This window comes from Enterobacter sp. CFEC122 (genome assembly GCF_052983755.1).
On the sequence record NZ_JBRIQR010000013.1, the window covers coordinates 55,604 to 113,274 of the forward strand.

At 56.9% G+C, this 57,671-nt stretch carries 46 protein-coding genes and 3 tRNA genes (2 of these 49 running past the window's edge); 17 read left to right on the forward strand and 32 right to left on the reverse strand.

All coding sequences use genetic code 11. The features are described from left to right. Positions 1 to 683, reverse strand: partial view of a GTP diphosphokinase gene (relA, locus tag ACVCAM_RS11250; RefSeq protein ID WP_008499628.1) — the start only. Its footprint begins 1,549 nt before the window's first position; the window shows 683 of its 2,232 coding nt (coding positions 1-683); its start codon is at positions 681 to 683; the stop codon falls past the left edge of the window. Positions 684 to 734: 51 nt separating this feature from the next. After that, positions 735 to 2,033 carry a 23S rRNA (uracil(1939)-C(5))-methyltransferase RlmD gene (gene rlmD / locus ACVCAM_RS11255; protein ID WP_039265525.1) on the reverse strand — a complete coding sequence of 433 codons (1,299 nt, stop codon included), beginning with the start codon at positions 2,031 to 2,033 and terminating at the stop codon, positions 735 to 737. 57 nt (positions 2,034 to 2,090) lie between these two features. On the opposite strand from rlmD, the gene barA reads away from it, so the two are divergent. Beyond that, a complete protein-coding gene (barA, locus tag ACVCAM_RS11260) occupies positions 2,091 to 4,850 on the forward strand; it encodes a two-component sensor histidine kinase BarA (RefSeq protein WP_045408504.1) in 2,760 nt (919 codons plus the stop codon). 89 nt (positions 4,851 to 4,939) lie between these two features. Here barA and ACVCAM_RS11265 read toward each other — a convergent pair whose 3' ends face one another. From ACVCAM_RS11265 to syd, 8 genes are all read right to left on the reverse strand, one after another. Further along, entirely contained in the window at positions 4,940 to 6,079 is a 1,140-nt protein-coding gene (locus ACVCAM_RS11265; RefSeq protein WP_262818614.1) for a glycerate kinase, read from the reverse strand. 77 nt (positions 6,080 to 6,156) lie between these two features. After that, the gene (gene gudD, locus ACVCAM_RS11270; protein WP_023325986.1) at positions 6,157 to 7,494 is read right to left on the reverse strand and encodes a glucarate dehydratase; all 1,338 of its coding nucleotides are present in this window, start codon (positions 7,492 to 7,494) and stop codon (positions 6,157 to 6,159) included. A gap of 15 nt (positions 7,495 to 7,509) precedes the next feature. Beyond that, complete coding sequence (locus ACVCAM_RS11275; RefSeq protein ID WP_262818615.1) at positions 7,510 to 8,850, reverse strand: glucarate dehydratase family protein; 1,341 nt, start codon at positions 8,848 to 8,850, stop codon at positions 7,510 to 7,512. Continuing rightward, complete coding sequence (gene gudP, locus ACVCAM_RS11280) at positions 8,850 to 10,205, reverse strand: galactarate/glucarate/glycerate transporter GudP (protein WP_032675441.1); 1,356 nt, start codon at positions 10,203 to 10,205, stop codon at positions 8,850 to 8,852. The genes ACVCAM_RS11275 and gudP overlap by 1 nt, the downstream gene beginning before the upstream one ends. 334 nt (positions 10,206 to 10,539) lie before the next feature. Further along, positions 10,540 to 10,989: a flavodoxin gene (locus ACVCAM_RS11285; RefSeq protein ID WP_407223625.1), complete on the reverse strand. Its 450-nt coding sequence runs from the start codon at positions 10,987 to 10,989 to the stop codon at positions 10,540 to 10,542. Between the two features lie 24 nt (positions 10,990 to 11,013). Further along, positions 11,014 to 11,790, reverse strand: coding sequence for a tRNA pseudouridine(65) synthase TruC (gene truC / locus ACVCAM_RS11290; RefSeq protein WP_023344820.1), 777 nt, complete (start codon positions 11,788 to 11,790; stop codon positions 11,014 to 11,016). Then, a complete protein-coding gene (locus tag ACVCAM_RS11295) occupies positions 11,787 to 12,116 on the reverse strand; it encodes a YqcC family protein (RefSeq protein ID WP_023294461.1) in 330 nt (109 codons plus the stop codon). Before ACVCAM_RS11295 ends, truC begins: the two co-directional genes overlap by 4 nt. Before the next feature lie 632 nt (positions 12,117 to 12,748). After that, positions 12,749 to 13,294, reverse strand: coding sequence for a SecY-interacting protein (syd, locus tag ACVCAM_RS11300; RefSeq protein ID WP_069598737.1), 546 nt, complete (start codon positions 13,292 to 13,294; stop codon positions 12,749 to 12,751). Positions 13,295 to 13,363: 69 nt separating this feature from the next. Here syd and queF point away from each other — a divergent pair, with 69 nt between their 5' ends. From queF to xni, 5 genes are all read left to right on the forward strand, one after another. Next, complete coding sequence (gene queF / locus ACVCAM_RS11305) at positions 13,364 to 14,206, forward strand: NADPH-dependent 7-cyano-7-deazaguanine reductase QueF (protein ID WP_023294462.1); 843 nt, start codon at positions 13,364 to 13,366, stop codon at positions 14,204 to 14,206. A gap of 116 nt (positions 14,207 to 14,322) precedes the next feature. Then, positions 14,323 to 15,687, forward strand: coding sequence for a nucleotide 5'-monophosphate nucleosidase PpnN (ppnN, locus tag ACVCAM_RS11310; protein ID WP_013098530.1), 1,365 nt, complete (start codon positions 14,323 to 14,325; stop codon positions 15,685 to 15,687). Positions 15,688 to 16,202: 515 nt separating this feature from the next. After that, the gene (locus ACVCAM_RS11315; protein ID WP_008499642.1) at positions 16,203 to 17,498 is read left to right on the forward strand and encodes an HAAAP family serine/threonine permease; all 1,296 of its coding nucleotides are present in this window, start codon (positions 16,203 to 16,205) and stop codon (positions 17,496 to 17,498) included. Between the two features lie 65 nt (positions 17,499 to 17,563). After that, a complete protein-coding gene (gene sdaB, locus ACVCAM_RS11320) occupies positions 17,564 to 18,931 on the forward strand; it encodes an L-serine ammonia-lyase II (protein WP_008499643.1) in 1,368 nt (455 codons plus the stop codon). A 112-nt stretch (positions 18,932 to 19,043) separates the two neighbouring features. Then, on the forward strand, positions 19,044 to 19,799 hold the full coding sequence (gene xni / locus ACVCAM_RS11325; RefSeq protein ID WP_021241892.1) for a flap endonuclease Xni: 756 nt from the start codon (positions 19,044 to 19,046) through the stop codon (positions 19,797 to 19,799). 63 nt (positions 19,800 to 19,862) lie between these two features. On the opposite strand, the gene rlmM is transcribed toward xni, so the two are convergent. The 4 genes from rlmM to ACVCAM_RS11345 form a co-directional block, all read right to left on the reverse strand. Continuing rightward, complete coding sequence (rlmM, locus tag ACVCAM_RS11330) at positions 19,863 to 20,963, reverse strand: 23S rRNA (cytidine(2498)-2'-O)-methyltransferase RlmM (RefSeq protein ID WP_021241891.1); 1,101 nt, start codon at positions 20,961 to 20,963, stop codon at positions 19,863 to 19,865. Beyond that, positions 20,956 to 21,351, reverse strand: a complete 396-nt coding sequence (locus ACVCAM_RS11335; protein WP_008499646.1) for a DUF423 domain-containing protein — start codon at positions 21,349 to 21,351, stop codon at positions 20,956 to 20,958. The genes rlmM and ACVCAM_RS11335 overlap by 8 nt, the downstream gene beginning before the upstream one ends. Before the next feature lie 39 nt (positions 21,352 to 21,390). After that, on the reverse strand, positions 21,391 to 22,308 hold the full coding sequence (gene gcvA, locus ACVCAM_RS11340) for a glycine cleavage system transcriptional regulator GcvA (protein ID WP_008499647.1): 918 nt from the start codon (positions 22,306 to 22,308) through the stop codon (positions 21,391 to 21,393). A 349-nt stretch (positions 22,309 to 22,657) separates the two neighbouring features. Next, positions 22,658 to 22,885, reverse strand: coding sequence for a YgdI/YgdR family lipoprotein (locus ACVCAM_RS11345; RefSeq protein WP_008499648.1), 228 nt, complete (start codon positions 22,883 to 22,885; stop codon positions 22,658 to 22,660). A 192-nt stretch (positions 22,886 to 23,077) separates the two neighbouring features. On the opposite strand from ACVCAM_RS11345, the gene csdA reads away from it, so the two are divergent. Then, entirely contained in the window at positions 23,078 to 24,283 is a 1,206-nt protein-coding gene (gene csdA / locus ACVCAM_RS11350; protein WP_447093595.1) for a cysteine desulfurase CsdA, read from the forward strand. Further along, the gene (gene csdE, locus ACVCAM_RS11355; protein ID WP_023344826.1) at positions 24,283 to 24,729 is read left to right on the forward strand and encodes a cysteine desulfurase sulfur acceptor subunit CsdE; all 447 of its coding nucleotides are present in this window, start codon (positions 24,283 to 24,285) and stop codon (positions 24,727 to 24,729) included. The genes csdA and csdE overlap by 1 nt, the downstream gene beginning before the upstream one ends. Here csdE and tcdA read toward each other — a convergent pair. Next, a complete protein-coding gene (tcdA, locus tag ACVCAM_RS11360; protein WP_407223626.1) occupies positions 24,720 to 25,526 on the reverse strand; it encodes a tRNA cyclic N6-threonylcarbamoyladenosine(37) synthase TcdA in 807 nt (268 codons plus the stop codon). The two genes, csdE and tcdA, sit on opposite strands and share 10 nt — an antisense overlap. 75 nt (positions 25,527 to 25,601) lie before the next feature. Further along, entirely contained in the window at positions 25,602 to 26,699 is a 1,098-nt protein-coding gene (gene mltA, locus ACVCAM_RS11365; RefSeq protein WP_111986475.1) for a murein transglycosylase A, read from the reverse strand. 208 nt (positions 26,700 to 26,907) lie between these two features. On the opposite strand from mltA, the gene ACVCAM_RS11370 reads away from it, so the two are divergent. The 3 genes from ACVCAM_RS11370 (at position 26,908) to ACVCAM_RS11380 (ending at position 27,226) form a co-directional block, all read left to right on the forward strand. Beyond that, positions 26,908 to 26,984: transfer RNA gene (locus ACVCAM_RS11370), tRNA-Met, on the forward strand. Positions 26,985 to 27,028: 44 nt separating this feature from the next. Next, positions 27,029 to 27,105 (forward strand) — tRNA-Met (locus ACVCAM_RS11375). 44 nt (positions 27,106 to 27,149) lie between these two features. After that, positions 27,150 to 27,226 (forward strand) — tRNA-Met (locus ACVCAM_RS11380). Between the two features lie 87 nt (positions 27,227 to 27,313). Here ACVCAM_RS11380 and amiC read toward each other — a convergent pair. Then, the gene (gene amiC, locus ACVCAM_RS11385) at positions 27,314 to 28,567 is read right to left on the reverse strand and encodes an N-acetylmuramoyl-L-alanine amidase AmiC (RefSeq protein WP_447093596.1); all 1,254 of its coding nucleotides are present in this window, start codon (positions 28,565 to 28,567) and stop codon (positions 27,314 to 27,316) included. A 227-nt stretch (positions 28,568 to 28,794) separates the two neighbouring features. Between amiC and argA the strand changes: the two genes are divergently transcribed. Further along, positions 28,795 to 30,126, forward strand: coding sequence for an amino-acid N-acetyltransferase (gene argA, locus ACVCAM_RS11390; RefSeq protein WP_008499655.1), 1,332 nt, complete (start codon positions 28,795 to 28,797; stop codon positions 30,124 to 30,126). 34 nt (positions 30,127 to 30,160) lie between these two features. On the opposite strand, the gene recD is transcribed toward argA, so the two are convergent. From recD to rppH, 12 genes are all read right to left on the reverse strand, one after another. Continuing rightward, positions 30,161 to 31,981: an exodeoxyribonuclease V subunit alpha gene (gene recD, locus ACVCAM_RS11395; RefSeq protein WP_447093597.1), complete on the reverse strand. Its 1,821-nt coding sequence runs from the start codon at positions 31,979 to 31,981 to the stop codon at positions 30,161 to 30,163. Continuing rightward, entirely contained in the window at positions 31,978 to 35,520 is a 3,543-nt protein-coding gene (gene recB / locus ACVCAM_RS11400; protein WP_320751101.1) for an exodeoxyribonuclease V subunit beta, read from the reverse strand. Before recB ends, recD begins: the two co-directional genes overlap by 4 nt. Next, a complete protein-coding gene (ptrA, locus tag ACVCAM_RS11405) occupies positions 35,517 to 38,399 on the reverse strand; it encodes a pitrilysin (protein ID WP_407223627.1) in 2,883 nt (960 codons plus the stop codon). Before ptrA ends, recB begins: the two co-directional genes overlap by 4 nt. 139 nt (positions 38,400 to 38,538) lie before the next feature. Beyond that, positions 38,539 to 41,913, reverse strand: a complete 3,375-nt coding sequence (gene recC / locus ACVCAM_RS11410) for an exodeoxyribonuclease V subunit gamma (RefSeq protein ID WP_407223628.1) — start codon at positions 41,911 to 41,913, stop codon at positions 38,539 to 38,541. A gap of 12 nt (positions 41,914 to 41,925) precedes the next feature. After that, entirely contained in the window at positions 41,926 to 42,249 is a 324-nt protein-coding gene (locus ACVCAM_RS11415) for a prepilin-type N-terminal cleavage/methylation domain-containing protein (protein ID WP_008499660.1), read from the reverse strand. Then, the gene (locus ACVCAM_RS11420) at positions 42,234 to 42,635 is read right to left on the reverse strand and encodes a DUF2509 family protein (protein ID WP_021242011.1); all 402 of its coding nucleotides are present in this window, start codon (positions 42,633 to 42,635) and stop codon (positions 42,234 to 42,236) included. The genes ACVCAM_RS11415 and ACVCAM_RS11420 overlap by 16 nt, the downstream gene beginning before the upstream one ends. Then, positions 42,632 to 43,192 carry a prepilin peptidase-dependent protein gene (locus tag ACVCAM_RS11425; RefSeq protein WP_407223629.1) on the reverse strand — a complete coding sequence of 187 codons (561 nt, stop codon included), beginning with the start codon at positions 43,190 to 43,192 and terminating at the stop codon, positions 42,632 to 42,634. Before ACVCAM_RS11425 ends, ACVCAM_RS11420 begins: the two co-directional genes overlap by 4 nt. Then, on the reverse strand, positions 43,183 to 43,647 hold the full coding sequence (locus tag ACVCAM_RS11430; RefSeq protein WP_025912413.1) for a prepilin peptidase-dependent protein: 465 nt from the start codon (positions 43,645 to 43,647) through the stop codon (positions 43,183 to 43,185). The genes ACVCAM_RS11425 and ACVCAM_RS11430 overlap by 10 nt, the downstream gene beginning before the upstream one ends. Positions 43,648 to 43,831: 184 nt before the next feature. Then, on the reverse strand, positions 43,832 to 44,626 hold the full coding sequence (gene thyA, locus ACVCAM_RS11435; protein ID WP_021242014.1) for a thymidylate synthase: 795 nt from the start codon (positions 44,624 to 44,626) through the stop codon (positions 43,832 to 43,834). Positions 44,627 to 44,632: 6 nt separating this feature from the next. After that, positions 44,633 to 45,508, reverse strand: coding sequence for a prolipoprotein diacylglyceryl transferase (gene lgt / locus ACVCAM_RS11440; protein ID WP_447093598.1), 876 nt, complete (start codon positions 45,506 to 45,508; stop codon positions 44,633 to 44,635). A gap of 192 nt (positions 45,509 to 45,700) precedes the next feature. Next, entirely contained in the window at positions 45,701 to 47,947 is a 2,247-nt protein-coding gene (ptsP, locus tag ACVCAM_RS11445) for a phosphoenolpyruvate--protein phosphotransferase (RefSeq protein ID WP_025912414.1), read from the reverse strand. 12 nt (positions 47,948 to 47,959) lie between these two features. Beyond that, on the reverse strand, positions 47,960 to 48,490 hold the full coding sequence (gene rppH, locus ACVCAM_RS11450) for an RNA pyrophosphohydrolase (protein ID WP_013098553.1): 531 nt from the start codon (positions 48,488 to 48,490) through the stop codon (positions 47,960 to 47,962). A gap of 683 nt (positions 48,491 to 49,173) precedes the next feature. Between rppH and mutH the strand changes: the two genes are divergently transcribed. The 3 genes from mutH (at position 49,174) to ACVCAM_RS11465 (ending at position 51,385) form a co-directional block, all read left to right on the forward strand. Next, positions 49,174 to 49,866, forward strand: coding sequence for a DNA mismatch repair endonuclease MutH (mutH, locus tag ACVCAM_RS11455; RefSeq protein WP_021242015.1), 693 nt, complete (start codon positions 49,174 to 49,176; stop codon positions 49,864 to 49,866). 128 nt (positions 49,867 to 49,994) lie between these two features. After that, on the forward strand, positions 49,995 to 50,213 hold the full coding sequence (locus tag ACVCAM_RS11460) for a YgdI/YgdR family lipoprotein (RefSeq protein WP_008499668.1): 219 nt from the start codon (positions 49,995 to 49,997) through the stop codon (positions 50,211 to 50,213). A gap of 131 nt (positions 50,214 to 50,344) precedes the next feature. Then, a complete protein-coding gene (locus tag ACVCAM_RS11465; RefSeq protein WP_407223630.1) occupies positions 50,345 to 51,385 on the forward strand; it encodes an NADP(H)-dependent aldo-keto reductase in 1,041 nt (346 codons plus the stop codon). 92 nt (positions 51,386 to 51,477) lie between these two features. On the opposite strand, the gene lplT is transcribed toward ACVCAM_RS11465, so the two are convergent. Together lplT and aas are read right to left on the reverse strand one after the other, a co-directional pair. Then, the gene (gene lplT / locus ACVCAM_RS11470; RefSeq protein ID WP_023294477.1) at positions 51,478 to 52,671 is read right to left on the reverse strand and encodes a lysophospholipid transporter LplT; all 1,194 of its coding nucleotides are present in this window, start codon (positions 52,669 to 52,671) and stop codon (positions 51,478 to 51,480) included. Next, positions 52,664 to 54,823, reverse strand: coding sequence for a bifunctional acyl-ACP--phospholipid O-acyltransferase/long-chain-fatty-acid--ACP ligase (gene aas, locus ACVCAM_RS11475; RefSeq protein WP_008499671.1), 2,160 nt, complete (start codon positions 54,821 to 54,823; stop codon positions 52,664 to 52,666). Before aas ends, lplT begins: the two co-directional genes overlap by 8 nt. A gap of 425 nt (positions 54,824 to 55,248) precedes the next feature. On the opposite strand from aas, the gene galR reads away from it, so the two are divergent. After that, positions 55,249 to 56,265 (forward strand): HTH-type transcriptional regulator GalR, encoded by a 1,017-nt coding sequence (galR, locus tag ACVCAM_RS11480; RefSeq protein ID WP_021242019.1) that lies wholly within the window; start codon positions 55,249 to 55,251, stop codon positions 56,263 to 56,265. Here galR and ACVCAM_RS11485 read toward each other — a convergent pair. Beyond that, positions 56,226 to 56,711, reverse strand: a complete 486-nt coding sequence (locus tag ACVCAM_RS11485; RefSeq protein ID WP_025912415.1) for a GNAT family N-acetyltransferase — start codon at positions 56,709 to 56,711, stop codon at positions 56,226 to 56,228. The genes galR and ACVCAM_RS11485 overlap by 40 nt on opposite strands. A gap of 220 nt (positions 56,712 to 56,931) precedes the next feature. Between ACVCAM_RS11485 and ACVCAM_RS11490 the strand changes: the two genes are divergently transcribed. Continuing rightward, positions 56,932 to 57,671, forward strand: partial view of a LacI family DNA-binding transcriptional regulator gene (locus tag ACVCAM_RS11490; protein ID WP_025912416.1) — the 5' portion only. 298 nt of this gene lie beyond the right edge of the window; 740 of the gene's 1,038 nt are visible here — the first part of the coding sequence; its start codon is at positions 56,932 to 56,934; its stop codon lies off the right edge, out of view.

Genomic DNA, 57,671 nt, shown 5'->3' on the forward strand with positions numbered 1-57,671 from the left:
TAGTGCTCGCGATCGATACGGCGCTCGTGCAGGAGTTTGGCAATCCGTTTGTATTCCGCCGGGTGCAGATAGCGGAAGCAGTAATCTTCCAGCTCCCACTTCAGCTGACCAATCCCCAGCCGGTTCGCCAGCGGCGCATAGATGTTTGTACACTCTTTGGCAGCCAGCACGCGCTCATCTTCCGGCGCATCCTTCACCTCTCGCAGGTGGGCAATGCGCTCGGCCAGCTTGATGACCACGCAGCGGAAATCATCCACCATGGCCAGCAGCATCCGGCGAACGTTATCGACCTGCTCTGAGGAGACGGAATCTGTATGCGCGGCTTTGAGCTGACGAATGGCTGCCATATCGCGCACGCCGTGGATCAGCGCGACGACGGATTTTCCGACGCTGTCGCGCAGCACGTCTTCGCTGACCACGTCCGCATCCGCGAGGGGGAAGAGCAGCGCGGCCTGCAGCGTTTCGATGTCCATGTTCAGCATGGACAGGATTTCAACCATCTCCACGCCGCGCCACAGAAGAAGATCGGCGTCGGGATGCCCCTGCGTGGTGCGCAGACAATAGGCCCAGGTTTCGGTTAAGCGTTCACACGACTGCTGGCTGGAAATTCCCAGACTTGCGATCCATTTTTGTGGGTCAAACTCCCCAGCTTTATTGAGATGTGCACTTCTTACCGCAACCATTGTCCTCTCCTTTAGGGACCAGGGCCTGTCGAAGTCGACAAGCCAAACAAATTAGATGTGCTCGAACAACACCATCGATTCCAGATGCCCAGTGTGCGGGAACATGTCCAGCATTGCCAGACGCTGAATCTGGTAACCCGCGCTGAGCAGTGCCTCGCTGTCCCGGGCAAGCGTTGCCGGGTTACAGGAAACATAGACCACACGCTTTGGCGCGAGTTTAATAATATGTGCCATCACGCCCGGGGCACCGGCACGCGCCGGGTCGAGCAAAATTTTATCAAAGCCCTGCTTTGCCCACGGCTGTTGGGTGACATCGTCCTCAAGATTTTGATGAAAGAATGTCACATTTTGCAAGCCGTTCTGCCGCGCGTTCTCCTGCCCTTTCGCCACCAGCGCCTCAACGCCTTCCACGCCGACGACGCTGGCCGCTTCTTGCGCCAGCGGCAGCGTGAAGTTGCCCATTCCGCAGAACAGATCGAGCACCCGGTCGCTTTTCTGAACGTCCAGCCACGCCAGCGCTTTCGCCACCATCTGCTGGTTAACGCCATCATTGACCTGAATGAAATCCCGCGGGCTGAACGTTAAGCGTAGCCCGTTTGACGCATACCAGGGCGCCTCACCGGTAACCTGTTCAAGTATCTCGCTTTGTGGTGCCAGGAAAAGCGCCAGGTCGTGGGAATGCGAAAAGCGTTCCAGTTTTTCGCGATCTTTCTTCGACAACGGCGCGGTATGACGCAGCACCATCAGCGGGCCATTGTTTGCCATGACCAGTTCGACGTGCCCAAGATGGCGTACGCCGTCCAGCCCGGAGAGGCAGATGCGCACTTCCGGAAGCAATGCCTCAAGATGGGGCACCAAAATGGGGCACCGCTTCACGTCAACGATGTCGCTGGAGCCGGCCTTGCGAAACCCCATCTCCAGCCGCTCCGTTTTTGGCTGATAGCTGAGGCTCAGGCGCGCGCGACGACGATAGCCCCAGGGCTCATCGGCAACAATTTCGTTAACGTCATGTTTAAGCAGACGCGCCAGCGCGTTGCTTTTGCTTTTTTGCTGTAATTCTGTGCTCGCATGCTGTTGCTGGCAGCCGCCGCACACGCCAAAATGGGGACAGCGGGGTGCCACACGCTCCGGGCTATCGTTGAAGCGACGCTTAACCTGCCCGCGCGCAAACTGGCGTTTATCTTCCGTTAGCGTAATTTCTGCTCGTTCTGCTGGCAGTAAACCTGTTATAAACAGAGCCTTACCATTGTGACGTGCCACTCCCTGGCCAAACGGATCGAGTTCCGTGGCCTCAACAGTGATGATTTGACGCGTCGTCACGCGTCGCTTTGCAGAGTAGAATTGCGCCATCGCAGAGATTTTTCTCACATAACCATAATTATCTTAATTGTCCCATAACGGAACGCCATGACCAACTACAGCCTGCGCGCGCGCATGATGATTTTGATCCTCGCCCCCACCGTTCTCATCGGTTTGCTGCTGAGTATCTTCTTTGTGGTGCACCGCTATAACGATTTGCAGCGACAGCTGGAAGATGCAGGCGCCAGCATTATCGAACCGCTTGCCGTCTCCAGCGAGTACGGCATGAACCTGCAAAACCGCGAATCCATTGGGCAGTTAATCAGCGTACTCCACCGCCGCCACTCGGACATCGTACGCGCCATTTCCGTTTACGACGAACATAACCGCCTGTTTGTGACCTCAAACTTTCATCTCGATCCGGCAGCACTGAAAATCCCGGACGGTACGCCGTTCCCGCGCCACCTCACCGTATTGCGGCGCGGCGATATCATGATCCTGCGCACGCCGATCGTGTCGGAAAGCTATTCCCCCGATGAGTCTGCACAGTCCGACGCCAAATCCAGCAATAATATGCTGGGATATGTGGCGCTGGAGCTGGATCTCAAGTCGGTCCGGCTACAGCAGTACAAAGAGATCTTCATCTCTGGCGTGATGATGCTGTTCTGCATCGGCATTGCGCTGATCTTCGGCTGGCGCCTGATGCGCGACGTGACGGGCCCCATCCGCAACATGGTTAACACGGTTGACCGCATTCGCCGGGGACAGCTCGACAGCCGTGTGGAAGGGTTTATGCTGGGCGAGCTGGACATGCTGAAAAACGGCATCAACTCGATGGCGATGTCGCTGGCGGCCTATCACGAAGAGATGCAGCACAACGTTGACCAGGCGACGTCCGACCTGCGCGAAACGCTGGAGCAGATGGAGATCCAGAACGTTGAGCTGGATCTGGCGAAAAAGCGCGCTCAGGAAGCGGCGCGTATTAAATCGGAATTCCTTGCCAATATGTCGCACGAGCTGCGCACGCCGCTCAATGGCGTGATCGGCTTTACCCGTCTGACCCTGAAAAGCGAGCTCAACCCCACTCAGCGGGATCACCTGCACACCATTGAACGTTCGGCCAACAACCTGCTGGCGATCATTAACGACGTGCTGGACTTCTCCAAGCTGGAAGCGGGCAAGCTGATCCTCGAGAGTATCCCCTTCCCGCTGCGCAGCACGCTGGATGAAGTGGTGACGCTGCTCGCGCACTCGTCGCACGACAAAGGCCTGGAGCTGACGCTTAACATTAAAAACGACGTGCCGGATAACGTTATTGGCGATCCGCTGCGCCTGCAGCAGGTCATAACTAACCTTGTCGGGAATGCCATTAAGTTCACCGAAAGCGGTAATATCGACATCCTGGTAGAGAAACGCTCCATCAGCAGCAATAAGGTCCAGATTGAAGTCCAGATCCGCGATACCGGCATCGGCATTCCGGAGCGCGACCAGTCGCGTCTGTTCCAGGCGTTCCGTCAGGCGGACGCCAGCATCTCCCGCCGTCATGGCGGTACCGGTCTGGGGCTGGTGATCACCCAGCGCCTGGTGAACGAGATGGGCGGCGATATCTCTTTCCACAGCCAGCCAAACCGCGGTTCAACCTTCTGGTTCCACATTAATCTGGACCTTAATCCGAACGTGCTGACCGATGGCCCGGTGACGGACTGCCTGAAAGGCAAGCGTCTGGCCTACGTTGAACCTAACGCTGCGGCGGCGCAGTGTACGCTCGACATCTTAAGCACCACGCCGCTGGAGGTGGTCTACAGCCCCACCTTCTCGGCGCTTGCCGTAGAGCATTACGATATTCTGCTGATGGGCATTCCGGTCACCTTCACCGGCGAGTTGACCATGCAGCAGGAGCGCCTGGCGAAAGCCGCGTCGATGACCGACTACCTGCTGCTGGCGCTGCCGTGCCATGGGCAGCTCAACGCGGAAGAACTGAAAAACGACGGCGCGGCCGCGTGCCTTTTGAAACCACTGACCGCAACCCGTTTGCTGCCAGCCCTCACGGAATATTGCCGTCTTAGCCAGCATGCCCTTCCGCTGATTAACGATGAGCAAAAATTGCCGATGAGCGTGATGGCAGTGGATGATAATCCGGCCAACCTGAAGCTCATTGGCGCATTGCTTGAGGACCAGGTTCAGCATGTGGAGCTGTGCACCAGCGGCGCGCAGGCGGTTGAACAGGCTAAGCAGATGCAGTTCGATTTAATCCTGATGGATATTCAGATGCCGGGCATGGACGGCATCCGGGCGTGCGAGCTGATCCACCAGCTGCCGCATCAGCAGCAAACGCCGGTTATTGCTGTCACCGCGCACGCGATGGCGGGCCAGAAGGAGAAGCTGCTGAGCGCCGGGATGAATGACTATCTGGCAAAGCCCATCGATGAAGAGAAACTTCATAGCCTGCTGTTGCGCTACAAGCCGGGTCATATTGGCGGAACGTACACGGTTTCCAGCGAACCGGTTGAAATCAGCATCAATCAAAACGCGACCTTTGACTGGCAGCTCGCGCTGCGCCAGGCGGCAGGTAAACCCGATTTGGCCCGCGACATGCTGCAAATGCTGGTCGCGTTTCTGCCAGAAATTCGCAACAAGGTGGAAGAGCAACTGGTGGGTGAAAACCCGGAAGATCTGCTGGACGCAATCCACAAGCTGCACGGCAGCTGCGGGTACAGCGGCGTACCGCGGCTGAAAAACCTCTGCCAGTTGCTGGAGCAGCAGTTGCGTGCGGGCACGCCGGAATCGGAGCTTGAACCGGAGTTCCTGGAGCTGCTGGATGAAATGGATAACGTGACGCGCGAAGCGATGAAGGTGTTGGGGAGCTGAGGTAAAAGCCCGGTGGCGCTCCGCTTGCCGGGCCTACAGGTGCACTAACGTAGGCCGGGTAAGGCGAGGCCGCCACCCGGCAATCACAGTTAAAATGCCTGCCCCACTTTCAGCACCGCCGCGATATTCCTTGCGGCCATCCTGACGTTCTCGCCGGCATTTTCCAGCGCGTCTTCCAGCGTGCAGATGGTGTACATCACGCTAAACACGGCATCAATGCCGTGATCGTGTACCACGCCAACGTCCGCCGTCAGGCTGCCTGCAATGCCAATAACGGGTTTGTTAAAGCGTTTTGCCACCTTCGCCACCCCCACCGGGACTTTGCCGTGGATCGTCTGGCTGTCAATGCGGCCTTCCCCCGTGATCACCAGATCCGCATCGGCCACCTGGTCGGCCAGGTGTAGCGCATCGGTCACGATCTCAATGCCCTGGCGCAGCTGCGCGCCGCAAAAGGCGTAGAGCGCCGCGCCCATGCCCCCCGCCGCGCCGCCGCCAGCAAGGTTCAGCACGTCGATATCCAGGTCCCGGGCAATCACGCTTGCATAGTGCGCAAGCGCGTTGTCCAGGGTGACGATCATCTCGGGTGTGGCGCCCTTCTGCGGGCCGAATACCGCTGACGCGCCATCGTTCCCGGTAAGCGGATTGGTTACATCGCAGGCCACCTCAATCCGGCATTCCACCAGACGCTTGTCCAGCCCGCTCAGGTCGATACGCGCGAGTTTTCCCAGCTCGCCCCCGCCCTGCCCAAGAGGCTGTTCATTGTCGTCCAGCAGCTTCGCCCCCAGCGCCTGCACCATCCCTGCGCCGCCGTCGTTGGTAGCGCTGCCGCCAATGCCAATAATAATATGCTTAACGCCCACATCCAGCGCGTGACGAATCAGTTCGCCCGTGCCCCAGGAGGTGGTTTTCAGCGGATTACGCTGCGAAGGCGCAACCCGCTCCAGGCCGCTTGCCGCCGCCATTTCAATAAAGGCGCTCTGCTTATCTCCGGACAAGCCATAGAACCCCTCCACGCGCTCGCCCAGCGGGCCGGTCACCGGAACATGCACAATGCTTCCCTGCGTTGCCGCGATCATCGCCTCAACCGTCCCTTCGCCACCGTCCGCGACCGGCAGCTTCACGTAAACCGCCTCGGGAAAGATCTCGCGAAAACCACGCTCTATCGCTGTCGCAACCTCAAGCGCACTCAAACTTTCCTTATACGAGTCCGGTGCGATAACAATTTTCATAAGCCATCCTTACGCATAGTTGTTACGTTAAGCATACACCACGTAAAAGACCGCCCATGGGAGCGGTCCCAATGCGTTTATCGTACCATGCACGGGCGTTTATTGTCGAATGTCCAGTCAGGGATGAGATACTGCATCGCCATCGCATCGTCGCGCGCGCCCAGACCGTGTTTCTGATACAGCTCATGGGCCTTCATGACCTGATCCATATCCAGCTCAACCCCCAGCCCCGGCGTGGAAGGCACCTGCACCATGCCACCTTTGATCTCAAACGGCTGCTTAGTGAGACGCTGATTACCTTCCTGCCAGATCCAGTGGGTGTCGATAGCAGTGATCGTGCCCGGCGCAGCGGCGGCGACGTGCGTGAACATCGCCAGCGAGATATCGAAGTGGTTGTTGGAGTGCGAACCCCAGGTCAGGCCAAACTCATGGCACATCTGCGCCACGCGAACCGAACCCTGCATCGTCCAGAAGTGCGGGTCAGCCAGCGGAATATCGACTGACTGGAGGGATAAGGTGTGCCCCATCTGACGCCAGTCGGTCGCAATCATATTGGTCGCGGTCGGCAGCCCCGTAGCGCGACGGAATTCCGCCATCACTTCACGGCCAGAGAAGCCTTGCTCAGCCCCGCACGGGTCCTCCGCGTAGGCCAGCACGCCTTTCAGCTGCTTGCCGATCGCAATCGCTTCATTGAGAGACCAGGCCCCGTTCGGATCGAGCGTCACGCGCGCCTGCGGGAAACGTTTTGCCAGCGCGGTGACGGCTTCCGCCTCTTCTTCCCCGGCCAGCACGCCGCCCTTCAGTTTGAAATCGTTGAAGCCATATTTTTCGTATGCCGCTTCCGCCAGGCGCACCACCGCATCCGGGGTCATTGCCTCGTCGTGGCGAAGCCGGTACCAGTCGCATTGTTCATCCGGCTGGCTCTGATACGGCAGTGGCGTCAGCTTCCGGTCGCCGACAAAGAACAGATAGCCCAGCATTTCCACTTCGCTGCGCTGCTGCCCCTCGCCCAGCAGCGACGCAACGTTAACGCCCAGATGCTGGCCCAGCAGATCCAGCATCGCGGCTTCAATGCCGGTCACCACGTGGATAGTGGTGCGCAGATCGAAGGTCTGCAGACCCCGGCCCCCGGCATCGCGATCGGCAAAGGTGTTACGCACGGTGTTCAGGACATTTTTGTACTCACCCAGCGTTTTGCCCACCACCAGCGGAATGGCGTCCTCCAGCGTTTTGCGGATCTTCTCCCCGCCCGGAATTTCGCCCACGCCCGTATGGCCGGCATTGTCTTTGATGATGACAATGTTGCGCGTGAAGAACGGCGCGTGCGCGCCGCTCAGGTTCATCAGCATGCTGTCATGGCCCGCAACCGGAATGATTTGCATGGCGGTGACGACAGGGGTCGTAAAAGTACTCATCGTGTAATCCTTTTATCAGTGACGTCCGAAAACAGGGCGCTTACGGTCAAATGTCCAGCCGGGAATAAGGTACTGCATCGGGCCCGCATCGTTTCGCGCGCCGCCCGGCAATTTTTTATACGCCTCATGGGCTTTATGGATCAGATCCCAGTCCAGCTCCACGCCCAGGCCCGTCGCATCCGGTACGGCAATCTTGCCATTGATGATTTCCAGCGGATTTTTCGTCAGGCGGGCTTCGCCTTCCTGCCAAATCCAGTGCGTGTCGATGGCGGTCGGGTTACCCGGCGCAGCGGCGCCAACGTGGGTAAACATCGCCAGCGAAATATCAAAGTGATTGTTCGAATGACAGCCCCAGGTGAGTCCCCAGTCATCGCACAGCTGCGCCACGCGGACCGCGCCTGAGAGCGTCCAGAAGTGCGGGTCCGCCAGCGGTATGTCCACGGCGTTCAGCATCACCGCATGACCTAGTTCGCGCCAGTTGGTAGCGATCATATTGGTCGCCACCGGCAGTCCGGTGGCCCGACGGAACTCGGCCATCACTTCGCGGCCCGAAAAGCCCTGTTCCGCGCCGCAGGGGTCTTCCGCATAGGACAGGATATCCCCCAGCCCTTTGCACAGGCTAATCGCTTCATCCAGCAGCCATGCGCCGTTGGGATCGACGGTGATCCGCGCATCCGGGAAGCGCTTTTTCAGCGCCCGGGCCGTTTCAATCTCCTGCTCGCCGGGCAGCACGCCGCCCTTCAGCTTGAAATCCTTAAAGCCGTAGCGATCCTGCGCCGCCTCGGCCAGCCGCACCACCGCGTCGCTGGAGAGCGCTTCCTGGTGGCGCAGGCGATACCAGTCGTGATCGCCCGTGGATCGAGCCAGATAGGGGAGATCGGTTTTATTGCGATCGCCAATGTAGAACAGATAGCCCAGCACGGTGACCGCATCGCGCTGTTTGCCGGGCCCCAGCAGTTCGCAGACCGGGACATTGAGCGCCTTACCCAGTAAATCAAGCAGAGCCGCTTCCAGCGCGGCGACCGCATTGACGCGCAGTTCAAACGTCCAGGCACCTTTACCGAACGTCTCAAAGTCTGCCGACTGGTTGCCCTTATGCACCCGCTGAACCACCTTGTTCAGACGGGCAATCTCCTGCCCCACGACCTGCGGAATGGCATCGACCAGCGTCTGGTAAATCACCTCTCCGCCAGGGGCCTCGCCCACGCCGGTATTCCCTGCGCTGTCTTTTAGCACGACGATATTACGGGTAAACCAGGCGTTATGCGCGCCGCCAATATTGAGCAGCATGCTGTCCTGCCCGGCCACCGGGATGACCTTCATCTCGGTGACGATAGGGCTCGATTGCGTTGTCATCAGCCACGCTCCGCAACAGGTTTAAGTTCGACGCGTTTGATATCCCCCACCAGCACCAGGTAACTCAGGACCGCCACCAGCGCATGCACACCCACGTAGATTAGCGCACCGTTGAAAGAGCCGGTGGTACCGACGATGTAGCCGATAGCGATGGGCGTCACAATCCCGGAGATGTTGCCGAACATGTTGAACAGACCGCCGCTCAGGCCGCTGATCTCTTTCGGGGCCGTATCCGCCATTACCGCCCAGCCCAGCGCGCCAATGCCTTTGCCGAAGAAGGCCATCGCCATAAAGCCGATAATCATCCACTCGGCATTGACGTAGTTACAGAACACCATGGTCATGGAGAGCAGCATGCCGAGCACGATGGGCGTTTTACGCGCGATGTTCAGTGAACCCGTGCGGCGCATCAGCCAGTCGGAAATCACCCCGCCGAGCACGCCCCCCACGAAGCCACAGATGGCCGGGACCGAGGCAACAAACCCCGCTTTCAGAATCGACATGCCGCGTGCCTGCACGAGGTACACCGGGAACCAGGTGATGAAAAAGTAGGTCAAGGCGTTGATACAGTACTGGCCCAGATAGATCCCGATCATCATGCGCGAGCCGACAAGCTGCCTGATCTGCGCCCATTTCTGGCTGAACGGCACTTTCGCCGTCGAGGATTTCTGATCCATGTTGATCAGCGCGCCGCCTTCAGCGATGTACTCCAGCTCTTTTTTGTTTACGCCAGGGTGCTGGTTGGGTTCGTGGATCACTTTCAGCCAGATAAAGCTGATGACGATCCCGAGTCCGCCCATAAAGAAGAACACGTGCGACCAGCCCACCTCATGGGTTAGCCAGCCCATAATGGGCGCAAAGATCACCGTCGCGAAGTACTGTGCGGAGTTGAAAATCGCCACCGCCGTTCCCCTCTCCTGAGCCGGGAACCAGGCCGCCACAATGCGGCTGTTGCCCGGGAAGGAAGGCGCTTCCGCTAAGCCCACCAGGAAGCGCAGCGTGAAGAGCGCGACGATAATGCCGAAGCCGCTGAAGATATCGACGAAGCCCTGCAGCAGGGTAAAGGCAGACCAGATGAAGATGGACCAGAAGTAGACCCGTTTCGAGCCAAAGCGGTCGAGCAGCCAGCCGCCAGGAATTTGCCCGATGACGTAGGCCCACGAGAAGGCGGAGAAAACGTAACCCATGCCCACGGGATCAAGGCCGATATCTTTTGCCATTTCCGAGCCGGCAATCGACAGCGTGGCGCGGTCACCATAGTTAAAGGACGTGACGATAAACAGCATCACCACTATCCAGTAGCGGGCATTGGTGCGCTTTTCAGCGCTGCTCGCTGCGTGGCTTAATGAACTCATTGTTGCACTCCTGAAACATAGCTTTCGCCTGGTTCATTCTGTACAGCACCGGTAGGGTAAGCAGAATGAGATTGGTTTTTGTCGTTTTGGTACGGCCTGAAGCCGTTTTATCGTGACCGGAAAAGTATATGAAGGAGTGCCTCTTCACCTCACCGTGCAAAAACACAGTATTAAAGGGCGTGAGGGAGGTTGTTTAGGGCATAAGCCCAGAGGAGTGGAAGGTGGTTCACGGAAATGGCGTTTGGTGCGAAGTGTAATGCCGGGTGGCGGCTACGCCTGACCCGGCCTGGAAAACCCGTAGGCCCGCGCAAGCGAAACGCCGCCGGGCAGAGTGTTATTTGAGAAGTGAGGCCCAGTTCTCCACCCACGGGTTTGATTCGCTTTCTGGCTCCGGGTGCTCACCCGCATCAATCAGCAGCATCTCGCCGACGCGCTGGGCGCTCTGCTCCTGCAACAGCGAATCGAACTGCTTGCCACCGCCGCAGAAGTTGGCGTAAGCGCTGTCGCCGAGGGCGATGATGCCGTAGCGAACGTCTGGCTGATAGCCAAGCTGGTCTTTAATGCCCTGGAACAGCGGCACGATGCTGTCCGGCAGATCGCCCTGCCCGGTGGTGGAGGTCACCACCAGAATGTATTTATCTTTATACTTTTCCCAGTCCGCCAGCTCCGGGTCTTCATAGACCGTGGCTTTATGACCCTGGCTTGCCAGAATCGCCTCCGCCTCTTCCGCGACCAGCAGCGAGTTGCCGTACATTGTGCCGACAAAAATGCCTACTTCAGCCATGCTATTTTCCCATAGTGAATGCGCTTACTCTTCATCCTGAACGTTGCCCGATACAAACTCAACCCTTTCATTTTCGGGGAGTTGTCCCAGCCAGCCAAACTGTGACAGCGCCTGCATCCAGACGTCGTCCAGCCCCGCGCGGAGAGTCAGCGGCTCGCCGGTAAACGGGTGCGTCAGGCTCAGCTCGCTTGCGTGTAACATCAGACGATGGCAGCCAAAGTGTTCGGCCGCGCTGCGGTTCTGGCGCAAATCACCGTGTTTGCTGTCGCCAATAATCGGGTGGCGCAGATGCGCCAGATGGCGTCGCAGCTGGTGCTTGCGCCCGGTTTTCGGCAGAAGCTCAACCAGGCTGTAGCGTGTGGTCGGAAATTTGCTGGTGGCTACCGGCATTTCCGTGGTTGCCATACCGCGATAATCGGTCACGGCCGGCTGCGGGCCTTTGTCATCCCGGGCAAATTTATCGCCGATTTTGTCCAGCTCCTCCACCAGTGGATAATCCAGGGTGGCGGACTCGGTCAGCCAGCCACGCACGATCGCGTGGTAGCGCTTCTGGATCTGGTGCTGTTCGAACTGCTGGGCCAGCAGACGGCCAGCTTCGCTGGAAAGCCCCATCAGCAGCACGCCGGAGGTCGGCCTGTCGAGGCGATGGGCGGTAAACACATGCTGACCAATCTGGTCACGAACGGTCTGCATCACCACCACTTTCTCGTCGCGATCCAGCCAGCTGCGGTGCACCAGCCAGCCTGACGGTTTATTCACCGCCACCAGCCACTCGTCCTGATAGAGGATTTCTAGCGTCATGCATCTTCACCGGCAAACAGGGCATCCAGCTTTTCCAGTTCGACCAGCATGACGTCGCGCGCAGGGTGGGTCGCGTCGAGCGCCATTTCATAATAGGGAGAGACAGCAAACGCCTGCGGCAAGGGGTGTCCCCCCTCAAGCAGGGCGTGCATGCGCGGAATTAACACCCACTGCAGCCACTCGAAAGGGGCCAGCGTATCCAGGCAAAAGGGCTGGGTGCTGGCGAACGCTTCTGGCTGCGGCGCGGTCTCCTGCCACAGCTGATGTTGGCGCAAAAGGGCTTCGATGGCGTGCAACTGAGCACGAACGCTATCGTGTTGCGTCATAGTAACCTCAACTGAAAATGTGAACGGCGCGCAGCATAGCATTGCGAAAGGCAGAAATAAAAAAAGGGAGCACTGTAAAAACAGTGCTCCCGGTTCGTTCCGCAGCATTCCAGCTACAATTCGTGCTCCCTGCTCATCCGTGACAACTTTTCCTGAAGCCCGAAGGCCTGGTCATCCGTCTACCTTTCGCATCCTGCACACATCTTCCTGACGTGTTTGTTTCATCCTGAAACGTCCTGGCCTTCCTGACCCACCGACCATCCTGACCGGCTCTCGTTCTCCTTCCTGGAGGTGTCCCTTACGCATCCTGCGTTATCCACTTCGCTTCATCCAGAAGCCTTCCTGCTGCGCCATCCTGACGAGTCCTGTGTGAGAAACGCCATCATCCTGATGTTCGTTTCTCGTGTCGGCTTCCTGTCGACGGAGATAGAATCCGCTATTCCGCTTCGTCTTACAACCCACTCAGCCAGCGTTGTAAGACGTGGGGACTCCCTAAAAATAATAGGAGGAACAACTAATTCGTTGAAAAATAGAGTGATATTAATCTGAATTTAATGAGGTAATACTGAATGTTCCAGCGATCTCTCACAAACCTTGTAAGAGATCTCTCACACGCGCTGTAGCAGCATGGATTACAGAAGGGGCTCAAGTCGGGTGAGGAAATCCGCAAGAGAAGGGGCGAGAGTCTCGCGATTGCGGGTACCGATAGTCTCTTTAATCACTTCGCCTGACAGGTTACAGACGGAGATAACGTCCAGCTCGCTGTCCAGCGTGGCAATAAAGAGCGTCGGAGAAAGCTTAAGACGTTTTTGCGTGACCAGATGACCAATCAGGTTTTCCTGAACACGCTGCAGATCGTCTTCGCTCCAGGTCTGCAACAGCGTCAGCGTCATGTCCGCAAAGCGCGCGGGCATATCCCCTGCAAACTGCGTGGCATAAAACGCATGAACCGCTGGTTGTACCACAATGTCCATTGCCCGTTCAACCGCATTTACATTCTGCTCACCGTTATTCGGCTTCGGCTGCCAGATCACGTAATCCTCAAGCGAAGAGATAATGCACGGCGAAGGGACGCCATATAAATCAGCACTTTGCGGCCACGTGCCCTGCTTTTCATGCCATACGTCGCAGTAGCGGGTCGTGAAGGTAGTGAGGGCATTTGCAGTTTCGATGTCCACCGATTTCTCTCTTCTTGTCAGACAGGATAAACTCAGGCCATAAGTGTACCTGTAAAGTGGCTATGAAACATGTCTTACGAAAATCATCAGGCGTTAACCGGCTTAACGCTGGGTAAATCGACCGATTACCGCGATACCTACGATGCAAGCCTGCTGCAGGGCGTGCCGCGTAGCCTGAACCGCGACCCTCTGGGACTGCACGCGGACGCGCTGCCGTTCGTGGGTGGCGATATCTGGACGCTGTACGAACTCTCGTGGCTCAACGCGCGCGGCCTGCCGCAGGTGGCGGTGGGACACGTTGAGCTGGACTATGCCAGCGTGAATCTCGTCGAGTCCAAAAGCTTTAAGCTCTATCTCAACAGTTTTAACCAGACCAAATTCAACAGCTGGGACGACGTTCAGCGCACCCTGGAACGTGATTTAAGCGCCTGCGCGCAGGGAAAGGTGAGCGTTTCACTGTATCGCCTGCACGAGCTGGAAGGCCAGCCAGTCGCCCACTTCAACGGGACCTGCATCGACGATCAGGATATCGAGGTGGAGAATTATGAATTCAGCGCCGATTACCTCGAAAACGCGGCGAGCGGCAAGGTGGTTGAAGAGACGCTGGTGAGCCATCTGCTGAAATCCAACTGCCTGATTACCCACCAGCCGGACTGGGGCTCGGTGCAGATCCAGTATCGCGGGCCAAAAATCGACCGGGAAAAGCTGCTGCGCTACCTGGTGTCGTTCCGCCATCACAATGAATTCCACGAGCAGTGCGTGGAGCGCATCTTTAGCGATATCCAACGCTTCTGCCAGCCAGAAAAATTGAGCGTTTACGCGCGCTACACCCGCCGCGGCGGCCTGGACATCAACCCGTGGCGTACCAACACCGATTTTGTGCCTGCGACGGGCCGGCTGGTGCGTCAGTAATATAAATATTTTCACAATATGCGCGGTATCTTCCGCGCTTTAGGTTGTGAAACGTCACGCGGCAGGGCTATTGTAATCAACAGGGAAAGACGATAATCGTCCCGTAAGGAGCTCACTTGATTACACATATTAGCCCGCTTGGCTCAATGGATATGTTGTCGCAGCTGGAAGTGGACATGCTTAAACGCACGGCCAGCAGCGATCTTTATCAACTGTTTCGTAACTGTTCACTTGCCGTTCTGAACTCCGGAAGCCTGACAGATAACAGTAAAGAACTGCTGTCCCGCTTCGAAAGCTTTGATATCAACGTGCTGCGCCGCGAGCGCGGCGTGAAGCTTGAAGTCATTAACCCGCCGGAAGAGGCATTCGTCGACGGACGCATCATCCGTTCACTTCAGGCTAACCTGTTTGCCGTGCTGCGTGACATCCTGTTTGTTAACGGGCAGATCCACAACGCAGGCCGTTTCCAGCATCTCGACCTGGAAAGCTCGGTCCATATCACCAACCTGGTGTTCTCTATTTTGCGCAACGCCCGTGCCCTGCACGTGGGTGAAGCGCCGAACATGGTCGTCTGCTGGGGCGGCCACTCCATTAACGAAACCGAATACCTTTATGCGCGTCGGGTGGGCACCCAGCTTGGCCTGCGCGAGCTGAATATCTGTACCGGATGTGGTCCGGGTGCGATGGAAGCGCCAATGAAAGGTGCCGCAGTGGGTCACGCGCAGCAACGCTACAAAGAGGGACGGTTTATCGGCATGACCGAGCCGTCCATCATCGCCGCTGAACCACCTAACCCGCTGGTTAACGAGCTGATTATCATGCCGGATATCGAAAAACGTCTTGAAGCGTTTGTTCGTATCGCCCACGGCATCATCATCTTCCCGGGCGGCGTGGGGACAGCGGAAGAGCTGCTCTATCTGCTGGGTATTCTGATGAACCCGGCCAACAAAGATCAGGTCCTGCCGCTGATCCTGACCGGGCCAAAAGAGAGCGCCGACTACTTCCGCGTGCTGGACGAGTTTATCGTACACACGCTGGGTGAAGCCGCGCGTCGTCACTATCGCATCATCATCGACGATGCTGCGGAAGTGGCGCGCCAGATGAAAAAAGCGATGCCGCTGGTGAAGGAGAACCGTCGCGATACCGGGGATGCCTACAGCTTTAACTGGTCAATCCGCATTGCGCCGGACCTGCAGATCCCGTTCGAGCCTTCACACGAGAACATGGCGAACCTGAAACTCTACCCGGACCAGCCGGTGGAAGTCCTGGCCGCCGATCTGCGTCGCGCCTTCTCCGGGATTGTGGCGGGCAACGTCAAAGAGGTCGGTATCCGCGCCATTGAGCAGTTCGGTCCGTACAAGATCCACGGCGATCCGGAGATGATGCGCCGCATGGATGACATGCTGCAGGGCTTTGTCGCCCAGCACCGCATGAAGCTGCCGGGCTCCGCCTATATTCCTTGCTACGAAATCTGCACATAACGCTTAGCGGCATCTCATCAAAGCCGGGTCGCCCTGTCGCGCGTTCCGGCTTTTTTTATTCCTGATGTAATTCATAGGCATCACTTATATCTTTTACAAAATCGCCACAAACGCAAACGATTACCTATATCTTTCAACCGTAAATTATCAGCCTTAATCCAAATTACCTGCCAGAAAATACTAAAAACCCATTTCTTTACAGCGAAAGACACCTATATCAAGGGCCAGTCTTTCAGCGCACATGTCGTTGGTGGTAGCCTTCGCGCGCGTAAATTCTCTTTGATGTTTTTTTAACAGATAAATGGTCTAAAGATGCCCACATCATAAGTGGATTATTGCATTTGGGATCGCGATCACTGATAGATTCATAACGAGAATGTATCTTTCCGCCCGCCAATAGTTACGGGCGAAAATTATTAAAAAACCGTCACTGAACGAATTTCATATTACCGTCAGGCACTTTTTCATCGGATTTGACTAAAAACCTGACAATTTGCTTCCTCCAGGAGATACAGATGGAAACCACTCAAACCAGCACCGTTGCTTCGATTGAATCCCGAAGTGGTTGGCGCAAAACGGATACCATGTGGATGCTTGGCCTTTACGGCACGGCAATCGGCGCTGGTGTACTGTTCCTTCCTATCAACGCAGGCGTCGGCGGTCTGATTCCGCTGATCATTATGGCTATCATTGCTTTCCCGATGACCTTCTTTGCACACCGCGGTCTGACCCGCTTCGTGCTGTCCGGTAAAAACCCGGGCGAAGACATCACTGAAGTGGTTGAAGAGCATTTCGGCGTGGGCGCAGGTAAACTGATTACCCTGCTCTACTTCTTCGCGATTTACCCTATCCTGCTGGTCTACAGCGTGGCGATCACCAACACCGTTGAAAGCTTCATGCTGCACCAGCTGCACATGACGCCGCCACCGCGTGCCATCCTGTCTCTGATCCTGATTGTCGGCATGATGACCATCGTGCGCTTCGGTGAGCAGATGATTGTGAAAGCGATGAGCGTGCTGGTGTTCCCGTTTGTGGCCGCACTGATGCTGCTGGCCTGCTACCTGATCCCACAGTGGAACGGCGCAGCGCTGGAAACCCTGTCCCTGAGCAGCGCGTCTGCAACCGGTAACGGCCTGCTGATGACCCTGTGGCTGGCGATCCCGGTAATGGTCTTCTCCTTCAACCACTCCCCAATCATCTCCTCTTTCGCCGTGGCGAAACGTGAAGAGTACGGTAATGGCGCAGAGAAGAAGTGCTCCAGCATCCTGGCACGCGCTCACATCATGATGGTGCTGACCGTTATGTTCTTCGTCTTCAGCTGCGTACTGAGCCTCTCCCCGGCGGACCTGGCGGCAGCGAAAGAGCAGAACATCTCAATTCTGTCTTACCTGGCGAACCACTTTAACGCACCGCTGATTGCGTGGATGGCACCGATCATCGCGATGATCGCCATCACCAAATCCTTCCTGGGCCACTACCTCGGCGCACGTGAAGGCTTCAACGGTATGGTGATTAAATCTCTGCGCGGTAAAGGCAAGAGCATTGAAATCAACAAGCTGAACAAAATCACTGCACTGTTCATGCTGCTCACCACCTGGGCGGTAGCGACGCTGAACCCAAGCATCCTGGGCATGATTGAAACCCTGGGCGGCCCGGTCATCGCGATGATTCTGTTCCTGATGCCGATGTACGCGATTCAGAAAGTCCCGGCTATGCGTAAGTACAGCGGTCATGTTAGCAACGTCTTTGTGGTTATCATGGGGCTTATCGCTATCTCTGCGATCTTCTACTCCCTGTACACCATGTTCTGATTCTCACCCGCGCCGTCCCCGGACGGCGCACTCCCTCCTCTCTGACTGAAAGCAATGGACGCATCATGATTAGCGTATTCGATATCTTCAAAATCGGTATTGGTCCTTCCAGCTCTCACACCGTCGGACCGATGAAAGCCGGTAAGCAGTTCACGGATGACTTGATTGCACGCGGCATCCTGCACGACATCACCCGCGTGGTTGTCGATGTATACGGCTCACTTTCCCTGACCGGGAAAGGCCACCACACCGATATCGCCATTATCATGGGCCTGGCGGGAAACCTGCCGGACACCGTTGATATTGATGCGATCCCTGGCTTTATCCAGGACGTGAACACCCACGGGCGCCTGCTGCTGGCGAACGGCGAGCATGAGGTTGAATTCCCGGTTGACCACTGCATGAATTTCCATGCGGACAACCTGTCGCTACACGAAAACGGCATGCGCATTACCGCGCTGGCCGGCGACAAAGCGGTATACAGCCAGACTTACTACTCTATCGGCGGCGGTTTTATCGTCGACGAAGACCACTTTGGTCAAACCAGTACCTCTTCTGTCGAGGTGCCGTATCCGTACAAAACGGCGGCAGACCTCCAGCGCCACTGCCAGGAGACGGGCCTTTCCCTCTCCGGTCTGATGATGAAAAACGAGCTGGCGCTGCACAGCAAAGAGGAGCTGGAACAGCACTTCGCTAACGTCTGGGACGTGATGCGCGGCGGTATTGAGCGCGGGATCACCACCGAAGGCGTTCTGCCGGGCAAGCTTCGCGTACCGCGTCGTGCGGCAGCGCTGCGCCGTATGCTGGTGAGCACCGACAAAACGACAACGGACCCGATGGCCGTGGTGGACTGGATCAACATGTTCGCCCTGGCGGTAAACGAAGAAAACGCCGCAGGGGGCCGTGTGGTCACCGCGCCAACCAACGGTGCCTGCGGCATCGTTCCGGCCGTACTGGCGTACTACGACAAGTTTATCCGTGAAGTGAACGCGAACTCGCTGGCGCGCTACCTGCTGGTGGCCAGTGCGATTGGTTCTCTGTATAAGATGAACGCCTCCATTTCCGGTGCGGAAGTGGGCTGTCAGGGTGAAGTCGGCGTGGCGTGCTCCATGGCGGCGGCAGGTCTGGCGGAGCTGTTAGGCGCAAGCCCGGCGCAGGTGTGCATCGCTGCGGAAATCGGCATGGAACACAACCTGGGGCTGACCTGCGATCCGGTTGCCGGACAGGTACAGGTTCCGTGCATCGAGCGTAACGCGATTGCCTCCGTGAAGGCGGTAAACGCGGCGCGTATGGCGCTGCGCCGCACCAGCGAACCGCGCGTCTGTCTCGATAAGGTTATCGAAACCATGTACGAAACGGGTAAAGATATGAACGCCAAATACCGCGAAACCTCTCGCGGCGGCCTGGCGATGAAGATCGTGACCTGCGATTAAGCCTCTCAGGAAGCCTCGTTTTGCGAGGCTTCTTCCTGATTTCCCCACCATTCATAGTTTCACGCTGCTGACAGTGTTACCCTTCTTGCATGAGATAGAAGGGAGATTATCTGTGGCCGTTCATTTACTTATCGTCGATGCACTTAACCTGATTCGCCGTATCCATGCGGTACAGGGGACGCCCTGTAAAGACACCTGCCTGCACGCGCTGGAACAGCTTATCCGCCACAGCGAGCCCACCCACGCGGTCGCGGTTTTTGATGATGAAGCCCGCAACACGGGCTGGCGGCACCAGCGTCTGCCCGACTACAAAGCCGGACGCGCACCGATGCCGGACGATCTTCACGCCGAATTACCCATGCTGCGCGCCGCATTTGAACAGCGGGGCGTCCCCTGCTGGGGCGCACAGGGAAATGAAGCCGACGATCTCGCGGCCACCCTGGCCGTAAAGGTGGCGAGTGCCGGGCATCAGGCCACGATCGTTTCAACGGATAAAGGCTACTGCCAGCTGCTCTCCCCGACTATTCGCATTCGCGACTATTTTCAAAAACGCTGGCTGGACGCGCCGTTCATTGCCAGCGAGTTTGGCGTATCGCCTGAGCAATTGCCGGATTACTGGGGCCTGGCAGGCATCAGCAGCTCTAAAGTTCCGGGCGTGGCCGGTATTGGGCCGAAGAGCGCCGCGCAGTTGCTGACCGATTTTCAGAGTCTGGAGGGCATTTACGCCCGTCTGGACGAGGTGCCCGAAAAATGGCGCAAGAAGCTGGAGGCGCATAAAGAGATGGCGTTTATCTGCCGGGAAATCGCAACGCTACAGACGGATTTACAGCTGGACGGGAATTTACAGCAGTTAAGGTTAGAACGTTAAAACGACTACAGGGTTTTTGTAGGCCCGGTAAGCGCAGCGCCACCGGGCAAAACAAAGTACGTGCTATCGCTCGTCGCGACGCCCGCCTACGGCCGCCCACCAGCGACGAATATGCACCGTCACCTCTTCGCGGTCGTGATACAGCTGACGCGCCTGGATCTCCACGTTAATCCCGTGTTCGTCCAGTTGCTCCTGAATGTAGGCCAGGTTCTGCGACACCTCCTCATAGCGCTTTTTCATCGGCAGCTTGAGGTTGAAAATGGTCTCGCGACACCAGCCGTTCACCAGCCAGGAGGCCATCAGCGCGGCCACTTTCGCCGGTTTCTCAACCATGTCGCACACCATCCATGAGATGTTGTTGCGGTTCGGGCGATAGCGGAAACCGTCTTCACGCAGCCAGGTGACCTGTCCGGTGTCCATCAGGCTTTGCGCCATTGGGCCGTTATCAACGGACGATACCCACATGTTGCGTTTCACCAGCTGATAGGTCCAGCCGCCCGGGCACGCGCCGAGATCGACAGCGTACATGCCGTTTGCCAGACGCTCATCCCACTCATCCGCCGGGATAAAGACGTGGAACGCCTCTTCCAGCTTCAGCGTAGAACGGCTTGGCGCATCGGCCGGGAAGCGCAAACGCGGAATGCCCATAAAGAAAGGAGAGTTGTTGGTGGTGTACGAGTAGCCCGTATAGCAGCAGCCCGGTGCAATAAAGAAGATATGCACCACCGGACGCTTCGGCGTTTCGTAGTTCGTCAGCACGCCCGCATCACGCAGCGCAGCGCGCAGCGGAACGGTGAACTTACGGCAGAACTTCATCAGCTCTTTACTTTCGTTGGTATCCGCCACTTCAACGCGCAGATCGCCGCCCTTCTCCACCACGCCCTGCAGCATGCCCACGATTGGCGTGATGCGGTCTTCCGGGGGAAGGTCTTTGAGCAGCTCACCCGCGACAAACATCTGGCGCGCAAAAATCAGCGAGCTGAACGGCAGCTCGCGCGCCAGCTTATCCGCATCTTCAGGCTGATAGCATTCGAATACCACATAGCCCGCGTTTTCTTTTACGCGGGCAAAGCCGAAGATTTCGCGCTTCGCCGCTTTATCGGTAATTTCCGCGGCGCACTCTTTCTCAAACCCCGGGCGACAATATAAAACAACCTTATTCATGAACAACGCCCTTGCGTTTCAGACGGATAGCTCCGATAAACATTAATACCCAACCCGCCAGGAAGCTGACGCCACCGACAGGTGTAACAAACGCCCACAGGCGTAAATGCGAAAGTGCCAGACAGTAAAGGCTGCCGCTGAAAAGCACCGTACCCAGCGCCAGAAAGACGCTGCTCCAGTAAAACCAGATGCTGATACGGCGCTGCATCGCCACCGCCAGCCCAAAGATTGCCAGCGTATGGAACGCCTGATATTCAAGGCCGGTCTGGATCCAGCCCATCTCTACAGCGCCCAACGACTTGCTTAAGACATGTGCGCCAAAGGCGCCCAGTGCAACAAAAATAAAGCCACTCACCGCGGCAAAAATCAGCATGAATCGGCTGGTCATGTTTAAGTCCTGAATTGATGCGTGCCCGGCACACAAACGTTATTGTTCATACCTGAAGCGGAATTTTTCTTGCTCGCTTGCCGCTTTCGCCAGTATCCACTGCCGGAAGGCGGCTATTTTACCCAGTTCTGCCTGACTGTCATGACAAACCAGATAAAACGCATTCTTGCTGACCAGTACATCATTAAAAGGGCAGACCAGGCGACCTGCCTCTATTTCGGACTGCGCCATGACGTTGTTCGCCAACGCCACGCCCTGCCCGTGAATGGCAGCCTGTAACACCATCGCACTGTGGCTAAAGATGGGTCCCTGCTGCACGTTTATATGTGTAAGACCTAATTGACGGGTATAAGTTTGCCAGTCGCGTCGAGAGGCATCATGCAAAAGCGTATGCTGCGCCAGGTCAGCGGGAGACTTCAGCGCTTTGTCGCCCGTTAATAGCAGAGGGGAACAGACCGGCAGGAGATATTCTGCGTATAATTTCTCAACACGCAAGCCCGGCCAGTTACCGCGCCCATAAAAAATCGCGACATCCACGTCATCGGCCAGCTTGTCTTCCTGACGATCCACGGCCTGGATTCGAACGTCTATCCCCGGATAAGCTGAGTTAAAGCTTGAGAGTCTTGGCACCAGCCACTGAATGGCAAAACTGGGCAATAAACTAACAGTCAGAGCACCTTTTGCACTGCGGGCCTGTAGCTTACGCGTGGCTTCAGTAAGCTGCGAAAAAATCTCTTTAATATCCTGAAAATAGCTCTGCCCCTCTTCGGTCAACAGCAACGAGCGGTTGCGTCGACGAAACAGCTTAAGGCCCAGAAAATCCTCCAGAGACTTGATTTGGTGACTTACTGCGGCCTGTGTCACAAAAAGCTCATCGGCTGCGCGGGTGAAGCTCAGGTGACGTGCTGCTGCATCAAAAACACGTAATGCGTTGAGGGGGGGCAATCGCTTTGACATGGTTATATGGCTTAGATGTTAAAGGAATTTAACAAATAGGAAACAACGTTTAACCTATTAGTTTTTTTTATCTGAGCCATTATAATTTGTCCGTTGAGGAACTACCAGCAAATACCTATAGTGGCGGCACTTCCTGAGCCGGAACGAAGAGCTTTTTTCGGAATGCGTGTTCTGAAGGGCTTTTGGCTTACGGTTGTGATGTTGTGTTGTTGTGTTTGCAATTGGTCTGCGATTCAGACCACGGTAGCAACGCTACCAATTTTTCACTTCCTGTACATTTACCCTGTCTGTCCATAGTGATTAATGTAGCACCGCCAACTTGCGGTGCTTTTTTTTCGCCTGCGATCGGTTAATGCTCGATCTCTTTCATCTCTTTCACGTCCGTGCGGTTGATCTGCTGCTTGTTCCCGTTAGCATCTTTGTACGAAATCATCCCGGTATCGTTATCGGTTGTCGGTTTCCCTTCCGAAACGATGGAACGACCATCGTTGGTGTGCATCACGTAGTTGTTACCGGAACAGGCGCTCAGGGCAAAAGTAAACGCACAGGCAGAGATGATTGCAGCTGTCTTATTCATGATTATTCTCCTTTAGCAATTAATGCTATTCAAACCTCGATTTATAACAGGCTAAAACATCCGCCTAACACTATTTAGCATAACCTGCTTTTTTGGGGTCATGAGGATAAGCAGACAATTCTGATAGATATCAACCTCCTTGCCCTGCCGCGGAAATTGCGCGACGATCGTGATATTGAAATGAGGAATCCCATGAACGCTTTCAGTCCTGCGCAGTTCCGCGCACAGTTTCCGGCGCTGGCCGATGCCGGTATTTATCTGGACAGTGCCGCCACCGCCCTTAAGCCACAGGCGGTCATTGACGCCACGCAGCAGTTTTACAGCCTGAGCGCCGGGAACGTGCATCGCAGCCAGTTTGTCGAAGCGCAGCGATTAACCGCGCGCTATGAAGCGGCGCGCGATCGGGTGGCGCACCTGATCAATGCCGAAAGCGGGAAAAATATCGTCTGGACGCGCGGCACCACCGAGGCCATCAATATGGTGGCCCAGTGCTACGCGCGCCCGCTGCTTCAGCCGGGCGATGAGATTATCGTCAGCGAGGCGGAACATCACGCCAACCTGGTGCCGTGGCTGATGGTGGCCGAACAAACGGGTGCACGCGTGGTGAAGCTTCCGCTGGGCGCAGACCTTCTGCCCGATGTGGCCCGTCTCCCCGAGTTGATTACCCCCCGCAGCCGCATTCTGGCGCTTGGACAGATGTCTAACGTCACCGGTGGTTGCCCGGACCTGGCTCAGGCTATTCGGATAGCCCATGCCAACGGGATGGTGGTGATGGTCGACGGTGCGCAGGGCGTGGTGCATTTCCCCGCCGACGTGCAGGCGCTGGATATCGACTTCTATGCCTTCTCAGGACATAAGCTCTACGGGCCAACCGGTATTGGGGTGTTGTACGGCAAGCCGGAACTTCTGGCAAAAATGACGCCCTGGCTCGGGGGCGGCAAGATGATCGCTGAAGTGTCGTTCGAGGGCTTCAGAACGCAGGATGTCCCCTATCGCCTTGAAGCCGGTACGCCGAACGTGGCCGGCGTGATTGGCCTAAGCGCGGCGCTGGAGTGGCTGGCAGAAACAGACAGTGTTCAGGCTGAAAGCTGGAGCCGGAGGCTGGCGACGCTGGCAGAGGAAGAACTGAAAAAGCGCCCGGGTTTCCGCTCGTTCCGCGTTCAGGATTCAAGCCTGCTCGCCTTTGATTTTGTGGGCGTGCATCACAGCGACATGGTGACGCTGCTGGCCGGGTATGGCATCGCCCTGCGCGCCGGGCAGCACTGCGCGCAGCCGCTGCTGGCGGCGCTCGGCGTGAGCGGCACGCTGCGCGCCTCGTTCGCGCCCTATAACACACAAAGCGATGTTGACGCGCTGGTTGCCGCTGTCGACCGCGCGCTTGAAATACTGGTGGATTAATGACTCACGCTGCTTTAGCCGGACATCCGTTTGGCACCGTCATCACTGAAGAGACGTTAAAACAGACCTTTGCCCCGCTTTCACAGTGGGAAGATAAATATCGCCAGCTGATTCTTCTCGGTAAGCAGTTACCGACCCTCTCTGACGATCTCAAGGCGCAGGCGAAAGAGATTGCAGGCTGTGAAAATCGCGTCTGGCTGGGCGTGAGCGTTTCCGGTGAGAAGCTGCACTTCTTCGGCGACAGCGAAGGCCGCATCGTGCGGGGCCTGTTGGCCGTATTGTTGACGGCAGTGGAAGGGAAAAGCGCGGCGGAACTGCTGGCGCATTCGCCGCTGGCGTTATTTGATGAGCTGGGGCTGCGCGCGCAGCTCAGCGCCTCGCGCGGCCAGGGGTTGATCGCGCTCAACGACGCGGTACTGGACGCCGCACGTCAGGCTCAGGCCTGACGTTCCGCCTTCGCCATCATCTTCTTCAGGGCGTGAGACACCGCCACAAAGCCGAAGGAAGCGGTCACCATGGTGGCCGCGCCAAAGCCTGAGGCGCAATCCATTCTCTTTGGCCCTTCCGCCGTGCTTTTCATCGCACACACGGAACCATCGGCCTGCGGGTAGACCAGCGCTTCGGTCGAGAACACGCAGTCTACGCCCAGCTTGCCCTTGCTGTTCTTCACGACGTTAAAGTCGCTTTTCAGGCGTTCACGCAGCTTGGCGGCAAGAGGATCCTGAATGGTTTTCGCCAGATCGGCCACCTGGATCTGCGTAGGGTCGATTTGCCCGCCCGCGCCACCGGTCGTCACCAGGGGAACCTTGTAACGACGACAGTAGGCGATCAGCGCCGCTTTTGGACGCACGCTGTCGATGGCGTCAATCACATAGCTGTAGCCTTTGCTCATGTATTCAGCGACGTTATCTGCCGTCACAAAATCATCAATCACCGTGACCCGACATTCCGGGTTAATCAGGCGGATACGTTCCGCCATGACCTCAGATTTTTCCAGGCCGACGCTATCACGCAGGGCGTGGATTTGACGGTTGGTGTTGGTGACGCACACGTCATCCATATCAATCAGCGTGATTGCGCCAATACCGGTTCTCGCCAGCGCTTCTGCGGCCCACGACCCCACACCACCAATGCCCACGACGCAGACGTGCGCATCCGCAAACAGCTGCAGGGCTTTTTCACCATAGAGACGTGCCGTGCCGCCAAAACGCTGGCGCCAGGCATCGCTGATTACCACAGACATAACACCTCAGATGTAAAAAGGGTGAGGTTCTCCTCACCCTGAACAGTAATCCGTATTGCGCTCAGAATACCACAATCAGCCGCTGAATACGTTTCCGGCACCCGGTGCCGCCTTAAGCACCCACACGCGTCCGTAGTGGTTATACCAGCCTGCGCGGTGGCCTGCATCCGGACCAATGCCCTGATAGATATCGAAGTGCTGCCCTTTGATCGCGCCGCCAACGTCCAGCGCCACCATCAGACGCAGCTCATACTGGCCGTTGAACTTGCCGTTGTTGTCCAGCAGCGGGACCTCTGCCAGCAGCGTGGTGCCCGCAGGAATAATCGAACGATCCGATGCCACCGACGCACGGCCAATCAGCGGTACCGCACTCGCCCCTTTCACCGGCGCGAAGTTTTGCGGTTTAAAGAAGACAAACGACGGGTTCTGCTCCAGCAGCTCACGCACCTCGGCTTCGCTGTGCTTTTCGCCCCACTCGCGGATCGCCTGCATCGACATGTCTTCTTTCTTCACTTCGCCGCGGTCGATCAGCACCTTGCCAATACTGCGATAGGCGTGGCCGTTTTTACCGAAATAGCTGAAGAAGTTAAGCGGCGAGCCGTCGCCAAAATCAATATAGCCGCTGCCCTGAACGTCCATGATGAAGTTGTCCATCAGGGAGTTGCTGTAGGCAAGAACGTAGTTTTCGCTCAGCGCACCGGCGTAGATCTCAGCGCGCGACGGCAGACGACCGCGTTTTGGCGGCATACGGTAGATAGGGTACTGGAACTCGCCCTGACGCGTGTGTCGTGCCTGAATAACCGGGGTGTAATAGCCGGTGAACTGGACGTTGCCGTAGTTATCGGCCCCTTCCATCTGCCAGGCGTCGATACCAAACTGGCGCATGTTGCGCGTATCGCCGCCCGCGCGCAGCCAGTCCTGTACCGCGCTATAAACGTTATTCTGTGCGCTATATAAACGCGGTGACGCGTTGCGGATCTGGTAGACCTGCTCGGAGAAATCACCGGCATTGATCGGTGCGCCGACCGCATCAGGCTGATTAACTAAAGAGAAAGGCTGGGATAACTTCCCGTCTTTATACTGTTGACCGCGATCGGTCGGTTTGGAAGAACAGGCCGCAAGAATCGCTACCATTGCGCCCGCCATCAGATACTTCGCCCAACGTCCTTTCATTCTGTCTCGTCTTTTAGTTGCCCATTTCCGCGTGATGAAGATAACAAACCGCCAGGGCTAATGAAATGCGATCGCATGCCCTTTGGCAAATTTTGCGCAAAAAATAGTCCAAACAGCGCCATGTCGTTCAATTTGCATACAAAATCATGATAAATGTGAAAAAGGGGTTGCATCACAAGTCTATCCGAGTATAGTGCGCATCCACGGACGCGGGGTGGAGCAGCCTGGTAGCTCGTCGGGCTCATAACCCGAAGGTCGTCGGTTCAAATCCGGCCCCCGCAACCAATTAAAATTTGATGAAGTATCTTCTACGACTGTAGAAAGACGGACGCGGGGTGGAGCAGCCTGGTAGCTCGTCGGGCTCATAACCCGAAGGTCGTCGGTTCAAATCCGGCCCCCGCAACCAATCAAATTTGAAGAAGTAAGTTTCTGCGAGAGTAGAAAGACGGACGCGGGGTGGAGCAGCCTGGTAGCTCGTCGGGCTCATAACCCGAAGGTCGTCGGTTCAAATCCGGCCCCCGCAACCAACACTTCTAAAACAATAAACACCCTTAAGGGTGTTTTTTTGTATCTGTCGTTTGTGAATTTGCCGGGCGTTTACCCGGCCAAAAGATCTACCCGCGCCGCGCCAGCGTCGCCCCGTCAGAGAAATACGCACGAATCCCTGCCAGAATCGACTCCGCCACTTCCTGCTTGAATTTTGCCGTCTTGAGCTTACGCTCCTCTTCCACGTTACTGATAAACGCGGTTTCAACCAGGATGGACGGGATATCCGGCGCCTTGAGCACCGCAAATCCGGCCTGTTCAACGCTGTTCTTGTGCAGCTTATTGATGTTGCCCAGCTTGCCCAGCACCGCTTTACCAAACTTCAGGCTGTCGTTAATGGTCAGCGACTGCACCATGTCGAACATGGTGTGGTCGACGTAGCGGTCGCCGCTTTTGCTCACGCCACCGATCAGGTCCGAGGCGTTCTGGGTATCCGCCAGGTATCTTGCTGCGGTACTGGTCGCGCCTTTGGTTGAGAGCGCAAACACCGACGAGCCGCTTGGCTGACGGCTGGTAAACGCATCCGCATGGATCGAGACGAACAAATCTGCGCGCTGCTTCTGTGCTTTCGCCACCCTGACCTTCAGCGGAATAAAGACGTCTTCATTACGCGTCATATAGGCGCGCATATTGCCTTCTTTATCAATCAGCGCCTTCAGACGACGGGCAATTTGCAGAACCACGTCTTTTTCACGCGTGCGGTATTTCCCCACCGCACCGGAGTCTTCGCCGCCGTGGCCTGGATCGAGCATGATTACAATCGGACGATCGCGCCCTGCTTTCCCCGGCTGCGGACCGCTTTGCGCCGGCGGAACCTGACGCTGCAGATCGCCTTTGTTGTAATCTTCCAGCAGGGCAAGAAGCGGATCCTGAATATCCGTCGCATTGGCCGGGTAGAGATCCATCACCAGGCGCTCTTTGAACGTCGCGACAGGCGCCAGGGCAAACAGCTGCGGCTTCACGTTCTGCTTCAGTTCAAACACCATGCGCACGGTTTGCGGATCGAACTGCCCGACGCGCGCCGATTTAATAAACGGATCGTCGCCGCGGATCTGCGCCGCCATCCCTTTCAGCACGGAGTTAAGGTTAACGCCTTCGAGATCCACCACCACACGTTCCGGGTTGCTGAGGGCAAATTGCTTATATTTCAGCACGCGATTGGATTCGACCGTCACGCGCGTATAGGTCGACGATGGCCAGACGCGCACCGCCACGACCTGACTGGTGGCGGCAAGACCGACCTGACTGACGCTAAGCAACCACATTGCCCCGGCCCCTTTTAACAAACGGCGGCGGCTTATTGCTGAATTGGATCCCGACATGCTTCTCCCGAGCAAGAACACTGACTGATATACAAAATGTCCAGATTGACCGAAAACTTTAACGAATGACGCATAAACTGTCATCTATAAAAGGGTAAACAATCATACGCTAACGCACGGATTACTTATCATTTTCTGTGGGTCGCGGAAAATTTGCGCTTGCACACGCGGCCACAATCGAATAAAAATACAGAAATTACGAATAAACATTCATTAAGGGTTGTGCCATGGTGAAGGAACGTAGAACCGAACTGGTCCAGGGATTCCGCCATTCTGTTCCCTATATCAACGCCCATCGGGGAAAAACGTTTGTCATCATGCTTGGCGGCGAAGCCATTGAGCATGAAAATTTTTCCAGCATCGTCAATGACATTGGCCTGCTGCACAGCCTGGGGATCCGCCTGGTGGTGGTCTATGGCGCGCGCCCGCAGATCGACGCTAACCTGGCCGCTCACCACCACGAGCCGATTTACCACAAGCATACCCGCGTCACGGATGCCAAAACCCTTGAGCTGGTGAAGCAGGCGGCAGGTCTGCTGCAGCTGGATATCACCGCTCGCCTGTCCATGAGCCTGAACAACACGCCGCTGCAGGGCGCGCATATCAACGTCGTGAGCGGCAACTTCATCATTGCCCAGCCGCTCGGCGTGGACGATGGCGTGGATTACTGCCACAGCGGCCGCATTCGTCGTATTGATGAAGAAGCCATTCACCGCCAGCTGGACAGCGGCGCCATCGTCCTGATGGGCCCGGTCGCCGTTTCAGTGACCGGCGAAAGCTTTAACCTCACCTCAGAAGAGATCGCCACGCAGCTGGCGATCAAGCTGAAGGCGGAAAAAATGATTGGGTTTTGCTCCTCCCAGGGGGTCGTGAACGATGAAGGAACGATCGTGCCGGAACTCTTCCCGAATGAAGCCCAGGCCCGCGTGGAAGCGCTGGAAGCCGAAGGCGATTATCACTCCGGCACGGTCCGCTTCCTGCGTGGCGCCGTGAAGGCCTGCCGCAGCGGCGTGCGTCGTAGCCACCTGATCAGCTATCAGGAAGACGGCGCCCTGCTGCAGGAGCTGTTCTCCCGCGACGGTATTGGTACGCAGATTGTCATGGAGAGCGCGGAGCAGATCCGCCGCGCCACCATCAACGACATCGGCGGTATTCTGGAGCTGATCCGCCCGCTGGAACAGCAGGGTATTCTGGTGCGTCGTTCACGCGAGCAGCTGGAGATGGAGATCGACAAATTCACCATTATTCAGCGCGATAACCTGACCATCGCCTGCGCCGCGCTCTATCCGTTCCCGGAAGAGAAGATCGGTGAAATGGCCTGCGTGGCGGTGCATCCTGATTACCGCAGCTCTTCACGCGGTGAAATGCTGCTTGAGCGCGTGGCGGCACAGGCGCGCCAGATGGGGCTGAGCAAGCTGTTCGTCCTGACGACGCGCAGCATTCACTGGTTCCAGGAGCGCGGGTTCACGCCGGTGGATATCGATTCTCTGCCGGAAACGAAGAAAGAGATGTACAACTATCAGCGCCGTTCAAAAGTGCTGATGGCGGACCTGGGATGATACGACGCCCTCACCGTGCGGCGAGGGCTTTCATTCAGAGGGACTCAAATATCGCGCCCAGCCCGCTTCGGCGTTCCGTGCGGGTGGCAATCGCCTGCACCAGCACGCGTTCATCGGTATACAGCGACAGGCGCTGACGCGCGCGCGTAATGGCGGTATAGATCAGCTCGCGGGTAATGACGGGGGAAAGCTGCGTGGGCAGGATCAGCGCCGCGTGGTTAAACTCGGAGCCCTGGGACTTATGCACCGTCATCGCCCAGGCGGTTTCATGCTCGGGCAAACGGCTGGGCTGGAAAGACTTCACGCTCCCGTCCGGCATCTGGAACCAGACGCGCAGCCCCTGGCCGCAGTCGAGCGCAATCCCGATATCCCCGTTAAACAACCCCAGCGCGCTGTCGTTGCGGGAAATCATCACCGGTCGCCCTTCATACCAGCGCGAGTGCGGGGTGCGGTTTATTTTACGCTTTTGCACCAGCAGCTGTTCCAGCCTGTCGTTCAGGCCCCGGACACCAAAGGGACCTTCCCTCAGCGCACAAAGCAGCTGATATTCACCAAACGCGGCAATGACCTGCTCCGGCGAACGCTGCTGTTGTACGCCCGTCAGAAAGTGCTGATACCCCTGCAGGGCATCATCCAGCATCGCCTGATACTCTTCCCCGGTCTGCAGCGATTTTTTCTCAATATCCGTAAAGGTGCCGTCAAACACCGCAGTGGTTGTTCGCCGGTCGCCCCGGTTCACGGCCGCCGCAAGCTGGCCGATACCGGAATCGCTGCCGAAGCGGTAGCTTTTCTGCAGCAGACACAGGCTGTCGCGCAGCGCTCCTGCAAGCGAATGGTTTTCAGAGGTGAGCGAGCATCCGGTGAGACGGGCGAGCTCCTGAGCGCGTTCTGCGGTATATCCCAGGCTGGCATAGGTGCAGATATCGCCCAGCACAGCCCCCGCCTCCACGGAGGCAAGCTGGTCGCGATCGCCCAGGAAAATAACGCGCGCGTGCGGCGGTAGGGCATCAATCAAACGCGACATCATCGTCAGGTCAATCATCGACGCCTCATCCACCACCAGCACATCCAGGTGCAGGGGATTACCGGCATGGTAGCGCAAACGCTGGCTGCCAGGCTGAGCGCCAAGCAAACGGTGTAGCGTGCTGGCTTCGTTGGGGAAAAGCGCCAGCTGCTCCCCGGTAAGCGGCAGCTTTTGCAGCGCGCCGCCTAACGACTCCGTCAGACGCGCCGCCGCTTTACCGGTGGGAGCCGCCAGGCGAATACGGCACTTTTGCTCACCCGAGAGCTGAATCAGCGCGGCAAGCAGTTTTGCCACGGTGGTCGTTTTCCCGGTGCCCGGTCCGCCTGAAATCACCGAGATCCGACGCGTTAAGGCCACGGCTGCCGCCACTTTCTGCCAGTCTGTCGCCTCGTCAGAGGAAAACAGCGCATCCAGCGTTTGCCGGAGCTGCGTTTCATCGCAGGGAAGCGGGGCGTTGGTCTCGCTGAAGAAGCGCGCCACCGTCAGTTCGTTACGCCACAGCCGGTTAAGATACAAACGCTCGCCGACCAGAATCATTGGCGTCCCGGTATCGGCTCCGCTCACGGCAGGCGAACCGCGTAGTATCGCCTGCCAGTCCAGTGCGTCACCCAGCAGCGCGAAACACGCCTGTAAAGCCGGGGGCATTTTCTCATCCACCGCCAGACGCGACAGCGGCAGACATACGTGCCCCTCCCCCGCGTCTTTGCTCAGAATCGCGGCGGCAAGCATGACGGCTGGCTCCTCGCCTGCCACCATCATGCCAAACTGCACGTCCAGGTGGCGCAGTAATCGTTGTTCAACCGCGTCCAGCAGTAGCGCCTGCATCGTCATGCCATCTCCTCCGTGCCTGCGGCAAACAGGTTATCCATTTTTTCAATCAGCTCCACAGCCGGACGCGTGCTAAAGACGCCGGAACGCGGGTCGTTGGCATCCACGCCGCGCAGGAACAGGTAAATCACGCCGCCAAAATGCGCGTCGTAACGGTAATCGGCAATACGATGGCGCAGGTAACGGTGCAGCGCCAGGGTATAAAGCTGGTACTGCAGATCGTAGCGATGCAGTTGCATAGCCGACGCCATCGCCTGTTGGGTATAGGCTGTGCTGTCTTCGCCCAGCCAGTTCGATTTGTAATCCAGCAGGTAGTAGCGCCCGTCGTGGCGGAAAACAAGGTCGATAAAGCCTTTTAGCATTCCCTGCACCTGGCGGAAGTTCAGCGGCGGGCACCCGGCGGATAGCGGATCGTACTCGCGGATCAGCGCATCAAGCGCCTCGGCCCTGAGCGGGCTGGCGATGGGAAGATAAAACTCCATCTCCACCTGCTTATCTTTGGCGGTCAACTGGCTAAGCGAGATCCCCTGGGCCGTGAGCGGGGCGTGCAGAACCGCGCGGATCCATTCAGTAAGAACCGGCTGCCATTGCGCGTCGTAACCACCGCTCTGTAGCATCTTCAGCACCCACTCTTCGGAAACCGGCTGGGTAAAATCCAGCTCTTCAAACAGGCTGTGTAAAAACGTGCCCGGCGAGGCGCCGCGCGGGAACTGGTGCGGCGTCAGCACCGGCTCAGCGGGTACGCTACCGGCGCCTGCGGCATCCACGTCCAGTTTTGGCATCAGATCCTGCGCAATACTCTGCCCGTGCTGCTGTAAGCCGGAGTAGCTGGTAACGCGCCAGTCGTCGGCAATCGTACGTACCACCTGACGGGCATGGAGATCTGACTCGTGCGGCTCCGGCATGTGCCAGCGGCTGTTGTCGGGCAGCGATGGAATATGCAGGGCAACATGCTCAGTACAAAGCGATTCGATGCACTGGCGCAGGCCCGCCGCGTCTTTGGGTTCACCCTGCTGAATAAGCCGCCCCAGCGCGCTCAGATGAAAATCGCTCTCTCCGCTCTTTTCGCCACGGCGACGGAACAGAGGCGCAACGCCCAGGCTGCAGTGCCATACCGAGCGGGTCAGCGCCACGTAGAGCAGGCGCAAATCTTCCGCCAGACGTTCGGCCTCTGCCAGCTCAACGCTGGACTCCGCGTTGCTGAGATCGAGCACCGCCTCGAACGACTCGCGATCGTGGTAAAAAGCCTGATCCTGCACGCGGTAATTGGCGATAAACGGCAGCCAGACCAGCGGATATTCCAGGCCTTTCGACTTGTGGATTGTGACGATCTGCACCAGATGTTTATCACTCTCGAGGCGCATCTGCTGGCTGGAGGAATTGCTGTTCGGATCGGCAATCTGCTGCGCCAGCCAGCGCACCAGGGCGTGCTCGCTCTCCAGCTGCGTACCCGCTTCCTGCAAGAGTTCGCTGATGTGCAAAATATCAGTTAGCCGCCGCTCCCCACCTGCGGTAGCCAGCATATTCTCGGCAATGTGGCGCTGAGCCATGAGCTCGCGCACCATCGCCATCACCCCGCGCTTCTGCCATCTTTCCCGGTAGTGGACAAACTCTTCCACCACCGCATCCCACGCGGCTTCGTCATTGTTGAGCGCATCAATATCGCGCGCGTTCAGTCCGAGCATCGCGCTGGCTAATGCGCTGCGCAATGTACTTTCCCGTTCCGGGGCCAGCACGGCCTGCAGCAGCCATAACATCTCCTGCGCCTCCAGCGTTTCAAAGACGCTGTCGCGGTTCGAGAGGTAGACGGAGGGGATATTCAGTAACGTCAGGGCGTCGCGGATGAATGCGGCCTCCTGACGGCTGCGCACCAGCACCGTAATATCCGATGCCTTTACCGGGGTGGGGTTATCCCCCTTCCACAGCAGCGCCTCGCCTCGCGCTCCCGCACTGAGCCAGTCACGGATTTGCGCAGCACAGTGCTGGGCCATGGCATTTTGATAGTCGGCAACGCCGCAGCCTTCCCCATCCAGCAGCCAGAAGTTCATGGCAGGCTGCGTCACGCCGTTAAACTCGAAGCGCAGCGAGGCATTTTTCGGGGCAAATTTTACCGGCTGAAACGGGATCTCCCGGAACATAAACGCCGTTTCCATGCGGCTAAACAGCGCGTTGACGCTTTCCACCATGCCGGGAGAGGAGCGCCAGTTGGTATCGAGCGTGTAGTGCGCATCAACCTCGCTGCGGGCTTTCATATAGGTGAAAATATCCGCGCCGCGGAAGGCGTAGATGGCCTGTTTCGGATCGCCGATTAACAGCAGCGCGGTGTCGGGCTGCTGGCGCCAGATACGGCGGAAAATGCGGTACTGCTGAGGGTCGGTGTCCTGGAATTCGTCTATCATCGCCACCGGGAAGCGGGTGCGAATCGCGGTGGCAAGCGCTTCGCCATTTTCACTGCACAGCGCCGCATCCAGGCGGCTCAGCATATCGTCGAACCCCAGCTCGCCACGGCGGCGCTTTTCGCGCGCCACGGCTTCACGAATTTCCGTCATGGCGCGAGCGATCATCAGATCGTTGAGCGTAAGGGGCTCCGCCAGCAGGGTTTCAATCGCCACAAACAGGGGATGCTCAGGCACAATGCCGTCGGCTTTTGTCCGCTCAGCCAGGAAACGTTGGGAGAATTTCTCCAGCGCGTCCGGGAGCTGGTAGCCCCGCGTCTCTTCCTGCGCCCAGGCGCTGACCTTGTCGATCCATTTTCCCTGATTGCCACGGTTGAACTTGCGACGGTCAATCCCAGAATTTTCGATAATGGCGTCAATCTCGCCGACTGACTCCATCCACTTTTGCTTGATGTCTGCAATTTTCGCGATGATTTTTTCATGCCGCGAGGCCAGGGTTTCATCTGCCGGCGGCGGGGATTTGAAGACCGGCGCTTCCCCCTGTAGATAACGATCGATCGCGCGCAGCAGCGCCTCCGGGCCTTTCCAGAGCGCGTGTACCGCTTCGGCAATATCGCGCTGTAAGGGGTAGCAGTGGCGACGCCAGAAATCCGCGCAGGCCTGATAGCGAAGCACGGATTCATCTTCAATAAGCTGCTGTTCGAACAGCATACCGGACTCGAACGCGTTCAGGCTCAGCATGCGCTGGCAAAAACCGTGAATGGTAAAGACGGACGCTTCGTCCATCTGCCGTTCAGCGAGCAGCAGCCACTGGGCTGCCTGCTGCTTATCGGCAATCTCTTCCAGAAGGCTCGCGTAGAGGGGGTTATCCGTGCTCTGACGCAGACAGGCAATGCGCAGCTCGTGGATATTGGTACGAATACGGCCCCGCAGCTCCGCGGTAGCGGCCTCGGTGAAGGTGACCACCAGCAGCTCTTCCACGCTCAAAGGGCGTGGAAAAGCTGCGTTGCCGCCAAGCCCTAACAGCAGGCGCAGATAGAGGGCGGCAATGGTGAAGGTTTTTCCCGTTCCCGCTGAGGCTTCAATCAATCGTTCACCCTGCAGAGGTAAACGTAAGGGATCAAGGGACTCAGCGGTATCGGTCATTCTTTCTTACTCCAGGGCATAGATTGCTGCAGCGCGCTGACGCTCTTCCAGACTTTCCAGCCTTTCGGGTTCACGTATTCCGTTTTCCCGTTCTGGCTACCGGAAACCTGAGACAGGATGGTGATTCCCTGCGGCTTAATGACCGCCTGATGGAAGAAGTCGGCAACCTTCTGCGGCGTCAGCTGTTTTATCTCGGCCACTACTTTATCACGCGAATCAAATTTCAGATTACCGCGATCGAAATCTTTGCTCAGCTGCGAGGCTTCTTCACCCAGCGTCTGCGGCGGCTGCATCACCTGCGCGATGACGGCCTGCTGGATCTGGGCAAACTCTTCCGGCTTCATGGCACGCAGTTTTGCTTCCATCTGCGGGAAGAAAGCCTGGTAACGCTGCCAGAGATACGCCGGTTGTTTATCGCTGCTTTGCAGCAGGAAACCCAGCCCCCACTGACGACCGACGTTCATGGAGAAGGCAAACACCGCGTAGCCAAGCTGCTCCTCTGTGCGTAACTGGTTATAGAACCACGGCTGAATAATCTGTCCCAGCACGGCGCTCTGCGCTGAACTGGCGAATTCATCGTAGCCCGTTGGCACAAAGACCGCGGCCAGCGCGGAATCCGTGCTGTTGCCCGCCTTTTCAAAAATCACATTCTGTTTTTTCTCAACCAGCACGTCCTGGTTGCGGCACCACTCGTCGCCTTTAGAGCCGAGCTGAGTGCGAACATTCTGCGCCAGGGTTTTGGCCTGCTCCTCACTCATGTTGCCAACGATCAGGAACTCCGGACGCGTGTTGGTTTTCAGCGCGTCGCGGTACGCCAGCACGTCTTTTAAGGAGATGGAAGGCAGCAGCGCGCGGCGATCCTCACGCTGGAAATAAGGAACCTGCGACAGCATTTGCGCTGGCATAAGCGCCAGATCGTAAGCCTTGCCCTTCTCGGCAGAATCCATCATCTGGGCATACCAGGATTTAGCCTGCTCAAGCTGCTCTTCCGTCGGCGTGTAGCTGAAGTAGCCCTCCAGCAGGGCCTGGAACAGCTGCGGCAAGCGCTGGGTATAGCCGTTTGCATTAAGCATCAAACCGTTATTGGCGTTGGTGGAGAAGCTGATCCCGCCCACGGCGGCCTGGTTGCTGAGCTGATCGAGCGCGATACCGGCGAGATAGTCATTGAGCGCGAACATCACCTGATTTTTGGCGCTGTTCATGGCTTTCGGGTTACGCAGCACCACGCTGACATCGGCCTTTGGCTCGCTGGCGAAATAGCGGCTTGGGGTGTACACGACGCGGAGCGTGGGCTCATCAATGATGAGTTCCGGATGCGGGTAATCTTTCGTCGTTTTGATCAGCGAGAAGTCATCCGGAATATAGGGGTTCAGCTCCGGCAGCTTCAACGCAATCTCACCGGCCTTCTTCTGCCAGTCGGCGAAGGTCTGGGCGCTGATTTTATCCACCTGATAAGGGGCATCGACAAAGTACGCCGTCTTGTTATGCGGTTCGTTCGGGCTGATGTACCAGATGCGGGCATTCTCCGGCGTCATCATCGCCAGGCGGTCTTTTACCGCCCCGGCATCATACCGGTCGGCAATATTCACCGCGTCGAGGGTATGTTCCACCGGCACGCGGATCATGGTGTCCGCCAGCCACTCCACATAATCCATGTCACGGGTGATGGACGGGTAGCGGAAATCGAGATCCAACACGTGCGCGAGTTCATCAAAATAGCGCTTATCGACGCCTTTCTCACGCAGTAAGGAGAGGTAGCTAAAGATAGCCGCTACGACTTCATCACGGTTGGCCTGTCCTTTGTCAGTCAGGGTCGCGGAGATCGCCAGCACGCCGCTATTGCCGTTCACAACCGGATCGGAGTCGGCGCGAATGCCTTCCGCCAGCCCCTGCTTTTGCAGCCAGTCAGACAGCGTACCCGGGCTACGGTTACCAATCAGATAGGTGACCAGCTCATCGGTTTTACTGCGGAACTGTGCCGTGTTGTTATCAATGCGGAATTCCACGCGCAGCACTTTGCGCGGCATGGCAGGAACGTAGTGGATCACGATGCCTTTTTGCGCGTCCGTGACCACCGGAACGGTTATTTGCGGCAGGTCGATATTTTTATTCGGCACCCGGCCAAAGGTTTTGGCCGCCATGGCTGCCAGCTCCGGCAACGGTTTATTGCTGTAGATGACCGCTTTCATCAGGTTGGCGGAGTAGTATTGATCGCGAAACGCGTGCAGGGCATCCAGCACCGGGCTGTTCGGTTTGTCGCTCAAGGTTTCCAGATTACCGCCGGAGAAGCGCGAACCCGGGTGCGCGGGGTTGATGGTTTCGGCGCTGACCTGCGCCATGCGCATACCGTCTCGCGTGCGGGCCATGGTCAGCTCGGCATTCACCGCATTACGTTCACGATCGGCGTATTTTTTATCCAGCAACGGCGCGGCGATGGAATCAGCAAGGCGATCGACCGCCCCTTCCAGCGCATCATTTTCGACTTCGAGATAAAAGGCCGTGCGGTACGGTGCCGTACTGGCATTGTGGCTGCCGCCATGCATCTTCAGAAATTCGGACAGGCTATCTGGCTGCGGGTATTTTTTTGACCCCATCAGCGTCATATGTTCCAGATAGTGTGCAAGCCCAGGATGAGCGTCAGGATCTTCCAGCGACCCAACCGGCACCACCAATGCCGACAGGGATTTCACCGCCTGCGGGTCGGAAACCAGCAGCACGGTCATCCCGTTATCAAGGCGAATAGCCTGATATTGACGGGTATCTTTTTCGCTCTTACGGATAGTTTCCTGAACGAGTTGCCAACCGGAGTCTGCGTAAGTGACGGGCACCCAAAGGGCAATAAACAAAACAAACGCTTTAAACAAGGTGCTGCCTGGCATTACGACCTCTTTATCACGGCTACATCATTAACAAACTGCGTGCTGGACACGCCAACATCTCTTTCTTTGGGTACATCAGTCCGTGATAAGAAGTGCATCATAAATGAACACCTTTATCTGCGCAATTTTTATACAGCGCTCAAGACTGATTAAATCTAAACAACGGCAACAGGTAGCGCTGCGCCTCTTCCGTGATCGCCTCAAAGTATTCTGGCTCGAGCGCTCGCCACAAACGCTGATACCAGACATCCTCACCTTCACCCCGCACCATCATGTTTCCTTCATAGGCCTGCATAAACTTACTGCGCGCTTTCTGGAGCGAAGCCTCATCCGTTAACATCGCATCATTCTGCGCGTCATAACAGGCTTTTATCCAGGCGCCGCCACTTTCCGGTAGTAACAGGAGCGGTTTGTTCATTCCCTGACGGTAGCCTTCAATGTACAAAGACAGATAACCTAACGCCTGCTCGGCTTCCATCGACGGGAAGCGCCATTCGCCCTCTTTGCGCACGAAAATGCGGCTTTCGCCTTTATGCCCACCCGCACTGTAGACAAGATGTTCCAGCCAGAGTTGCAATCCTTGCGAAACGCTTAGCATTGAGGGCCGCCAGCGCAGCAGCCCATCCGGCTGTACCTGGGTTAACCAGCCCGTGAGCTGTACCCCGTTGCAGTTGAGATCAATTTCAATACTTTTCCCCGGCTGTCGGCACGCTCTTACGCGCTCTGCCAGAGCGGTCATCTCCTGGCACTGCGCCTCCCAGACGATCTCCCCGAACGCTCCGTAGGGCAGCTGACCCGCAGCACGGTAGCGACGGTAAAGTTTGTCCGCATCTTCCTCTTCAACCAGCGCATTCAGCAGCTGCAGGTTTAACTGGTAGCGCTCCAGACCTTCCAGCGTAAACGGTTCTGCATCAGGAATTTCACTCTCTTCAGAGCGGAAGTTGACCTGCAGTCGCTGCTGGAAGAAGGCGCGCACCGGATGTGCCCAAAACCGCTGAAGCTGCTCGAAGGTCAGGGTGTCGATGGGGCGCGGGTCAAGTTCCTGAATGAAATCAGTATGCGCATTCCCCTCTTTTTTCGCCGCCGGTAACCACTCATGGGCATAGCTCTGGCGCTCGCCGGCAATATAGTTCACCGGGTCAAACGGCATGCGGCTGTGGAAACAGGTGATATGGGCTTTCACCCTCTGCTCGCTTTCATCACAGTTGCGCTCTTCATCTCCCGGCAGGTAGTGGCTCTGGCCGATATAGTCCACCAGCTCCTGCACCAGTACGGAGGGGAAACGCTCGCTGTTGTCCTGAATAGAACGGCCGATATAGCTGATATAGAGCTTGCTCTGAGCAGAAATGAGCGCTTCAAGGAAGAGGTAGCGGTCATCATCGCGGCGGCTACGATCGCCCCGTTTTGGGTTTGCGCTCATCAAGTCGAACCCCAGCGGCGGCAGCGCGCGCGGATACACACCGTCGTTCATGCCAAGCAGGCAGACCACCCCGAACGGGATAGAACGCATGGGCATCAGGGTGCAAATATTGACAGGCCCCGCCAGGAAACGCTGGCTGATTCGCTCCTGGTCAAGCCGCTGCGTCAGCTCATCACGCAACAGCGACAACGGGATGGCCTCGTGGTAGTGGGAATTCACGCCTTCGTCGATGATAGCCTGCCACTGGGTTTCAATGAGTGCCATCGCCGCTTCGGTGTCATTGTCCGGCAGGAGGAAATCATTGAGTAACGCCCTGCAGACCGGGAGCCATTCTTCAAGTGGACGCGGCTGCAACAGCGCATATCGCCAGCGGTTAAGCTGCATTAATAGCGATGCTAAATGCCCCACCAGTTCAGCAATTAACCCGCTGGACTCATCGTAAGGCAGCACCTCATTCCACTCGCCCTGGCTGCTTTCCATGGCGTAGCCCAACAGCATACGCGTCAGGCCAAATCGCCAGGTGTGCTGTCCGGTTGCGGGAAGCTCGAACTCCTGAACGTTATCGTCATCGATCCCCCAGCGCACGCCAGACTCATTCACCCACTGACGAAGGTAGCGCAGACCCTCTTCATTAATGTTGAAGCGTGCGGCCAGCACGGGAACATCCAGCAACGCCAGGACATCTTCGGAGATAAACCGGCTATCCGGCAGTGACAGCAGAGTGATAAACGCCTGCAATACCGGATGCGACTGGCGGGCACGACGGTCAGATATCGCGTAAGGCAGGTACCGCTCCCCCGTCGCGCTGCCAAAGACGGCCTGAATAAAGGGACTGTAGGTGTCGATATCCGCCACCATCACCACGATATCGCGTGGCGTCAGATCGGGATCCTCCTGCAGCATCGCCAGCAGCTGGTCGTGAAGTACTTCGACCTCACGCTGCGGGCTGTGGCAAACGTGGATCGTGACGCTGCGATCGTCAGGATCCAGTTTTCGCTTATTGTCGCTGCGTTCGAACTCGTTCGCCGTCACGCCCATGACGGCGCGGTTTTCCAGATCCAGAATATCTAACTGAATATTATGCAGCAGGCAGTCCGGGGCGATCTCAACAAAGGCATCCACATCACCTTCACCTGAGGAAGTGATGTCTGAAAGCATGTGAATGTAATCACGCCCCAGCTTCCCCCACGAGGCAAGCAGCGGATTGGGCAGGTTCTGGATACCGTCTTCATCGAAAAGCTGCCCGGCCGTCGAGCCGTCTTTAAACAGCGGGATGGATCGTTCTTCAAAAAGGCGTTTTCGTTGGCGAGTTACCAGCCGTGCAAGCCAGCGTTCGTCGAGAATATCCCCCCAATACTGTCGGCAAGGGTTGGTAAACAAAATATGAATATCAATATGTTTACCCAGCGCATTCAGCGCCTTCAGATAGACAGGGGGTAATGCGGATATCCCGCAGATAAAAACGCGTGACGGCAGTCGGGCCGGGCGTTCCGACGCATTTTCAAGTATCGAGATAAACCGATCGTAGAGATTGGCACGGTGCCACTTAGGCTGGCCCAGTCTCTCGGTATGCTCCACCAGCGCTTTCCACAGCGGGGCCTGCCATATTTGCGCCTCCGGCAGGCCTTCAACCAACTCGCCCGCTTCCCAACGCATTAACCAGTCAGAGCGGTAAACAAGGTATTGGTCGTAGAGATCGGCAGTGCGCGACGCCAGCTGGAACAGCTTGCGCTTGTCGGTATCGTCATTGAGGTAGTGGCGCAGCATGGCAAATTCATCGTGCTGCAGCATTTCCGGCAGCAGCGCCATCAGCTTCCAGCTCATGGCCTGCTTGTTGAAGGCGCTCTGCTCCGGGATATCCGGCAACACGCGGACAAACATCTCCCAGATGAAGCTCGCAGGCAGCGGAAAATCAATATTCGCGGCAATGCCAAATTTGCGGGAAAGCGACATTTGCAGCCACTGCGCCATACCGGTGCTCTGCACCAGCACCATTTCAGGCTCAAAAGGATCGTCAAGTCGCTCGCGCTCAACGATAAACTCCATCAGTGCTTCCAGCACATCCAGACGATTTGAGTGGTAGACCCTTAACATAGACGCTCCCGACTACTGGCTAACCGGGCAATGCAGACGCGTTAACTCACCGCGCCGACCCAGAGGAGAAATAAGTGTAACCGTGATGCTGACACATCCTGCGAGCGTTGTCTGCCCCCGACTGGCCTGCCAGCCTGCCGGGAGAACATTTGTTGAGAGCTGAGACTGGTTCCAGGCATGGTGCCAGAGCTGGCGATACTGATTAAACACGGTGAACCGCGCCGCCAGCGCCCGGTGATACCCCGACAGTGCCGTCACGACCACCACCAGCAGCATCATCGCCAGCAGGACCTCAACCATGCTAAACCCTTTTTCTCTGCTCACGGCAGCTGACATAACGCACTCTCCTTAAGGGGGCAAAAATCGCTCCAGCCGTGAGGCGAAAAGCGCACTATCCCGTCGACGATCTCTCCCCTGCGCCAGAGCAGCAGGTCGTTGCCGCCGGCTATCAGTAGTACCCGCGCCTCGCTCAGCTGACGCAAACACACCCGCCATGCCGATGTCGTTTTGCACTGGACTGGTGGCGCTGACGCCCAGCGCTGAACGCGCCCCCACTCAAGCGCGGACTGCACCGTCGCCTGCTGCTGAAGCGAGCGGCTCTCACCGCCGACGAGTGCACTGAACGTTGTGAGCTGCTGATTGAGGCCCGTCAGGATCAGGGTACCAAGCACCAGTAAAAGCAGAACCAGCGCCAGCGAAGATATGCCGCGTTGACGATTCACAGGTTGTACCCCGTGACCGTATACAACGCCTGCCAGGGTTCCCCTTTTTCATCTTTACGCCTCGCGGCCAGTTCGATATTCAGCTCTGGCGCAAAACCGGCATGTTCGACTCTCCTCACCACAAAGTGTGCTATCGTAAGCCTGTCCGGGTCCGTGAGCTTTTCCCACCCTTTTCCTTCACACGACGTCGCGCCACGCAGGGTTTCCAGCGCCCCCGATTCCAGACGAAAACCGGTGCTGTCATTTTCTGACGCGCTGCTATCCCAGTAGCCGTTACTGTTGGCATCCCACCGCGCAATGATGCAGCGCCCCTGCCTGCCGATCGTCAGCGCCTGTCCCTGGCAATTTCCCGCGCAGTACCCCGCACGCTGAAGCTGTTTGCCGAGGGCGAACAGGCGTTGCCAGACCTCTTCTTCCAGCTCTCGCTGGGTAGATTGCAGTAATACCGCCCGCTGCAATCCGGGTAAAAAGCGCGATGCGCTTATCAATAACAGGCTGCTGATGACCGTAGCAATCAGCACTTCGGTAAGCGAAAAGCCGCCCTGCCTCATCGACATTGTCCTCCCTCGGAGACCTTACACATCCTGATGCGCCCTCCGTCTGAAACGATAATCAGCCAGTCTCCGGCACGACTTTGAACGCGTATCCGCCCTGCCCATGCCGTATCCCGTAATCCATAGAACCCCAGCGACGGCGTGACCTCGCCGATCGCGACCTCAGGCCAGAGGGGGAGCAGCACAAAGGGACTGTCCTTCTCACAGCCCTGCACGGCAGAGCTCACCAGACAGTCCCTGTCGCCAACCCGCTGACGGGTGATTTGATGGTCGCGGTTGTGGCGGTTGGCATGGTTGCGCAGAAACAGCAGGTAATCTCGCACCTGACTGGCGGTTTGCCACAGCCGCTGATGCCGTTGCCAGCTGTCCCAGCCGTACAGACCTGAAGCGCTGAGGATGACGACAAGCGAAACAGCGACCAGCGTTTCGATAAGCGTAAAACCGTTCTCTTTTTTCATACCGGGAGTGTGGCGAAGCGCCGTGAACATGACGAGCATCGGATTATCGTTTTACGAGGCGTCATCCGCAGAATTGGGAGGGTTGCAGCGCGTTGCACGCTTTCTGGATAGCGCATCGGGAAACGGGAGAAAGGCGAAAAAAAACCGGCGCTAAACAGCACCGGTTGTGTCAGGCTTTACCGCATCAGATCGCGACAGGCGCTTTGATGCCCGGATGGGGGTCGTAGCCCTCAATCTCGAAATCTTCAAAGCGGTAATCGAAGATTGATGCCGGTTTGCGTTTGATAATCAGCTTCGGCAGCGCACGCGGTTCGCGGGTTAGCTGGAGATGCGTCTGTTCCATATGGTTGCTGTAGAGATGGGTATCCCCACCGGTCCAGACGAAATCACCCACTTCCAGGTCGCACTGCTGCGCCATCATATGAACTAACAGCGCATAGCTGGCAATGTTAAACGGCAGGCCGAGGAACACGTCACAGGAGCGCTGGTAGAGCTGGCAGGAGAGCTTGCCGTCAGCGACATAGAACTGGAAGAACGCGTGGCACGGCGCCAGCGCCATTTTATCCAGTTCGCCAACGTTCCAGGCGGAAACGATGATGCGGCGCGAGTCCGGATCGTTTTTCAGCTGGTTCATCACGGTGGTGATCTGGTCAATATGGCGGCCATCAGGCGTTGGCCATGCGCGCCACTGCTTGCCGTAAACGGGGCCCAGGTTGCCGTTCTCGTCTGCCCATTCGTCCCAGATGGAGACGTTATTTTCGTGCAGATACGCAACGTTAGTATCGCCTTGCAGGAACCAGAGCAGTTCATGAATGATCGAGCGCACGTGGCAGCGCTTTGTCGTCACCAGCGGGAAGCCTTCTTGCAGGTTGAAGCGCATCTGGTGGCCAAAAATGGAGAGCGTACCGGTACCGGTGCGGTCATTTTTCGGCGTGCCCTCATCGAGCACTTTTTTCATCAGTTCAAGATACTGTTTCATGGTTCCTCAGGAAAGTTGTTGCTGTGGACGACGACGATACGCCCAAATCATCATAATGGCACCCGCGACGAGCATCGGAATGGAGAGGATCTGCCCCATGCTGATGTACTGTACCCACTCGCCGGTAAACTGGGCGTCAGGCTGGCGGAAGAATTCGACGATGATGCGGAACGCGCCATAGCCAATCAGGAACAGCCCGGAAACAGCCCCCATCGGACGAGGCTTGCGGATAAACAGGTTGAGGATGATAAACAGCACCACGCCTTCCAGCGCCAGCTCGTACAGCTGGGACATATGGCGCGGCAGCACGCCGTAGGTATCGAAAATGGACTGCCACTCAGGATGCGACGGCAACAGCGCCATGTCTTCCGCGCGCGAGCCCGGGAACAGCATGGTAAAGGAAACGCTCGGGTCGACACGCCCCCACAGCTCACCGTTGATGAAGTTGCCCAGACGGCCTGCCCCGAGACCAAACGGGATCAGCGGCGCGATGAAATCTGACACTTGGAAGAAGTTGCGTTTGGTGCGTTTGGCAAAAATCACCATCACCAGGATCACCCCAATCAGGCCGCCGTGGAAGGACATGCCGCCGTCCCAGACGCGGAACAGATAGAGAGGGTCATTCAGGAATACCGGGAAGTTATAGAACAGCACATACCCAATACGGCCACCCAGGAACACGCCGAGGAAGCCCGCATACAGCAGGTTTTCAACTTCGTTTTTAGTCCAGCCGCTGCCAGGACGGCTGGCGCGACGGCCAGCGAGCCACATGGCAAAAATGAAGCCCACCAGGTACATCAGACCGTACCAGTGAAGCGAAACAGGTCCTACTGAGAAAATGACCGGATCAAATTCCGGAAAATGCAGATAACCACTGTTCATCTGTCACCACAAGATGTTGTTATTCCGCTGAAAGTGGACAGCGGTAGAAATGCGATTCTGCCGTAAGCAGAGGCTCCAAAGTTGCGAATCATAGCACAAGGCGGGCGCGGAGGATGCGCCCGAGATGTAAAAGATGTGTATAGGGTTTTATGCGCGCTGGTGCCCTCTCCCACAGGGAGGGGGAGAAAGGCTTTAGCGGCCGCCGCGGATCAGACCGCCCATACCGCGTCGTTCCATAAACGCCGCGACCTGGTGGCGAACCTCAGCAGCCAGCTGCGCCTCAAGGCTACGTTCAGCCAGCTCGCGGGCATCATTGATTTCAATATGCCGCAACAGATACTTCACGCGGGCAACAGCGCGACCGTTCATCGACAGATGGCGATATCCCAGACCAATCAGGATCGCAACGCACATGGAGTCCCCGGCCATTTCACCGCACAGGCGTAAATCAATGCCGTACTGCTCCGCTTCACGGGCAATCATCGCTAAGGCGCGAATGATCGCCGGATGCAGGCTGTCATAGATACTGGCGACGCGGGTGTTGTTACGGTCGACGGCCAGAATATATTGCGTCAGGTCGTTCGTGCCGACAGAGATAAAATCAACCCGGTTCGCCAGCTGCGGCAGCATAAAGACCATAGACGGCACTTCAAGCATGACGCCGATCCGCGGTTTCGGAATCGCATAACCGATCATCTCTTCCACTTCACGGCCTGCACGTTCGATCAACCGACGCGCTTCGTCGATCTCATCGATGCTGGTGACCATCGGCAGTAAAATGCTGAGATTGCCCGTCGCCGCGTTGGCGCGGAGCATGGCACGCACCTGGATCAGGAAGATCTCAGGCTGGTCGAGCGTAATGCGGATCCCACGCCAGCCCAGGCACGGGTTTTCTTCGCTGATCGGCATATAGGGCAGTTGTTTATCCGCCCCGACGTCCAGGGTTCGCAGGGTGACCGGTTTGTCGTTAAACATTTGCAGCATGCCCTGATACTGCGCCACCTGCTCCTCTTCAGAGGGAAAGCCGCTCTGCAGCATGAACGGGATTTCGGTGCGGTACAGGCCAATGCCGTCGATGCGGCTGCCCAGCTTCTCTTCATGCTCAGGGCTTAAACCGGCGTTGAGCATGACTTTGATCCGCTCACCGCTCTTAAGCTGGGCGGGCAGGTTAACGTCATCTTCTGCCAGCTTGCTTAATTCATTCTCTTCGCTGATAAGACGCTGGTATTCCTGGAGCAGAACCGGCTCAGGATCGACCAGCAGCTCACCGCGATAGCCGTCGACCACCAGCGTACGGCGATGAAGTACCGACGGCTGAATGTCCGCCCCCATAACGGTAGGGATACCCAGCGCGCGCACCATAATGGCGGCGTGCGAGTTGGCGGCACCATCGCGCACCACCACACCGGCCAGCCTGTCCTGCGGCAGTTCAGCCAGCGTCGTTGCTGAGAGTTCATCGGCGACCAGAACAAACCGTTTTGGCCAGGCGTTCGGCCCCTGAATGGTGTCATCAAGATGGAACAGCAGGCGCTGCCCCAGGGCGCGCAGATCGCCTGCGCGCTCTTTCAGGTAACCGTCGGTCAGTGCCGCAAATTGATCGGCAAATTTTTCGATGACCTTCTTAACCGCCCACTCCGCGACCGAGCCTTTATCCACTTCCGCAAAAAGCTCACGGCGCAGGCGCGCATCGGAAAGCAGGTGCGAATAGAGGTCAAAGATGGCCGCCGTCTCTTTTTGCGCGCCTGCGGCAAAGCGCTTGCTGTAGCGACGAAATTCATTCGCGGCCTCTTCCAGCGCGGCGGTAAGACGCTCGCGCTCCAGCGCTTCATCAAGCGTTGAGGCTTCATAAACCTGCTCCATGAGCGGCAGCGTGGCATCCATCCAGCCTTCAGCAATCGCCACGCCTGGCGAGGCCGGAAGGGCACGAATGCGCGTATGGCGATACTGGCCAAAGAGCGCGGCAAGCTGAGACTGGGAGAGGATCGCCGCCATCTGCGTGGCCAGCGTGACGAGGAATGACTCCTCGCTTTCGTCGTACTGACGTAGCTCACGCTGCTGGACAACCAGCACGCCGAGAAGCTGGCGACGCTGGATAATCGGCACGCCAAGGAAAGCGCGGAAGCGCTCTTCTTTTACGGAAGGAATGTATTTAAAGCTGGGGTGTTTTTGCGCGTCAGCAAGGTTAATGGGTTCAGCCAGTCGCCCAACCAGACCCACGATACCCTCATCAAATGCGAGCGTTACGGTGCGTCCACGCGGTTTTTTCAAACCACGGGTCGCCATCAGGTAATAGCAGCGCCGATCGTGGTCGGCCAGATACACCGAACAGACCTCGGTCTCCATCGCAAGACAGATGTCGGTGACCAGAATATTCAGCGCCTCGTTCAGACGCGGCGCGCTGGCCACCTTCTCGACTATTTCTCGCAAGCGGGTGAGCATGATTTGCGTAGCTTAACCTCTTTTACGTCGCCAGGCAGGTGCGCTCTGCGGCTTAGGCGGGATCTCCTGAAGCTGCATCACCACACTTGCAAACTCTTTCATCACCCTACGGTAAACATCGCGCTTAAATGACACGACCTGACGAACAGGATACCAATAGCTCACCCAGCGCCAGCCATCGAACTCCGGCGTACTGCTGGTTTGCATATTGATGTCTGAATCGTTGCCCACCAACTGCAACAGAAACCACTTCTGTTTCTGGCCGATACAAACCGGCTTTGTGTCCCAACGCACCAAACGTTTCGGTAACTTGTAACGCAACCAGTTGCGGGTCGAAGCCAGGATGCGAACATCTTTTCGGCTCAAACCGACCTCTTCAAAAAGCTCCCGGTACATCGCTTGTTCTGGGGACTCTCCAGGATTGATCCCGCCTTGCGGGAACTGCCAGGAGTGCTGACCATATCGACGGGCCCACATCACCTGGCCCTGACGATTACAAATTACTATTCCTACGTTTGGGCGGTAGCCATCGTCATCAATCACCGGACTACCCCAAACTAAACCTTATATATGAATGATTGTTTCACACTACAGGGAGGCGGTAAACCACTCTCTTACAGGCCTGCAACCTAATAACAATTGAATAACTCACAAATATGTGCGGAGTTATAAACAGATATGAGACAGCAAAGGGAATTTTATTCACCTTTTCTGTGGATATAGTTGTGAAGAAGTGTCTGATTACCGATGAACAACCTCAAGTACCACAAAACGTCCTTTTATACCCCACCCCATTAATATGATTATTTTCATATGGTTATATGCATTGAGATAAACAAAAAACTGATTAGCGTGACGATCGTCACATCAGGGATCGTCGCACTGATGAAAGATCGAACAGCGTCGGTTTTATCCACAGATTGTGCCAATAAGTTAGTCACAATTTGTTTGAAAATTCGATTTTCATCGCACGTCAAGGCTGTAAATGGAAACAGTAGTCAGGGTTATGCCCAGTTATCCCATTTTTCTGTGGATAACATGGTGTAAGATCCTGTTCATTGTCAGTGACCAGATTTGAACAACCGGTTTTCTCACCCAGGCGGAACGATTTCAGACCAATAAAAAATCCTATAAATCATAGAGATGTCATATTGGTACAGAAAAAGTTAAACTCTATCCACAGGGGACAATTTCTTCGTTTATTTTTTAATCAAAAGGTTACCGTCATGCACCCGCTTACACCCTTGCTCTCACCACCGTCCAGCGAGAGCCAGTTGCTACTGCAGGCACAGCGTCTGGCTGGCTTTTCGCTTGGCGAGCTGGCGGCAATGGCCGGGCTTCCGATCCCAAAGGATCTGAAGCGGGATAAAGGCTGGATCGGTATGCTGCTGGAGCTGTGGCTGGGTGCCAGCGCAGGGAGCAAACCCGAGCAGGATTTTGCAGCCCTTGGCGTGGAGTTAAAAACCATCCCTGTAGACCGCCAGGGCAAGCCGCTTGAGACCACCTTCGTCTGCGTTGCGCCACTAACCGGCAATACCGGTGTAACCTGGGAAACCAGCCACGTTCGCCACAAGCTGAAGCGCGTATTGTGGGTACCGGTTGAGGGTGAGCGTCAGATCCCCCTGGCCGACCGACGCGTCGGCGCGCCGCTTCTCTGGAGCCCTGACGAGGATGAGGAGCATCAGCTGCGTCTGGACTGGGAGGAGCTGATGGACATGATTGTGCTTGGGCAGGTAGAGCGTATCACCGCCCGACACGGAGAAGTATTACAGCTGCGTCCGAAAGCGGCCAACAGTAAAGCACTTACCGAGGCAATCGGCGCGCAGGGCGAGCCTATCCTGACGTTGCCGCGCGGTTTTTATCTCAAAAAGAATTTCACCGGTGCACTACTCGCACGTCATTTCCTGTTGAAAACATAGTTTTTTACTTATTTTGAGAGCTCTCGAACATAATCGACTGCTTTTTAAGATTTTACCGCTTCCTCAAGTCGCCATATCGGGTTAATACTAGATTATGATTTGATACAAGCCAGATGAGGACGATAACGATGAAAAAATGGGCAGTGTTAGTGTCAGCAGTCGGTTTAGCGTTTGCTGTATCGGGCTGTAGCAGCGATTACGTCATGGCGACAAAAGATGGTCGAATGATCCTGACCGACGGTAAACCCGAAGTCGACGATGATACCGGTCTGGTCAGCTACCGCGACCAGGAAGGCAATAAAATGCAGATCAATCGCGACGAAGTCTCGCAAATTATCGAGCGATAAACAGAGAGAGGTCAGTCGCTTGCTGGCCTTTTTGATTTTTTTCTTCCCCTTTTGCTTCCCCTCTGCCATGTTTATATTCCTTTGTCGGGCACGGCCTGACGCGGTCTATAAGTCTATTGAGGAAGCCGGCTATGCATTATCACCGTATCCCCCACAGCGCTCTGGAAATTAGCCAACTGGGGTTGGGCACGATGACATTTGGTGAACAAAACAGCGAAGCCGATGCCCATGCACAACTCGATTACGCTGTCAGCCAGGGCATTAACCTGATTGATGTCGCAGAGATGTACCCTGTACCGCCACGTCCTGAGACGCAGGGACTTACCGAAACCTACGTCGGTAAATGGCTGGCAAAACGCGGCAACCGTGAAAAGCTGGTGATTGCCTCCAAAGTCAGTGGCCCCGCGCGCAACAACGATACCGGGATCCGCCCGAACCAGATCCTCGATCGCAAAAATATCCGCGCCGCACTGGATGCCAGCCTCAAGCGTCTGCAAACCGACTATCTCGACCTCTACCAGGTGCACTGGCCGCAGCGGTCAACCAACTGCTTTGGTAAGCTCGGCTACAGCTGGAATGAGAGCGCCCCCACCGTGACGCTACTGGAAACGCTGGAAGCGCTGACCGAATGCCAGCGTGCGGGAAAAATCCGCTACATTGGTGTCTCTAACGAAACGGCCTTTGGGGTCATGCGCTATCTGCACCTGGCGGATAAGCACGATCTGCCGCGTATCGTGACAATCCAGAACCCGTACAGCCTGCTTAATCGCAGCTATGAAGTGGGTCTGGCCGAAGTGACGCAGTATGAAGAGGTGGAGCTGCTCGCCTACTCCTGTCTCGGCTTCGGCACGCTGACGGGGAAATACCTGAACGGTGCGAAACCGGCCGGTGCGCGTAATACCCTCTTTAGCCGCTTTACCCGCTACAGCGGCGAGCAGACGCAGAAAGCCGTTGCCGCCTATGTGGATATCGCGAAGCGTCACGGTCTTGACCCTGCGCAGATGGCGCTGGCATTCGTGCGTCGTCAGCCGTTTGTTGCCAGTACCCTGCTGGGCGCAACCACGATGGAACAGCTGAAAACCAATATTGAGAGTTTCCATCTGAACCTGAGTGAAGAGGTGTTAGCGGAGATTGAAGCGGTGCATCAGGTTTATACTTATCCTGCACCGTAGCCTGATACTTTTGCCCGGTGGCGCTACGCTTACCGGGCCTGCAGGTGCTCAAACCCAGGCCGGGTAAGGCGAAGCCGCCACCCGGCTATATATCAACGGCGACGTTGCCACATCCACAAGCCTGCAATCGCAATCGCAAACAGCCCGCCAAACCCGACGCCAATCCCCACCACCGGCACACCCACTTTTACCGCCAGCGAGTAGAGTCCCAGCATTAACAGCATCGCCAGGTTTTCACCCAGATTTTGTACCGCGATGGCATTCCCCGCCCCGACGGTTTGCTTGCCCCGTTCCTGCAGTAACGCGTTCAGCGGCACCACGAAGAAGCCCCCCAGAATACCAATCAGGATCAGGAGGGCATAAGCAGGCAATAACGCATGCTGCAGCGAGAAGATAAGCACCACCACGCCAATCAGGATCCCTGCTGGCATGCAGCGTGCAACCGTCTCAAGCGTCACCAGCTTCGCTGCCGCACCTGCCCCCACAACAATGCCGATGGCCACCATCGCATTAAGATAGGTCGGCGTCGCGTTGTCCGTAATGCCCAGCGCCACCGGCACCCACAGGACCAGCAGGAAGCGCAGCGTAACGCCCGCGCCCCAGAACATACTGGTCCCCATCAGGGAGAAACGCGTTTCACCGTTACGCCACAGCACGCGGCAGGCAGTAAAGAAGCTGCCGGTCATTGGTTTAACGCGCCAGGACTGGCCCGGGCGAGCCACCGGCAGCTTCGGAATAAACAGGTTCGCCACGACCGCCCCGCCATACACCACCGCACACACGCCCAGTGCCGCCAGCACATGCCAGTCGGCCAGCACGCCGCCCGCGACGGATCCGAGCAGAATAGCGGCAATGGTTGACGATTCCATCAGGCCGTTGGCTTTGACCAGCTTATCCCCGGTGGTCAGCTCTCCGAGGATGCCGTACTTCGCCGGCGAGTAAGCGGCGGCCCCAATGCCCACCAGCGTATAGCCAATAAACGGATTGAAGCCAAAGCAAATGCTGGCCGCCCCCAGCAGCTTGAGGCCGTTGGCAAACATCATCACCCGGCCTTTCGGGAAGCTGTCCGCCACCTGCCCCACAAACGGAGCAAAGATAATGTAAGCGCCCACAAACACCATCTGCAGGATCGGCTGACTCCAGTCGGGGTAAAACTCGGCTTTCAGCAGCGCCAGCGTGGCAAACAGCAGCGCGTTATCACCGAACGCAGAGAGAAACTGCGCGGCGATGACGGCCATCATGCCTTTCGACCTGAGGGATGTGTTAGTGTGTACTGACTCACGCATTTTGCTGTTCCGCCTCTTCAACCATGCCTTTCAGGGTCACGAAATCGGGCTTCCCGCTGCCCAGCACCGGGAGCTGTTTTAGGTAGCGAATATCGCGCGGCACGGCCAGTTCAGGAATACCGTGTTCGCGTGCATAGCTCAGTAATCTGTCGCGCTTAAGCTCACTGTCGGTCGTAAACAGTACCAGCGCCTCACCTTTGCTGGCATCGCTCTTCACGACGGTAGCGTGCATCTTCTCGGCAGACACGGCCGTCGCCAGTTGCTCAACCATTTCCAGAGAGACCATTTCACCGGCAATTTTGGCGAAGCGTTTTGCGCGTCCCTGGATCTGTACAAAGCCTTGTTCATCAAAGCGGACGATATCGCCGGTGTCGTACCAGCCGGTTTCAACCTCGCCGTTGACGTTCTCCGCCGTCGGCGCTTCCAGCACGCCCGGATTTTCCACGCGCAGATACCCGTTCATCACGTTTGGCCCTTTCAGCTGCAGACGGCCACCGTCCTCAATGCCCGGCACCGCCAGCAGACGCGCGTCCATCCCCGGCAGAATTCGGCCAACCGTGCCCGGTTTCGCCGCCATCGGCACGTTAATCGAGACCACGGGCGCACACTCGGTCACGCCATAGCCTTCGAGAATGCGCAGACCAAACTTGTCCTGCCAGATCTGACGCGTGCTCTCCTGCAGTTTTTCTGCGCCAGCCACCACGTACCGCACGCGATAGAAGTCATACGGATTGGCGAAACGCGCATAGTTCCCCAGGAAGGTAGAGGTCCCGAACAGAACGGTACAGTTACGGTCATACACCAGCTCCGGCACGATGCGGTAATGCAGCGGGCTTGGGTAAAGGAACACTTCTGCACCGGTCAGCAGCGGCGTGAACAGCCCCACCGTCAGGCCAAAGGAGTGGAACAGCGGCAGCGCCGACATAAAGCGGTCGTTCGCGGTAAAGTCGGCGATGCTTTTAATCTGCTCGACGTTCGCCAGAATGCTCTTGTGGCTGTGGACGACGCCTTTCGGGTTGCCCTCCGATCCCGACGTGAAGAGGATAATCGCGTCATCTTCCGGCTGCTGTTTGACCTGGGCCAGACGCGGCATCAGCAGATGCGCAAAAATCCACAGCTTGTCGCCGGTGGTCACGTCCGCTTTCAGATCCTCCAGGAAGACCCAGCGCACCTGAGTGAGCTGCTCGGGAAGATGCCAGAGCTTGCCTTTGTCCAGGAACTGGCGGGAGGTGAATACGGTATTGATTTGCGCAGCGGTTATCGCGCTGGTCAGCCCCTTCACGCCCGCCGTGTAGTTCATCATCGCCGGAATACGGCCCCGGGAAACCGCACCGAAAATCACCGCCGCGCTGATGCCCGCGTTAGGCAGCATCAGTCCAATCTTTTCGCCCTTTTTGCTGTACTTCTCCAGAATACGGCCCACAAACAGGGTTTTGGTCAGCAGCTTGCGATAGGTATCCGGAGTAAAGTTGATGTCTTCGATGCAGTTTTTCTTCGCGCCATAGCGGTACTGCGCGGAAAGCAGGGATTCGTAGAGCGTTTCGCGCGGGCGCACGGCCATACGCGCTTCCATCATGATCTGATGCAGCATTTCCCCGGCGATTTTACGGCGATCGCGGGCACGCGGCGCGTCGGGCATCGGTAATGACGTTGGCGGCAGGATATGCAGCGTGATTTTGGGGAACAGACGCTGCTTCACCAGCCCCTTCAGACGGCTGAAATGGGTCAGCTCCGCGCCTTCAATACGCAGCGGCACCACGGTCGCTTTTGACTTCGCCGCAACAAACCCCGCGCCGTCGTAGATTTTCATCAGCGAACCGGTCACGGAGATCCGTCCTTCAGGGAAAATGACCACCGGGCGCCCCTGCTCGACCAGACGTACCAGATGCTTAATCATCATCGGCTTTGTCGGGTCGAGCGGCACAAAATCAATCAGCGGCGAGAGCCAGCGCATATACCACTGCTGGCTGATGGAGGTATACACCGCAAACACCGGACGCACGGGCAAAAACAGCGCCAGCAGGATGCCGTCTATAAAGGAAACATGGTTTGGTGTGATCAAAACGCGTTCGCCGCTAAGCGCCCGGGTGTCGCCAGTGATGCGGATGCGAAAAAGAATACGGAAAAGCGTACGGAAGAACCCAAATAGCATCTCAACTCCCTTTGCCAGCCAGTGTGGAGGGTTATTAGTAAATGGTGGCAGATTACACGAGAAGTGATAAGGGAGCGACAGCAAAAGTGGAGGCGAAAAAAAACCTGCGCATCCGCGCAGGTTGGTGCAAGAGATGAGTACGAAACCGTACTAAGAATTCTCACCAATCAATACCTCTGGGATCTCAACTGTATCAACCTCTTTAACGCCCTTGCTATCGGACAATCGCAACAGCCTGAGGCAAAGTGTAACTAAAGGTTCAGATTCACATTTTTCAGACATGACTGGGCGTGTAACGATTACACCGCCAGGGGTGTGCTGCGTCACGTTTGTGGAGAGCGGAAATCCGCTCCCCTTGAATGCACGCCGCTTTTCCGCAACACTATTTGGTGTGTAAACGCTTACCCCCAATAAGAAGGTAATGAATGGCGACAATAAAGGATGTGGCCCGTCTGGCGGGCGTGTCGGTGGCAACCGTCTCGCGCGTGATTAATGATTCACCAAAGGCCAGTGACGCATCACGTCAGGCGGTACAAAGCGCCATGGAATCCCTGAATTATCATCCCAATGCCAACGCTCGCGCGCTCGCCCAACAGTCCACAGAAACGATTGGTCTGGTGGTGGGCGATGTTTCTGATCCCTTTTTCGGCGCCATGGTGAAAGCGGTTGAACAGGTTTCCTATCAGACAGGCAATTTTTTGCTGATCGGCAATGGCTATCATAACGAACAAAAGGAACGCCAGGCCATTGAACAGCTGATCCGCCACCGCTGCGCGGCGCTGGTGGTTCACGCTAAAATGATCCCGGATGCCGAACTGATTCACCTGATGAAGCAGATGCCCGGAATGGTGATTATCAACCGCATCATTCCCGGCTTTGAGAAACGCTGTGTGGCCCTCGACGACCGCTACGGCGCCTGGCTTGCCACGCGGCACCTGATTCAGCAGGGCCATACCCGGATTGGCTATCTCTGTTCCAATCACCCCATTTCTGATGCGGAAGACCGTCTGCAGGGCTACTACGATGCCCTGCGTGAAAACGGGCTGCCGTGTAATGACCGTCTGGTGGCCTACGGCGAACCGGACGAGAGCGGCGGTGAACAGGCCATGACCGAACTGCTGGGCCGCGGACGGAATTTCACGGCGGTTGCCAGCTATAACGACTCTATGGCCGCAGGGGCAATGGGGGTGTTGAATGACAACGGAATTGAGGTACCGGCAGAAATTTCGCTGATTGGCTTCGACGACGTGCTGGTCTCCCGCTACGTTCGCCCGCGTCTGACCACCGTGCGCTACCCGATCATCACCATGGCAACGCAGGCCGCCGAGCTGGCGCTAGCGCTGGCTGAACAGCGCCAGCCGCCGGAAATTACCCATCTGTTTAGCCCGACGCTGGTCCGTCGTCACTCCGTTGCGTCGCCTGCAGAAGCGCAGAGCGAATAACGGTAGAGGTGCACCCGCGTGTTGGGGTATTCCAGCCCATCACCGATATACTGCCAGCCGTAACGTTCGTAAAAGTCGCGGCAGGCAGACCAGAGATGGAGCTCCTCATACCCGGACTGCGCGGCGTAAGCGATAACATGCCGCTGAAGTTCTCCCGCAAGCCCCTTGCCTCGCGCCGCGTCGTCAACGTAGAGCGCCGCCAGCCACGGACAGAGATCCTGACGAGTGATCAAATCGCAGCGCCAGAGTCCCACCGTGCCAAGAAGCTGTTCGCCGTCAACGGCAATAAACGTCAACGGTAATGCCCCAGGCGTCTGGCTGTGCTCAACAATGCTGTGGAAAAATGCCCGAGGAAGCCCTTCGCCAAAGGCCTGCCAGATCCAGTCGGTAACCTGCTCTGCGAAGTGTGGCGCCTTGTAAAGCGGGAGGATGACAGCCTTATTCATGTTTCACCTGCATTTTCTCATGTATTTACTGGCCTGATGCTCCAGCCCGGTTCGGTGATTATCTTACCAGAGTCAGGCTATTGAGTTTGACTTCAGGCTGGCCGGACGAATCGTTACCAAAAAGCGTGATCGTGGCAGAGTTTTTGCGCTTCCCGCATCGCTTATACGGCATAAGCTCTGTGGTAAACTGCAGATCGTTACGTGGAAGCAGGAATATAGAATGGCAACAATGCTGGATGTATCACTGCGCGCGGGCGTGTCGAAGGCCACGGTATCGCGCGTGCTGAACGGCACAGGTCAGGTAAAAGAGAGTACGCGTCAGCAGGTGTTTGCTGCGATGGAAGAGCTGGGCTATCGCCCGAACTTTCTCGCGCGCTCGCTGGCTAACCAGACCAGCAACAGCATTGGTCTGGTCGTCTCGACCTTTGACGGCTTTTATTTTGGCCGCCTTCTCCAGCAGGCGTCGCGGCAGACCGAAACTCACGGGAAACAGCTGATCGTCACCGACGGTCACGACGCGCCGGAACAGGAAGAGCAGGCGGTGCAGATGCTGGCCGATCGCCAGTGCGATGCCATCGTGCTTTACACGCGCTACATGAGCGAAAAAGCGATCGTCAAACTGATGAACACCGTAAAAACGCCGCTGGTGGTCATTAACCGTGAAGTGAGCCAGGCGCCGGATCGCTGCGTGTTCTTCGAACAGCAGGATGCCGCATTCAAGGCCGTGGATTACCTGATCGGCCAGGGCCATCGGGAGATCGCCTGTATCACCGTCCCGATCCACACTCCCACGGGTAAAGCGCGGCTGATGGGCTATCGCAAAGCGCTGGAAAAGCACGGTATCCGTCTGGACGAGCGTCGGATAAAGTACGGCGATGCAGGAATGACGCGGGGATACGAGCTTTGCAAGGAATTGATTGCCGACCGAGTACCGTTTAGCGCCCTGTTTGCCTGTAACGA

Coding starts and splice junctions, on each gene's coding strand:
- rlmD (WP_039265525.1), bottom strand. CDS start 2,033: ATGGCGCAATTCTACTCTGCAAAGCGACGCGTGACGACGCGTCAAATC.
- barA (WP_045408504.1), top strand. CDS start 2,091: ATGACCAACTACAGCCTGCGCGCGCGCATGATGATTTTGATCCTCGCC.
- ACVCAM_RS11265 (WP_262818614.1), bottom strand. CDS start 6,079: ATGAAAATTGTTATCGCACCGGACTCGTATAAGGAAAGTTTGAGTGCG.
- gudD (WP_023325986.1), bottom strand. CDS start 7,494: ATGAGTACTTTTACGACCCCTGTCGTCACCGCCATGCAAATCATTCCG.
- ACVCAM_RS11275 (WP_262818615.1), bottom strand. CDS start 8,850: ATGACAACGCAATCGAGCCCTATCGTCACCGAGATGAAGGTCATCCCG.
- gudP (WP_032675441.1), bottom strand. CDS start 10,205: ATGAGTTCATTAAGCCACGCAGCGAGCAGCGCTGAAAAGCGCACCAAT.
- ACVCAM_RS11285 (WP_407223625.1), bottom strand. CDS start 10,989: ATGGCTGAAGTAGGCATTTTTGTCGGCACAATGTACGGCAACTCGCTG.
- truC (WP_023344820.1), bottom strand. CDS start 11,790: ATGACGCTAGAAATCCTCTATCAGGACGAGTGGCTGGTGGCGGTGAAT.
- ACVCAM_RS11295 (WP_023294461.1), bottom strand. CDS start 12,116: ATGACGCAACACGATAGCGTTCGTGCTCAGTTGCACGCCATCGAAGCC.
- queF (WP_023294462.1), top strand. CDS start 13,364: ATGTCTTACGAAAATCATCAGGCGTTAACCGGCTTAACGCTGGGTAAA.
- ACVCAM_RS11315 (WP_008499642.1), top strand. CDS start 16,203: ATGGAAACCACTCAAACCAGCACCGTTGCTTCGATTGAATCCCGAAGT.
- sdaB (WP_008499643.1), top strand. CDS start 17,564: ATGATTAGCGTATTCGATATCTTCAAAATCGGTATTGGTCCTTCCAGC.
- rlmM (WP_021241891.1), bottom strand. CDS start 20,963: ATGAATAAGGTTGTTTTATATTGTCGCCCGGGGTTTGAGAAAGAGTGC.
- ACVCAM_RS11335 (WP_008499646.1), bottom strand. CDS start 21,351: ATGACCAGCCGATTCATGCTGATTTTTGCCGCGGTGAGTGGCTTTATT.
- gcvA (WP_008499647.1), bottom strand. CDS start 22,308: ATGTCAAAGCGATTGCCCCCCCTCAACGCATTACGTGTTTTTGATGCA.
- ACVCAM_RS11345 (WP_008499648.1), bottom strand. CDS start 22,885: ATGAATAAGACAGCTGCAATCATCTCTGCCTGTGCGTTTACTTTTGCC.
- csdA (WP_447093595.1), top strand. CDS start 23,078: ATGAACGCTTTCAGTCCTGCGCAGTTCCGCGCACAGTTTCCGGCGCTG.
- csdE (WP_023344826.1), top strand. CDS start 24,283: ATGACTCACGCTGCTTTAGCCGGACATCCGTTTGGCACCGTCATCACT.
- tcdA (WP_407223626.1), bottom strand. CDS start 25,526: ATGTCTGTGGTAATCAGCGATGCCTGGCGCCAGCGTTTTGGCGGCACG.
- mltA (WP_111986475.1), bottom strand. CDS start 26,699: ATGAAAGGACGTTGGGCGAAGTATCTGATGGCGGGCGCAATGGTAGCG.
- amiC (WP_447093596.1), bottom strand. CDS start 28,567: ATGTCGGGATCCAATTCAGCAATAAGCCGCCGCCGTTTGTTAAAAGGG.
- argA (WP_008499655.1), top strand. CDS start 28,795: ATGGTGAAGGAACGTAGAACCGAACTGGTCCAGGGATTCCGCCATTCT.
- recD (WP_447093597.1), bottom strand. CDS start 31,981: ATGACGATGCAGGCGCTACTGCTGGACGCGGTTGAACAACGATTACTG.
- recB (WP_320751101.1), bottom strand. CDS start 35,520: ATGACCGATACCGCTGAGTCCCTTGATCCCTTACGTTTACCTCTGCAG.
- ptrA (WP_407223627.1), bottom strand. CDS start 38,399: ATGCCAGGCAGCACCTTGTTTAAAGCGTTTGTTTTGTTTATTGCCCTT.
- recC (WP_407223628.1), bottom strand. CDS start 41,913: ATGTTAAGGGTCTACCACTCAAATCGTCTGGATGTGCTGGAAGCACTG.
- ACVCAM_RS11415 (WP_008499660.1), bottom strand. CDS start 42,249: ATGTCAGCTGCCGTGAGCAGAGAAAAAGGGTTTAGCATGGTTGAGGTC.
- ACVCAM_RS11425 (WP_407223629.1), bottom strand. CDS start 43,192: ATGTCGATGAGGCAGGGCGGCTTTTCGCTTACCGAAGTGCTGATTGCT.
- ACVCAM_RS11430 (WP_025912413.1), bottom strand. CDS start 43,647: ATGAAAAAAGAGAACGGTTTTACGCTTATCGAAACGCTGGTCGCTGTT.
- thyA (WP_021242014.1), bottom strand. CDS start 44,626: ATGAAACAGTATCTTGAACTGATGAAAAAAGTGCTCGATGAGGGCACG.
- lgt (WP_447093598.1), bottom strand. CDS start 45,508: ATGAACAGTGGTTATCTGCATTTTCCGGAATTTGATCCGGTCATTTTC.
- ptsP (WP_025912414.1), bottom strand. CDS start 47,947: ATGCTCACCCGCTTGCGAGAAATAGTCGAGAAGGTGGCCAGCGCGCCG.
- mutH (WP_021242015.1), top strand. CDS start 49,174: ATGCACCCGCTTACACCCTTGCTCTCACCACCGTCCAGCGAGAGCCAG.
- ACVCAM_RS11460 (WP_008499668.1), top strand. CDS start 49,995: ATGAAAAAATGGGCAGTGTTAGTGTCAGCAGTCGGTTTAGCGTTTGCT.
- ACVCAM_RS11465 (WP_407223630.1), top strand. CDS start 50,345: ATGCATTATCACCGTATCCCCCACAGCGCTCTGGAAATTAGCCAACTG.
- lplT (WP_023294477.1), bottom strand. CDS start 52,671: ATGCGTGAGTCAGTACACACTAACACATCCCTCAGGTCGAAAGGCATG.
- aas (WP_008499671.1), bottom strand. CDS start 54,823: ATGCTATTTGGGTTCTTCCGTACGCTTTTCCGTATTCTTTTTCGCATC.
- galR (WP_021242019.1), top strand. CDS start 55,249: ATGGCGACAATAAAGGATGTGGCCCGTCTGGCGGGCGTGTCGGTGGCA.
- ACVCAM_RS11485 (WP_025912415.1), bottom strand. CDS start 56,711: ATGAATAAGGCTGTCATCCTCCCGCTTTACAAGGCGCCACACTTCGCA.